41 protein-coding genes and 2 pseudogenes (1 of these 43 running past the window's edge) are annotated in these 40498 nt (G+C 57.7%); 15 read left to right on the top strand and 28 right to left on the bottom strand.

What is annotated here, in order from left to right; all coding sequences use genetic code 11:
• Positions 1 to 752: 752 nt before the first annotated feature.
• Positions 753 to 953 (bottom strand): hypothetical protein, encoded by a 201-nt coding sequence (locus tag AWB64_RS26180; protein WP_060858325.1) that lies wholly within the window; start codon positions 951 to 953, stop codon positions 753 to 755.
• Positions 954 to 1017: 64 nt separating this feature from the next.
• Positions 1018 to 1317 (bottom strand): flagellar transcriptional regulator FlhD, encoded by a 300-nt coding sequence (gene flhD / locus AWB64_RS26175; RefSeq protein WP_060858324.1) that lies wholly within the window; start codon positions 1315 to 1317, stop codon positions 1018 to 1020.
• Positions 1318 to 1675: 358 nt separating this feature from the next.
• Between flhD and AWB64_RS31740 the strand changes: the two genes are divergently transcribed.
• Positions 1676 to 1852, top strand: coding sequence for a hypothetical protein (locus tag AWB64_RS31740; RefSeq protein WP_157766710.1), 177 nt, complete (start codon positions 1676 to 1678; stop codon positions 1850 to 1852).
• A 232-nt stretch (positions 1853 to 2084) separates the two neighbouring features.
• On the top strand, positions 2085 to 2966 hold the full coding sequence (locus tag AWB64_RS26170; protein ID WP_060858323.1) for a hypothetical protein: 882 nt from the start codon (positions 2085 to 2087) through the stop codon (positions 2964 to 2966).
• 111 nt (positions 2967 to 3077) lie between these two features.
• Here AWB64_RS26170 and AWB64_RS26165 read toward each other — a convergent pair whose 3' ends face one another.
• The 8 genes from AWB64_RS26165 to AWB64_RS26130 form a co-directional block, all read right to left on the bottom strand.
• The gene (locus AWB64_RS26165; RefSeq protein WP_060858322.1) at positions 3078 to 3377 is read right to left on the bottom strand and encodes an H-NS histone family protein; all 300 of its coding nucleotides are present in this window, start codon (positions 3375 to 3377) and stop codon (positions 3078 to 3080) included.
• A gap of 1103 nt (positions 3378 to 4480) precedes the next feature.
• A complete protein-coding gene (locus AWB64_RS26160) occupies positions 4481 to 4846 on the bottom strand; it encodes a type II toxin-antitoxin system VapC family toxin (RefSeq protein WP_060858321.1) in 366 nt (121 codons plus the stop codon).
• Entirely contained in the window at positions 4840 to 5058 is a 219-nt protein-coding gene (locus AWB64_RS26155; RefSeq protein WP_060858320.1) for a ribbon-helix-helix protein, CopG family, read from the bottom strand. Before AWB64_RS26155 ends, AWB64_RS26160 begins: the two co-directional genes overlap by 7 nt.
• A gap of 147 nt (positions 5059 to 5205) precedes the next feature.
• Positions 5206 to 5469, bottom strand: a complete 264-nt coding sequence (locus AWB64_RS26150; RefSeq protein ID WP_060858319.1) for a hypothetical protein — start codon at positions 5467 to 5469, stop codon at positions 5206 to 5208.
• Between the two features lie 96 nt (positions 5470 to 5565).
• The gene (locus AWB64_RS26145) at positions 5566 to 6618 is read right to left on the bottom strand and encodes an IS630 family transposase (RefSeq protein WP_060858318.1); all 1053 of its coding nucleotides are present in this window, start codon (positions 6616 to 6618) and stop codon (positions 5566 to 5568) included.
• A gap of 325 nt (positions 6619 to 6943) precedes the next feature.
• Positions 6944 to 7294 carry a hypothetical protein gene (locus tag AWB64_RS26140; protein WP_060858317.1) on the bottom strand — a complete coding sequence of 117 codons (351 nt, stop codon included), beginning with the start codon at positions 7292 to 7294 and terminating at the stop codon, positions 6944 to 6946.
• Positions 7295 to 7328: 34 nt separating this feature from the next.
• Entirely contained in the window at positions 7329 to 7727 is a 399-nt protein-coding gene (locus AWB64_RS26135; protein ID WP_060858316.1) for a type II toxin-antitoxin system VapC family toxin, read from the bottom strand.
• Positions 7724 to 7969: an AbrB/MazE/SpoVT family DNA-binding domain-containing protein gene (locus tag AWB64_RS26130; RefSeq protein WP_060858315.1), complete on the bottom strand. Its 246-nt coding sequence runs from the start codon at positions 7967 to 7969 to the stop codon at positions 7724 to 7726. The genes AWB64_RS26135 and AWB64_RS26130 overlap by 4 nt, the downstream gene beginning before the upstream one ends.
• A gap of 189 nt (positions 7970 to 8158) precedes the next feature.
• Between AWB64_RS26130 and AWB64_RS26125 the strand changes: the two are divergent.
• Positions 8159 to 9068, top strand: a pseudogene (locus tag AWB64_RS26125) (DUF72 domain-containing protein).
• 168 nt (positions 9069 to 9236) lie between these two features.
• Here the strand turns inward: AWB64_RS26125 and AWB64_RS26120 are convergent.
• The 4 genes from AWB64_RS26120 to AWB64_RS26105 form a co-directional block, all read right to left on the bottom strand.
• Complete coding sequence (locus AWB64_RS26120) at positions 9237 to 11048, bottom strand: phosphoadenosine phosphosulfate reductase domain-containing protein (RefSeq protein WP_060858314.1); 1812 nt, start codon at positions 11046 to 11048, stop codon at positions 9237 to 9239.
• A 73-nt stretch (positions 11049 to 11121) separates the two neighbouring features.
• Positions 11122 to 11484 carry a hypothetical protein gene (locus tag AWB64_RS26115; protein WP_157766709.1) on the bottom strand — a complete coding sequence of 121 codons (363 nt, stop codon included), beginning with the start codon at positions 11482 to 11484 and terminating at the stop codon, positions 11122 to 11124.
• Positions 11485 to 11599: 115 nt separating this feature from the next.
• On the bottom strand, positions 11600 to 11791 hold the full coding sequence (locus tag AWB64_RS32770; protein ID WP_060858312.1) for a phospholipase D-like domain-containing protein: 192 nt from the start codon (positions 11789 to 11791) through the stop codon (positions 11600 to 11602).
• 389 nt (positions 11792 to 12180) lie between these two features.
• On the bottom strand, positions 12181 to 12465 hold the full coding sequence (locus AWB64_RS26105; RefSeq protein WP_060858311.1) for a hypothetical protein: 285 nt from the start codon (positions 12463 to 12465) through the stop codon (positions 12181 to 12183).
• Between the two features lie 489 nt (positions 12466 to 12954).
• Between AWB64_RS26105 and AWB64_RS26100 the strand changes: the two genes are divergently transcribed.
• The 3 genes from AWB64_RS26100 (at position 12955) to AWB64_RS26090 (ending at position 18265) form a co-directional block, all read left to right on the top strand.
• A complete protein-coding gene (locus tag AWB64_RS26100) occupies positions 12955 to 13173 on the top strand; it encodes a hypothetical protein (protein WP_060858310.1) in 219 nt (72 codons plus the stop codon).
• 547 nt (positions 13174 to 13720) lie between these two features.
• Positions 13721 to 17509 (top strand): chemotaxis protein CheB, encoded by a 3789-nt coding sequence (locus AWB64_RS26095; protein WP_060858309.1) that lies wholly within the window; start codon positions 13721 to 13723, stop codon positions 17507 to 17509.
• A gap of 327 nt (positions 17510 to 17836) precedes the next feature.
• Complete coding sequence (locus tag AWB64_RS26090) at positions 17837 to 18265, top strand: response regulator (protein ID WP_060858308.1); 429 nt, start codon at positions 17837 to 17839, stop codon at positions 18263 to 18265.
• Positions 18266 to 18292: 27 nt separating this feature from the next.
• On the opposite strand, the gene AWB64_RS26085 is transcribed toward AWB64_RS26090, so the two are convergent.
• The 7 genes from AWB64_RS26085 to AWB64_RS26055 all read right to left on the bottom strand — a co-directional run bounded on the left by AWB64_RS26085 (position 18293) and on the right by AWB64_RS26055 (position 27517).
• The gene (locus AWB64_RS26085; RefSeq protein ID WP_060858307.1) at positions 18293 to 18763 is read right to left on the bottom strand and encodes a hypothetical protein; all 471 of its coding nucleotides are present in this window, start codon (positions 18761 to 18763) and stop codon (positions 18293 to 18295) included.
• Positions 18764 to 19056: 293 nt separating this feature from the next.
• Positions 19057 to 19902 carry a PRTRC system ThiF family protein gene (locus AWB64_RS26080; protein ID WP_060858306.1) on the bottom strand — a complete coding sequence of 282 codons (846 nt, stop codon included), beginning with the start codon at positions 19900 to 19902 and terminating at the stop codon, positions 19057 to 19059.
• On the bottom strand, positions 19899 to 20540 hold the full coding sequence (locus AWB64_RS26075) for a PRTRC system protein A (RefSeq protein WP_060858305.1): 642 nt from the start codon (positions 20538 to 20540) through the stop codon (positions 19899 to 19901). The genes AWB64_RS26080 and AWB64_RS26075 overlap by 4 nt, the downstream gene beginning before the upstream one ends.
• 1 nt (position 20541) lies before the next feature.
• Entirely contained in the window at positions 20542 to 21264 is a 723-nt protein-coding gene (locus AWB64_RS26070; RefSeq protein ID WP_060858304.1) for a PRTRC system protein B, read from the bottom strand.
• A gap of 17 nt (positions 21265 to 21281) precedes the next feature.
• Entirely contained in the window at positions 21282 to 22316 is a 1035-nt protein-coding gene (locus AWB64_RS26065) for a PRTRC system protein F (protein ID WP_075643357.1), read from the bottom strand.
• Positions 22317 to 23133: 817 nt separating this feature from the next.
• A complete protein-coding gene (locus AWB64_RS26060; RefSeq protein ID WP_208603319.1) occupies positions 23134 to 24084 on the bottom strand; it encodes a response regulator in 951 nt (316 codons plus the stop codon).
• Positions 24074 to 27517, bottom strand: a complete 3444-nt coding sequence (locus AWB64_RS26055) for a hybrid sensor histidine kinase/response regulator (RefSeq protein ID WP_060858327.1) — start codon at positions 27515 to 27517, stop codon at positions 24074 to 24076. The genes AWB64_RS26060 and AWB64_RS26055 overlap by 11 nt, the downstream gene beginning before the upstream one ends.
• 232 nt (positions 27518 to 27749) lie before the next feature.
• On the opposite strand from AWB64_RS26055, the gene urtA reads away from it, so the two are divergent.
• From urtA to AWB64_RS26020, 7 genes are all read left to right on the top strand, one after another.
• Complete coding sequence (gene urtA / locus AWB64_RS26050; RefSeq protein WP_060858302.1) at positions 27750 to 29024, top strand: urea ABC transporter substrate-binding protein; 1275 nt, start codon at positions 27750 to 27752, stop codon at positions 29022 to 29024.
• A 36-nt stretch (positions 29025 to 29060) separates the two neighbouring features.
• Positions 29061 to 29978 (top strand): urea ABC transporter permease subunit UrtB, encoded by a 918-nt coding sequence (gene urtB, locus AWB64_RS26045; RefSeq protein ID WP_060858301.1) that lies wholly within the window; start codon positions 29061 to 29063, stop codon positions 29976 to 29978.
• 37 nt (positions 29979 to 30015) lie between these two features.
• Positions 30016 to 31185: an urea ABC transporter permease subunit UrtC gene (gene urtC / locus AWB64_RS26040; protein ID WP_060858300.1), complete on the top strand. Its 1170-nt coding sequence runs from the start codon at positions 30016 to 30018 to the stop codon at positions 31183 to 31185.
• Entirely contained in the window at positions 31185 to 31928 is a 744-nt protein-coding gene (gene urtD, locus AWB64_RS26035; protein ID WP_060858299.1) for an urea ABC transporter ATP-binding protein UrtD, read from the top strand. The genes urtC and urtD overlap by 1 nt, the downstream gene beginning before the upstream one ends.
• A 13-nt stretch (positions 31929 to 31941) precedes the next feature.
• Positions 31942 to 32631, top strand: coding sequence for an urea ABC transporter ATP-binding subunit UrtE (gene urtE, locus AWB64_RS26030; protein WP_060858298.1), 690 nt, complete (start codon positions 31942 to 31944; stop codon positions 32629 to 32631).
• Between the two features lie 46 nt (positions 32632 to 32677).
• Entirely contained in the window at positions 32678 to 33910 is a 1233-nt protein-coding gene (gene fmdA, locus AWB64_RS26025; protein WP_060858297.1) for a formamidase, read from the top strand.
• A 76-nt stretch (positions 33911 to 33986) separates the two neighbouring features.
• Positions 33987 to 34313: an FmdB family zinc ribbon protein gene (locus tag AWB64_RS26020; protein ID WP_060858296.1), complete on the top strand. Its 327-nt coding sequence runs from the start codon at positions 33987 to 33989 to the stop codon at positions 34311 to 34313.
• A gap of 125 nt (positions 34314 to 34438) precedes the next feature.
• Here AWB64_RS26020 and AWB64_RS26015 read toward each other — a convergent pair.
• Positions 34439 to 34674 (bottom strand): annotated as a pseudogene (locus AWB64_RS26015) (IS6 family transposase); the annotation flags it as partial.
• 45 nt (positions 34675 to 34719) lie between these two features.
• On the opposite strand from AWB64_RS26015, the gene AWB64_RS26010 reads away from it, so the two are divergent.
• Complete coding sequence (locus AWB64_RS26010; protein WP_060858295.1) at positions 34720 to 34977, top strand: hypothetical protein; 258 nt, start codon at positions 34720 to 34722, stop codon at positions 34975 to 34977.
• A gap of 79 nt (positions 34978 to 35056) precedes the next feature.
• On the opposite strand, the gene AWB64_RS26005 is transcribed toward AWB64_RS26010, so the two are convergent.
• Complete coding sequence (locus tag AWB64_RS26005) at positions 35057 to 35299, bottom strand: hypothetical protein (protein ID WP_060858294.1); 243 nt, start codon at positions 35297 to 35299, stop codon at positions 35057 to 35059.
• Between the two features lie 108 nt (positions 35300 to 35407).
• On the opposite strand from AWB64_RS26005, the gene AWB64_RS31735 reads away from it, so the two are divergent.
• Positions 35408 to 35647, top strand: a complete 240-nt coding sequence (locus AWB64_RS31735; protein ID WP_157766708.1) for a hypothetical protein — start codon at positions 35408 to 35410, stop codon at positions 35645 to 35647.
• A gap of 45 nt (positions 35648 to 35692) precedes the next feature.
• Here the strand turns inward: AWB64_RS31735 and AWB64_RS26000 are convergent, their stop codons facing one another.
• The 5 genes from AWB64_RS26000 to AWB64_RS25980 all read right to left on the bottom strand — a co-directional run.
• Positions 35693 to 36424: a Crp/Fnr family transcriptional regulator gene (locus AWB64_RS26000; protein WP_060858293.1), complete on the bottom strand. Its 732-nt coding sequence runs from the start codon at positions 36422 to 36424 to the stop codon at positions 35693 to 35695.
• A gap of 777 nt (positions 36425 to 37201) precedes the next feature.
• Positions 37202 to 37738: a DUF2889 domain-containing protein gene (locus AWB64_RS25995; RefSeq protein WP_060858292.1), complete on the bottom strand. Its 537-nt coding sequence runs from the start codon at positions 37736 to 37738 to the stop codon at positions 37202 to 37204.
• Positions 37739 to 37741: 3 nt separating this feature from the next.
• Positions 37742 to 38560, bottom strand: a complete 819-nt coding sequence (locus AWB64_RS25990; protein ID WP_060858291.1) for an HpcH/HpaI aldolase/citrate lyase family protein — start codon at positions 38558 to 38560, stop codon at positions 37742 to 37744.
• Positions 38561 to 38582: 22 nt separating this feature from the next.
• Positions 38583 to 39332: a GntR family transcriptional regulator gene (locus AWB64_RS25985; RefSeq protein ID WP_060858290.1), complete on the bottom strand. Its 750-nt coding sequence runs from the start codon at positions 39330 to 39332 to the stop codon at positions 38583 to 38585.
• Positions 39333 to 39412: 80 nt separating this feature from the next.
• A protein-coding gene (locus AWB64_RS25980) for a CaiB/BaiF CoA transferase family protein (RefSeq protein ID WP_060858289.1) crosses the window boundary here: on the bottom strand, positions 39413 to 40498 show its 3' portion. 105 nt of this gene lie beyond the right edge of the window; 1086 of the gene's 1191 nt are visible here — the last part of the coding sequence; its start codon lies off the right edge, out of view — the gene reads right to left on this strand; its stop codon occupies positions 39413 to 39415.

Raw genomic sequence — 40498 nt, 5'->3', positions numbered from 1 at the left:
ACCGAACTACCGCAGCGTGCAGCGGATGCCGATATCAGCGATCTGTTGCCGTTCAACGTTGCCAAGCCGCGCGACGTATTGGTTCCTGCATGATCTAGCCCTACGCGCCGGCTCATTGTGGTGTGCGTTAATTCGCGCTTACGATAAACCAGTGGCTTGTCACGCTCGATCCCGCATCTGCTGACTCGAATCTTGTGCGCGTGTTGGAAAACCGTGCAACATCAGGTTGCCAAGAAACCTCGAAGCTGCCGAAATGACCTCGCGTCCGGTCGCCAATTCAGGTGGTGTCCGTAAATGGAATCTAGCGATCCCCGACTAGAACAACGTCGCGAACGAAGATCGGTATCTCGCTGTAGATATTTCCGCCGCACTGCGTGTCAGGCAGCTGCACGCACTTTCAGATTGATGCGGGAGTGTGACGCGGCGAGCGACAACGCCGGTGGCAGTCCGCCGCCCGTGCTCGGAGCGGGAACGACATTATGCAAAAGCAATGCAAGCCTTGGGTTTGCACAGAAATTCTGAATCTTTCAGTGATTGACTCGTGAACTTTTTGTACAACAAGGCCAGCATCGATGCGTCACCCCGGGTAACCGCTATGGCTTTTGGGCGTGCGCTCAACTCGAGCGCATCGTGGCGGAGGAGAATGGTGAGCAGGAAAAATGCGCACCGAACTTGGGATCTTTCCGACGTTTGGACGAGGCGGTGGAATGCGCTTGGCGATGGGCTACCCACTACTACGATCAATATTGGTTTTAATCGCTCCCGCCTTCTAAAACCCGTTCGATATCCCTAACGAATTCGAGCGCAGTCGTCTCCCATTCAAGCGAGCCGACCGGCAGATCTCGAGGCAGGCTTTTTCCCTGTGCGGTGCGAATCGAAATCACGGTTTGAGCAAGCGCGTTCGCCTGTGCGGTTAGCTCGGCATCACCAAACAACGGCAACCCACTGTCCATCAAATCCCCGCTTTTTACCCGACGCCGCAAAACTATTCACACGGAATCCCGTCTTCAGTCGAGCTCAATGAGCAAGCGCCAGTAGCGACTCCGCAGGCTCAGCTTTGGCATGTTCGTCTGCGCGAGATAATGACGACAGCATGGACCGGTCGTCGAACCGGAACGCGCAAAGCAGGTGCGGCGCTGCCGCGAGCTTCACAATTTGCGCCATCGACAGATCAATGAGGATAGCGGCCACTTGGCCGGAGAGCCCGAGCCGAGCCTCGCCCACTGCGCGGTCTGCACGTAGCATCTTCTGCGCAAGTAGAACGTATGAAAGGTTAATTTCCCGAATCGAATCGGCAGAATCATTTGGGAAAGTCATGGCCTTACCCGACAAAATGAACCTAGTAGATAGACCGGCAAATGATGCCGGAGTCGTGTTACAACTAGTAACATGTTTGATTCTGGGTTTTCTCTGATCGTTTTGCAACGGCCCAAGAAACTATATTTTCGCCGCAATCACCGATTCGGTATCGATTACTGAAGTCGACACGTGCCGACGCCGCTAAAGATGAATGACCTCATAGCGTCGAAACGGCACGACGGTGTGCGTTTGATCGTTTGATCTATCAACAACGAGATCAGTCCGCGAACTTTCGAACTTTCGGCTATCTCAAGATATGGGCGACGAATCCTTTCTACGATACTGTATATAAATACAGTATCGTAGGGCCATTTTAATGGCCAACGTCTTCCACCATTCGAACGAGTCGTGCTCGGTGAAATGCGAGCGCTTTTGGCGGCGTCACCGCGGCGATAACGACATCGAGCGGCTGCTTCTAGAGCTTCAATTTGGCCGCCGCGCGATCCATGACCTTGATGGTTATTTCGAAAGTGTTGGACTTTCCCCTGCATAACCGGACACGTGGTCACGCTTAGGTTAGTCAGTTCGGTCAGCGAATGCTATCGTCGACTCCGACGGCCGGTGCACCGCGGACCCAGAGCACGCTGGACGCTCAGCATTTCTACGTGTTTTAAGCGAAAGAGGCCCGAAAGCGAGCGTCTTTCGAACCTTGACTATTATCAGGCTCCAGTAGGCTGAAGGTGCTGTGTTTCACACGGCACATACCTTCAACTACGAGCCAACGAATGCAACTCTCCGACAAGATACGCGATACCCTTAAATCACTCGCCTCATTGATTCCACATCTGTTCCGTCTCGCTTGGAAAGCTGTCATCGTCCTAGGCGGCATAGTGCTAGTAGCTTATTGCTACTTCGAGAATATTTTGCCCGAAGGCTTGACGACGGGTGATGCATTCTTCCTCGCTTCTGCTGCGCTTTCCATCGCGTCGATCGCAATTGTCGGACTTGGATACGGGGCCTTTGCGGCCGTATGGTTAGTCAAGCTTCTTGTCGCGCTGCACACGCGCTGGCGAGCGACAAAAGGCTTGCCGGCCACATCGACCGTCCACAGAGCCATCAGTGACACGCTCATGTCCGTCATGTCTTTCCTAGTGACCTTGCCGTTTGTTGGTATGTTGATTTACGGACACGCTGCGCCGGATATGCATTTTCGCGGAACGCTCATATTTTTCATTGCATCCGGCGCCTTCACGACGGTCATGTTCGGGATCATGCCTGTCGCGGTCCAACCGAGAACGCTACAAGTGACCGTTGGCGTGTGCCTACTTGCCACAATAGGAATCCTCGCCATGACTCGCCCCGGCCTCCTGAATTTGGCGATGGTCAACCTTGGCGTCCGCACGGTTCCGGGGGAGATGATTTTAGCCTCGGATACTGCACACACTCAACTGATGGCCGCCGCCAAAATCAGTGGCCTGAAGATCAAGTTTTGCAGCGTCCCTGAGACGGAGCAATGGGGAACGCAAGACGGGATTGGCGACAGTTCGTATTTGAGGCTGCTGGACGAGTCCTCAGGCGGTGTCCGGAATGTCCTTGTTCGTGTGGAACGCGCCGCAGTCAATCCATTGCGAGGAGAAGGCGTCACGTTTAAATATGACCTTAATTAAGATGGTCAACCTCGGCTCGCGACTCGTGCGCGTTACTTCCGCAAGCCCGACCTACTAAGCGAATTACCTACAAACGTACAAAAGGCCGCAGGAGCGCGGCCTTTAAATGCGTTAAGCGTCGAAGAGGTTTCCCATTATCGAGAAAGCCTCTCGATCCTTGCCTTTGATCCACAAAGGTTCCCGCCCCATGCCCGACCAGGTTGCTCCGGTGTCAGGATCGCGATATCTGGGGCCGCTTAGTTCGCGCAGTTTGCGCGTCTTTTTCGCGGAGAATACGTCCTCAACAGTAAAGCCAAAATCGGCGATCTTAGTTTTAATCTCCGCCAATGCGGCCGCTGCTTCGGTCTCTCGAGCCGCAGCAATCTGACGATCGAGTTCCGCAGCTTGAGCCAACAATTCTTTGTAGTTCAATTGAAATCCTTTTCCAATGCGTATTTTACAACCACTGCGCAGACCTACAGCGAGTGCTGAACAGCCCTCGCAGAGCCGGATATGTCCTCACCCACCCCAGCGATCGTGTTGCAACCCGTCAACGAAATCAACAGACTGATCACCGACAAAAACGCTAACCAACGTCCGACTTTGCTCATTTCTGAATGCTCCCTTCGCGATTGTCGCCCGTTTCTAAGCCATAGCCCGCAGTAACTGACACCCCGCGCGATGACCTTGTGTGCGTAGCAGTTCATCCCACCTGAAGCCTGAATTATCGCTCAATGCATGCTCAGCTTCTCCCGGAGCTGATTACGCACCGCTTGACCACTTTGCGTTCGGGGCAAGAGTAGTCCGATGCGGCACTTCCATCGTGGGCGGGCGCGTGTGTGTTATCGCCGTCCGTCGCCGTGTCTAGGGCTCAGCGCCTGATGAACTCCCAGCGCGACGCGTTCCGGTGCCTCAACCACGACATTGGGTCGCGACGGTCGTTCCGGGTGTCCGTGAAGGCCTACATCGCAAGCAACATCAGTAGAAAGTGATGAGTAAAAATAAAGTCGTATAGTGGCAAAAATAAAGTTGTATAGTGCCGCGCTTCCGTACGGAGTGCGGCGCTCACCCTTTCCGGTGCAGTCTCAAAGGCGTTTATCGCTGCGCGCTTCATCTATGTCGCCCGTCGTCTCGCCTATCAACAAGTAGGCTACGGGAACCTTGGCCGCTCCGGGCGCGATAGAAAAACGACGACACCACGCCTAGATCCTTTCGGAGCTTGCCGACTTTTTCCGCCACGAGGGCGCTACGCTCTTCGTCTGTTTTAGTTTTCCTATGCCTTGATGCCCAACACACGCGCCGCTTGGCGATTCGTCTCGCCGCATTACGTGAAGTGTCAGAGACCGTCTCCCAGCCGTGATGCCACAAGTCGATGACAGCGGCCGCATCGTTCAGCGAGCGTACAGCAACCACGTCGCGAACTTCGTTTGCGACTTCATCCTACCACGCCGCGCCTTCGACCTCACCCGCGCACGGGTCGATCGCTTTGCGATAGATCGTTTTTGCAGCATCGAGTGTGATTTGCATCACGTTTCCTAAATTTTGTATGGCACGCGGATGCCCGGCTCGTCTGCTGGAAAGTCCTTCGTATTTCGCGAAACAAGCAACAGCGAGTGAACCTGTGCTGATGCCCACACGATGGCATCGGGCAGACGAATCTTTTTAGCCTTGCGAATCTCGACGGCGCGATTGGCGATCGCACTGTCTACTGCAACGACATCGAATGTATCGAGCCATGCGCGGATCGCGGCGTCCTCCTCGCCGGATGCTCCGACCAGCACTTCCATCCAGGTGATCGCGCTGATCGCGCGATACTCATAGCGCGCCAGTTCTTTCTTGGCTGCGCCGACCCCGTTGAGATAGTCAATGAGGATGTTCGTATCGAAGAGCGCCTTCACCATTCGGAACGAAGCTCCTGCTGGTACGCGAGGCCATCCGTCTTCCGGCTTTTCCACAGCCCAAATACGTCGGTTCCGAGCGCGCGCTTGCGCTGCGAGATATACGCCTCAATGGCATCGCGGATGACGGCCGCGCGGGGCCGCTGTTCGGCCTCCACAATCACCGCGAGGTCGTCAACCTGCGACTCGGGCAGGTCAACCAGGATACGACTCATATACACCTCCGTTTCATGATATACATATCATATATCTTTTGACGGTTCTGCGCAAGCGATGTGTCCGGTTTATAGGCAGGGAAGCGACTTTTCTCCAGTCATGTGTTGTTAAGCCTCGCGTTCAGGGACATACCTCATGCGCGGGCCTCATAGCACGTCGCAGAACATCTGCCTGACCCGCCATGACTCGTTGATCCAGCCGCCATATGCACCGATCTCACGGGCGTACTCGGGCGCGTACTCGGGCGATACGATGCGATCACTTATCACCAGGGCCATGCCGGTACGCGGAGACGCGGGAGTGATGATGAAAGCGGTTTTCGTGCGTCGGCCAGTGAAATTCCCCGCGCCGTGTGTCGCCGCCTTGGAAGCATCAGCGAAGTCGCACGAAACGGCGTCCTTCGCAGACATGGCCCACGCCGGTCCCAAACACGGATCATGGCTCGCCTGGGCCGGTGCAAGACCGATTAGCGCCCAAAGTGCCATCAACATCGCTAGTCCACTGCGTCATTGATTTGGCACCGGGCGAATCCGACGGGAAGGATCGTCATATTTCCACTTGATTGGTTTCGGGTTTTGGTTGTGCTCGCGGATATAACGCATCAGTTTTCGATCCAGGTCCTTCACCGAAGTGAAGACGCCGTGGGCGATCACATCACGCTGAATGCGTGAGAACCAGTTTTCCACCTGGTTAAGCCACGACGAGTAGGTCGGTGTGAAGTGCAAACGCACGTTGCGGTGCGCGGTGAGAAAGTCGGCTACCCGCTGCGTCTTGTGGCTGCTCACGTTATCGCAGATCACGTGGATTTCCCGACGTTTGGGCTGGCTGGCGACGACATCAGTCAGGAAGGCCACAAACTGTTCGCTGGTGTGGCGCAGCGCGGTCTTGCCCACCACCTCGCCGGTAGCAGTATTAAATGCCGCGAACAGACTAAGAGTACCGTTGCGTTTGTACTCGAAGCCGTGGCTTTCGGCACGTCCCGGCGACAAAGGCAGCATCCGGTCGCGGCGCTCAAGTGCCTGGATCGCGGTTTTCTCATCTACGCAGAACACCGCCGCGTGCGCCGGCGGGTTCAGATATAGCCCGATCACGTCGGCTGCTTTGGTCTCGAAGTCCGGATCGTTGGAGACCATGTGCCGCTCCAAGCGCTGCGGCTTGATGCCGTGCTTACGCCAGATGCGCTGCACGGCTGAGACCGACACATCGCCCAGCTCTGATGCGAGCTTGTAGCTGCTCCAGTGTGTCGAACCGTCGGCGGGTTTGTGCTTGAGGGTGCGGCTGAGTACACGCGCTTCCAACTTGGCAGGCGGCTGCACAGGCGCGCGCCCGGGATGGCGAGCGTACATGCCGGCCAGTCGCTCGTTGAGGAAGCCCCCCGACCAGCGTGCGATGAAACGCGAGTCGCAGCCCAGTGCGCTCATGATCCCGTCGCGCGATTCACCGTCCTCGAGCATCAAGATCAATTTTGCACGGCGCACGTCTGCTGCGCGCACCGTTCGGCTGCGTGCCGCCCAAAGCAGTTGCGCACGTTCGGTATCGGTCAAATTCATTTTTCCCATGACCTAAATCCGAACATAGACGGGGTGCCAAGTCAATGACGCAGTGGACTAGTTCCTCATTTCCTCTGTTTTCCTACGTTGTCAGTCATGGTTGCATTCAACGTGTAGACAGTGCTTCGCAAATCACCAAAGCCACCGCGTTTATCGCTATCAAACCTGCCAAGTACAAGACTATCCCCATGTGCCCCGCACGACCGCCGCGAGCGTTTTTCCGTGGTCTCAGGTGCCCGGTGCTGGCCGCAGGGCATCCATATCGGTTTGAAGACTCATGAACCTTTTCCTCTATAGATAATTAGGGGTGGATGTTTTCCTATGGATGTTTAGCTTATGTTTCGCTGTAGCCGCATTCATGACACTTTATGCAATCCACGAGATTCGCGTTCGACGGAAGCGCGTCAGAAAAGTCATCACTTACCGGGTCCATCATTGCTTTTCCTGCGCTCATGTGAGCACCGCATTTCGGGCAAACGTCATCCGGGATCGGCCTCGCCATTTTTACGCTCGCGTTGTTTTTAAGACCCCTTTCGACTAGTTCACCCCACAACGCGGCCGTTATCGATGTATTGCGCGGCAAATCAAGCACGATCGTCGCGTCCCCTTTCGCTATCAGACGCTCCAGCTCACTCACCGAATGAGCAACCGTCTCAACCTCGAAGTCTTTCGATTCTTCTGCCATTGCCGTTGTTTTCCGTTATCGGCCCACCCCGTGATTACGCAATCAAACGCATCCCGGCGACCTTCGAAGCCATCACGTCGAAAGTCGCCGTGTACTCGCATTCGGCGACGTGCCCCGACCGCTCGATCAGGCAGTCCGCGAAATCCGCCTTCGCCGATGCACCGAAAACGCGAAGTGCTTTTCGCACCGTGTCTGCACCTTCAACGACCAGTTCCTTGGTGCCGATCATCGAATCAATAATGTCCTTCATCTGCTCACGCTCGACGCCGTAGCAGCGCCCGAGCACCCACACGACCTCGACCAATGCAACCTGCGAAACGTACCCTGGCTCCTCGGCCGTAAGCGACGCCATCAGGGCTGTCGCCTTCTTCGATTGCACGGCATCGTCCTCGGCGAGGTACCGGACCAAAACATTTGTATCCAGACCGATCATCGCGGTGATGCTCCCTGCTCGGCGATGGCCCGGTTCATGTCCTCAATCGACACGGGATTAGCGGGCTTCTTCACGATGCCTTTGAGCGACGCAAGCGAGCGCGTCGCTGGATAAACCTCATACCGGCCCGTGACCTCATTGAAGCTGAATTCGATTCGGTCGCCCGACTCCAATCCAAGTTGGTTGCGTACGTCCACCGGGATCGTTACCTGGCCCTTCGATGTGATAGTTGCCGCTGTCATAGTCGCCCTCCAATATTCCTTACTTTATGGTAAGGTGACAATAAATGCAAGCGCCAAATAGCGCGCTCGCTCTTTTAGTACGGCAAAATCGCGCCAAACTGGACTTCCCTGCATCAGATCCCCGCTGCTGCGCCGAGAGGTCGTATGCCTACCGCCGGCGTAAAATGCCACCTCGACCGGAGAACTCCGATGACCATCGCTGTTGGAACCGCTTCTTGGACTGACCCTACGCTGATCGCGAGCAAACGTTTCTATCCGCCAGGCTGCACGAGCGCTGAAGCGCGGCTGCGGTTTTACGCTTCGCAGTTCCCCCTGGTTGAGGTGGACTCCAGCTACTATGCGATGCCCAGTGGATCGAATTCGGTTATTTGGGTGAGCGCACGCCGGATCATTTCACGTTCAACATCAAAGCATTCCGGCTTTTCACCGGTCACCAGACAAACCGGACAAAACTGCCCAAGGACATACAGGCAGCGCTTCCGGCCAGTGACAAAAAAAACTTGTACTACAAGGACACGCCAGGTGAGATCCTTCGCGAGCTTTGGCGTCGGTACATCGAGGCGATTGAGCCGCTTCGGCGATCAGGCAAGCTCGGCGCAGTCCATTTTCAGTTTGCGCCATGGGTGGTGAACAACGACGATGGGCGCGCGCACGTCGAGCACTGCGCCGATGTATTGGAGGGATTCACGCTCGCTGCAGAATTCCGGCATACATCATGGTTTTCGGAGAAGGCACGAGAGGCGACCCTTGCGATGGAGCGAGCACGTGGCTTCGTGAACGTCGTCGTGGACGAACCCAACACCGCTGCGAACTCCGTGCCCGCCATATGGGAGACAACGAACCCCAACCTCGCCCTTATCAGGCTCCATGGCCGAAATCATGAAACGTGGAACATCAAAGGCGCGGCGGCCGCGTCGGAACGCTTTAACTACGACTACAACGAAGAAGAACTTGGCGTGCTCGCATCGCAAATTCTCGAGATTTCGAAAACTGTCGTCCGTACCCATGTGGTATTCAAAAACAATTTCGAAGACAGGGACAGCGCAATGCCCGCACGCTCATGCAAATTCTCGGAAGAAACGCAGTTGCGGTCTCGTGAAAAAGCAAAAGCGAATGATCACCTTCTACCCTTCTACTAGCGCTTGTGCAGAGAAGGCTGTCCAAAAAGCGCAGCAGCCAGAGAGCGGCCGCGATCGTGCCCCGGAGATTCGATAGACAAAAAAAATCCCGAGGCAGCAAGCCCCGGGATTTGTTCAACTACTCCGATTTACGCTGCAATCGAGAATAGATCAGGTTGAGCGATGCTGCCCGCCAACTCGGCCGTATGGGCCGCGTCGCTAATCGCATGCGACACAAGGTAATCGTCGAGCTCACGAGGTGTCAGGTTCATTCGTCGCGCGAGTCGAGAGAAATACTGTCCACGCTTGGCCATCTCCTGGTACCGCTGCGCCATGCCGGCCGGCAGGCGTACCACCCCCTCATTCAGCCAATAACGCGCAGACTCGATGGCATCATGGTGTTGGGTATTGAGCATGAAGGCCGTGTCATAGCTACATGTCACGAACGCGCATGCGGCTTCGGCATCAACTTCAAATTGCGCCGACTCTTCAAAGTACACGGTTCGCTCCCCGCCCGTCGTTCGCGCATACTGTCCCGGTCTATTCGGATGCAGATAGCGGTTCCATTGCTCGGCATCGTAATCCCTCAAGCCGTCGGCAGGCGCATCCCGATCATATTGACCGACCGGATACCAGCCGTGCAACGTGACCCCAGTCTTCTGCATAGGCTCAATAACGGGAATCAAATATCGCCTTCCCAGCACATTGACGTCATGCCAAATTGCCAGTGCTGGAAACGCGTGCGGCGCATAGTGATGCATTGAAAGAAAGAAGTCGATCGCGACAAGTTGCTGCGGTGTGACAAACTCGAATTGAGGATCACACAGGTTGCGGTTGTGATCGGCGTCTGGGAGACGACCTTGGGCCACCTCCCCAGAGTGACGTTCCGCGCGGTCCCTTTCGTTTGCGTCGATCGAAAGCAGCATTCTCAGCATCGCCACCCGCTCCTGCCAACCGTAAGTGTCAGCTTGGATGCGCGTGAATCCGGCCTTGCTGATTGTTCGGCCCACGAGCTCGCGGCGTGAAAAATCCCACTGGATCGCAAGAAGATAATTGCGGAAGTCGTTAAGTGGCCTAAGGTGCGCGTGCTCCGTTTCCTGCACCATGAACTCCATCGACTTGTCGCGATCGCCTGACACGCAACAGAAAGCGCAGCCAAAGCGCGATCCGCATGCAGCACGCGCCCCGCTTTCGCCAAGAACGACACCGCACGTGCCGCCGTTGCCCGAGCGGTAGATCTCGGACAACGTGGTAATTGTTGCGGGCGCGAGTGGACTTTCGAAAGGCAACGATGATGGCTCGGCCAGACAGCCAAGCATTGTCCAGACGTCATCCGCAGTCCAATCCCTGATGGGACTGAGCGACAGCGTGCCTGCAGCTTGACGGGTAGCGATGCCCGCTTGCTCGCTTCGGTCCAACATTGCTGCGCTTCGCGACGCGCTCTCGTCCAGCCGATTTCCGATTACCGAAATGATTTCCCGAACACCGCTTGCCTGAGCTCCACGTTCCAGCATCGCTCGAAGCCGGCCTTGTGGTCGGACCTTCCAATCGTCGGCACAAGCCCGCGTTCGCTTACCGTCTCGAACCCCATTCTCTGGCGTTCTTACGAGCGTCCCGCGCCCAACCGTCGACACAACGAACTGCGAGGCAAGGGAGGGCCTCACCGAATGTATCTCGATAGGCAAGCCGATACCCTCTGCGTACGCTTCAACTTCGTCCAGCACCGCATGTAGATGGTTTTGCATGACCGGGTTTTCAATAGTGGTGTCGGCGCTCGTTATGTAATGGCGTCTGTCGGGGAAAAGATGCGCCGACCGGCGTATTGCCTCCAGCATCAAGACCATTACACACGTACTGTCCTTCCCTCCGCTCAAGCCGTTGGCGAGTACATAGCCTCGCTGGATGTAAGACTGCATCGTCGCTATAGCAGCCTCCATCATTTTAAAAATATCGCGTTCCATTTGCGCTCCATCAAAATGAGAGCGCCCCTCTCGGGATCGCTCCCGAAAAGGGTTAAAGGTAGGGAAAAATTCGTTAATCGAGTACGTGCACCCGCTTCCACCACCGCTCACCGGAGGGAAGCAAGCGCACAAAACCGAGAACTGCCGCTTCGGCTGGATAAAGTTCGATGTGCGTGCCTTTGGCAATCGCGCTTTGCAGATACATGAGTTGGGCCAGCACAGCCGGGTCATGCTGTTCTGCAATCGCACCAAGAGTTTCGACCGACGCGAGCAACTCCTCGAAGAAGAGTTGCGCACTTCCGGCGGCCGCGGTGCACGCAGCTTTGCCTGCGACTTCGGTTATGGCGGCTATCACCAAATTCGCTTGCGATTCAGGGTCGTTTTCGTCGACGTCTTCCGGTCGAATCAACCCCAGACCGGTGAGTTTGTTGAGCACGTCGTCGGTGAAGTCGCTGCATGAGTAAGACATTTTTTTGTTGCTCCTCGAAAATGGGCATGGAGCAGCCCCAAACGGGCTGCGAACCCCCTGGGTTTAAAGGTGTATGGTTGATCTACTGCGCGCTGTACCGCTGACCTTGGGCGGTGACGTCGCTCCAGTTCGAGAGATACGCTCGCACAATGTCTGGGCGGCCGCGAAACACAATTACGTTTTCCGAGTTGTACAAAGCAGCTTGCTGACTGTAGTTGTACGAGCCTGTCTGAATCACAGCGCTGTCTACGGCCAGGAACTTGCTATGCTGCATCGGGTATCGAAAGCATGTTTTGCCGTTGAAATCATGAGAACAACTCCGTTCAGAAAAGGGAGCCGTCCCGAGATGGGAGAAGCTCCCATTGGGAAGAAAAAAGGCGACCAACAGTGTGGTCGCCATAAAGACTGAACCGGGAGGAACAGCCTGAGAGAGAGGGAAATGCAAGAGCCCAGCATGCCGAGCGTCTTGTGTCGATGCGCTAGGAGCGCGGGGAATAAAAGCAGTTTAGGGGGATCGAGCGTGAGCCGAGGCACGCAAAGGTTACGTTTTTGCGGTAGCTTTCGAAAACCCGAAGGGTTTGGCGCGCAGTCAGCAACCAAAGCTCAGGACGCTATTTCTTTGAAGTGACACTTACCAGCATTGCAAGCGGCGCCTTGGAAACGTCATTCGTCAAGTTCACACACCCGCCCGACCAAGTGCTCCGGATGACCCAGTACGTCTTCAAGTGGACCGCCCTCGTCCAACAGAAGCTTGAGGACGCACGCTTCATCGGACGTCAACCCCGTATCGCCGGCGTCGGCATCGTGGCCGATTGCGTCGCAGTCATCGAGCGAGACCTCCGCGAAAGTGGCGCAGGTCGCTTTGAGCGGCCACTGCTCGCTGAACGCAACCGTCATTACCTTGCGAATATCGTCATACGCCCGAATTTCGGCACATAGATAGGACATGTTTGGCTCCAGAACGAATTCGCAGATATGCCGGCACTCTCAGTATGCCCGTCGCCAAAAATCCCTCTTGCCGGGGTTAACACGTACTTTCCACCTTTCGTCGCACGCCTTCAGAGCTTGCTCCGCGCGTCACGTCATGGAATGTACAAAAGGTGATCGGTTTGGAAAATTGACATTTTTTTATCATGTGCAACTTTCCTTACGTGGCTCACGCTCATAGCTCGAGCTACTAACGCAAGAAAAATCCGGTTCTGCGCAAACGTTTCCCTGAGATTTGGGTGTCATTAAACAGACATTTAACGGCCACAACCCCTTTAATCAGTCGGTTGGCTACGTTTGGCATACCGCTTGCCTAACCATCCCCCTCAGAACATAACAATCTAGGGGAAAACCATGAGTCACGGCAGGCAAGCGCTGACCAGCCCGGTTAGCGCTCATCAGCGATCTTCCCATCTCGCTGATCAAGAAATTCGTCACCTGGAGAAAGCGTTGAGCACTGCCGCTCTCGTCGGCGCACGACGGAGCATTCAAGGCCTCGATGCGGCTTACTGGTCCGCACGCGCCAACGGCGTAGCGGATGGCTACGTGTTGTTGCCGTCCCAGAAAACCCGCGTCATGGCGCTCGTCCGAGCATTCGCGGCTCGCGCCGTGGCCGCAGACACACAGGGGCAGGCACAGCTCGCCCTGCCAGCGCTGCTTGCTGGCTGAGTTACTTGGAGAGAAATGCAGAGAAAAGATCAGCAGATCGCGGGCCGGCGTCCCCCACCCTTGGATGCTGGCAATGAAGCGGCCCACGCGAGAAGTGCATCCCAAGCGTCGCAAAACATATCGCCTCAAACCAAATTCCATTGCCACCGTGCCGCAACGGATAAAACCGCAGCGATTCGCGACCTGCTGTATGACATCAACCTGAACTCGGCGCGGCGTGCCGTTTTTCAGGCAGGCGGTAGGTGAAGATGATCCGGGTCGCAAATTGGGAACACAGCGCGTAGTGCATTGTGCGACAGACGGAGGTGCTCAAAAGACAAATTGCCTTACCGGCAAATATTGCTCACAGTGTCATCCGGCGTCACTGCGCTACATGCGCTCGAAATCGTTGGACCGGCCTATTCGTCCCCGACTCACACGTATCGAGGAAACACACACGCAACGAGCCAGCACGCCGATTTTAATGCGCGTTTTTAAAAAAATCTGCTTGCCTTTTAGTCTCAATACAGTCGGAATGCGACGATAGCCTTTTGATCAAAGATCTCTCATGACCAAACTCGCGATCGTCCCTGCCAACGCTCAATCCCGGTCTTTTCCGATTGTCGGGATTGGCGCCTCCGCAGGAGGCTTGCAGGCAGTTTCGGAGTTGATTGGTGAGTTTTCCGCGGAATGTGCTCTCGCATGCCTGGTCGTTATCCATCTCGATCCAGAGCACGAGAGCTCGTTGTCCGAAATCTTGGCCCGTCATACGCCATTACACGTCGTACAGGCCGCCGATGCGATGGCCATTGAAACTGGCTGCGTATATGTGATACCGCCAGCTGTCAGCATGTCAGTGAAAAATCGTCGTATCCGGCTGCGCCCGCGTGACATGACAATGGGACCGCCGATGCCCATCGACGACCTGCTCGATTCGCTTGCGAAGGATCAAGGAACCAATGCGATAGGCGTCATTCTTTCCGGCTCCGGTTCCGACGGCGTGCTTGGCTTGCAGTCGATTCATAGCGAAGGCGGGATCACGTTAGCACAAGACGAAGCTACTGCCGCCTTTACCAGCATGCCACGTCTGGCCGTCGCCCAAGGGTGCGTCGATTTGGTTCTGCCGCCCGTACGCATTGGTCAGGAAATCTGCAGAATGGGCATGCATCCCCACCTCGCACTTTTTCGATTAGAGCAGACCCCTCGCGTGGCCAACCCGAGCGAGGAGAGCTTAACGCCCGTGTTCCGGTTACTGAATACTGCGTGTAAGATCGACTTCAGTCATTACAAGCGCGGCACCATCTATCGACGCCTTTCGCGACGCATGGCGCTTCATCGCGTTACGCAAATCGATGACTACGTCGCGTTGCTTCGGTCCGATCCAGCAGAGGCCCTTGCGCTCGGTCGCGATCTCCTTATCCGCGTGACCGAATTTTTCCGAGACCCGGAGGCATTTGACGCCTTGACGCAACGCGTGTTTCCGCGACTCTTTGACGACTCATCCGCAGCCGAGTCCATTCGGATCTGGGTGCCCGGTTGTGCCAGCGGCGAAGAGGTGTACTCGATCGCAATATGCATGTTCGAGTACCTCGGAGAACATGGCATCGATACTAAATTTCAAATTTTTGGTACTGATATTAGTGACGATGCGCTGCATACTGCTCGCGCGGGACGCTACATCGAAAACATTGCGCGTAACGTCTCGCCCGAGCGGCTCGAAAGGTTTTTTGTGCGCGAGGGCCAGTATTACAAAATTGAGAAGTATGTGCGCGACGTCTGTACGTTTGCCCGCCACAATGTGGCCGCTGATCCGCCGTTCTCACGCATGGACCTAATCAGTTGCCGCAATCTTCTAATCTATCTTGACCCGCTATTGCAGCGAAACGTCATGCCGCTTTTTCACTATGCCCTTAAGGCCAATGGCATTTTGATGTTGGGCCCATCCGAAAGTGTCGGCTCGTTCTCTAGCCTTTTTGGGGTAATCGAAAGTAAACGCACGAAGCTATACAACAAGAGAGCCGGAACTGGTCAGTCTGCTGCTCATTTGCTCTCGCTGACATTACCCTCGCAAATAATGGCCTTGCCAGGGCGAGTAGTGGCCAATAAAGCGACTCCAACGCATGCTCAACGACTTATTGGCCAAGCGGAAGCAAAAGTTCTGGCGCGTTATGCGCCGCCGTTTGTCATCTGTGACGGTGCACTCAACATTGTGGAATTTCGCGGCGATACGACGCCTTATCTTGTCAATCCCAATGGGCCGCCGAGCACAAGCCTGCAGCGTTTAGCCAAGCCGGACATCTTCCTGCCGGTAAGCCAAGCTATCAGGGAAGCTAACATGACCGGTACAGTAGTGCGAAAACCGGCAATCCGATTGTCGTCTTCTGAGGGTTCACGCGAAGCCAACCTTGAAGTGCATCCGATCCAGTCCGAAGAACTCGACGAGCGCTGGTTTCTCATATTTTTTGAAGACGCAACGTCTCGTCCGACGCTTTTGCCGGCTCTCGTCCGTGGCTCAATCAAGGATTCAGTAACGCGTGCGTCGCAGCGTCTGGCCGGCCGCCTTGGTTCACGCAGTCTTGCACAAAAGGACGCGGAAATCGCAAGGTTGACGGCAGAGCTCGCGGCCTCGCGTGACCAGATCCGTTCCATGCTTGAAGATCACGAAAGCGCCCGGGAAGAACTCAAATCGAGCGAAGAAGAACTTCTCTCAAGCAACGAAGAGTTTCAAAGCACCAACGAGGAACTGGAAACTACGAGAGCCGAGTTACAGTCCATCAACGAGGAACTGTCAACATCGAACGAAGAGCTTCGTTACCGGAACGACGAACTCAGGGCGCTTCATAACGTGGCTAGCAGCGAGCGCGATTACGCAGATTCGCTATTCGAGACGATATTCGACCCATTACTGGTCCTCGACGCGGACTTGCGCATTGTCCGCGCGAATAACGCATTTTACGAGACGTTTCAGACAAAGCCAGAAGCAACGATCGACGCAAAGCTATTTGCGTTGGGTAACGGGCAATGGGATAGCAAAGCGCTTAAAGCGTTGCTTGAAGAGATTCTGCCTGAGGAACAGTCGGTCCGAAACTTCTTCCTCACGCACGAGTTTCCGGCCTTGGGATTACGCACCATGCGGTTGAACGCAACACGTGTGCAGTTCTCGGCGCGCGAACTGGTCTTGCTCACCATTAACGATGTAACTGACCAAAACAACACACTGAATCAGCTGCAGGCGGCAGATCGGAACAAGGACGAATTCTTAGCGATGCTCGCTCATGAACTTCGTAATCCGTTGGCAGCGATTCGGAATGGTTTGAACATCTGGGAGCGAGGAAACGCCGACCTAGCTATAGAAGGAAAAGCGCGCGCGATCGCTCAGCGTCAACTGGACCACGAAATCGGCTTGGTGGACGATCTCCTTGACGTGTCTCGCATCACACGCGGGGTAATCAAGCTCAAGAGAATGCGCACCAATGTAGTCGATCTTGCGCGGCATGCGATCGACGCGATGCAACCAGAAATTGAACGGCATCAACACACAGTGGCCGTCTCGCTGCCCGAGGAACCATTGTGGATTGAAGGTGACCCATTACGCATTGAGCAGATAGTCACAAATCTTTTGGGCAACGCAATCAAGTACACGCCCGCACACGGCCGCATTGAAATCACTTTGGCCAAGGAAGCCCAACAAGCGGTACTCAAGATCTCCGACAACGGCATCGGTATGCACGCTGCCCTGCTTCCAACAATCTTCACAATATTCGTTCAGGCCGATTCGTCTCTTGATAGAAAAGCGTCGGGTCTTGGCATCGGTCTGGCACTGGTCAGTCGCCTTACCGAATTGCATGGCGGAAGCGTGCAGGCTTTTAGCGAAGGACTCAATAAGGGAAGTCAGTTTGTCGTGCGTTTCCCAACCCTACCGGCAAGCGTTCAGTCAGCGATCCGAGACGTTGCGGTCCAGACAGTCGCCACCGAGATAACGCCCAAGAAGATCTTGGTGGTTGATGATAACGTCGACGCCGCCGAGAGCACCGCGATGTTTTTGCGACTTGATCGCCATGACGTCCGCCTGGCGGCGGATGGTTTGTCCGCGTTGGCGACCGCGCAAGAATTTCAACCGGATGTTGTGCTTTTGGACATCGGGCTACCTGACATTGACGGCTATGAGGTCGCAAAGCGTTTACGCGAGTCCCCTGACCATGCTGACACCGTATTGATTGCTCTGAGCGGCTATGGGCAAGATGAGCATGTGCAGCGCTCCCGACTTGCCGGCTTTGATCATCACTTGGTAAAACCAGCCGACCTTAAAATACTGGATACGCTTATTAGCACGCGTCGTGGCGACGACGTCCGCTGACATACGCTGAGTGAAAGTCGTATTAGCCTCCAGCATGCCATATGTTTAACTGGGGAGATTCGTGGTGTCGCATACCAAAGTGCACTCGGTAACTTTCGCCAGTCGCGTTGCTTGCTGCACGAAGCAACCCGCAGACGCGGGTGACTCGCGAGTCTAGTGCGATTTACGGGGTCGTGCCCTTAAAAACTTCCTAAAGCGTCGTTCCTGTTTGGAGACACAGGAAAGATATCGCGGGCCCTTTCATTGCTCGTAGTAATGAGACGCCGGTCAAGTAGACATCTCCAGCGCACCGGGTCTTAGCCCCTCGTAGAAACGCAGGATTCCAAAATGCCACACACATTCAATCGTTTCGTCCGCGAATGGACCGACCGACGTGTACAGCTCAACGAGAAAAAATTACGGCTTTTACTTGTTGACGACGACCGCAATGCCGTCGAGGCGCTTGCTGCTTTCATGACAGTTCAAGATCTCGATTGCCACATAGCATTGGGGGGCAGGCAGGCGATCGCCGCAGCACTCGCGTGGGCACCGCATATCATCGTCATGGATATTTCGATGCCCGAATGCACCGGCATTGAGGCTGCCAGAGCCATACGAGAAGACGACGCGACGGCTCATATACTAATCATCGCATTCACTGCCCTTGATGAAAGAGAAGTCCGGCGACGCGCCGTCGATCAGGATTTCGACGCGTACTGCCAGAAAGGACATGCAACCACTCATCTATTGCGGCTCATCGCGAGCCTGGCGGCTTGACCCGAAGGACTACGCGGCGCTGTTCATCTATCGGGCGGGTTGTTGTGGTCGACTTCTCGAAAGCGCAACCAGAGCGAACCCAGCGCCGAGTGCCGCGTAGATCGGAAGGAACGAGCGCGACGAAACGTGGGCTTCGAATCCAGGCGTCACCCGCTCGGGAACCACGTGGTAATCGACCACGTATGCCGTGGCCGCGGTCACAGCGGCGGCTCCGACGATGCCTGCCGGCGATGCGCGCCGGCCGAGCAACGTTTCGAAGAGGGCTCCCCAGAACATGCTCGCGCCTAGATGAATCAAAGCGCCAGTACCCGTCAAGCGCATGCTCGCGCGCTCGTCGAGGAATGCTTCCGCTGGCCAGATGCAGTGCGAAACTGCGTTCATCGGCGCGACCGCGCTCGCTCCATTGTTCACTGCCTCTCGCGAAGCGACTGCTGCGGAGGTGATAGCGGCTCCTGCGCCGGATGCAAATGCGCGAGCCAGCAAACTTGCAATTTTCATAGACTTTCTCCGGTTGTGATCACGTGCCACGCAAGGACCGTACTCGACCCGGCGTTTTCGGAAGCGGACACATGCGGCTTCGGTCCGGGCCGCCACCCGACTCAATGGACTGGCGAAAAAAAACCGCTCCCAATGGGAGCGGTTTGTCGAAAGCTTAAAACTTTGTTGCCGAGCAGTCCCCACCGGGCTGCGTACCCGCTGAGGTATGAAAGGCTGCGCGAAACGCCACCGAGCGAACAAAAAAATGCCGACTCCTTTAAGGGAGTCGGCGGATTAAAAACAAAGAAACGTGATCAGCGCGGGATGGGTTCCGCCTCCCCCTTCCGGAGCTTTTTCTTCCGTGCTTTCGGCGCCACGTACGTGTAGCCAAAACGGCACCATGCAGCGGGGTCGATCGGAATCGGATTCGTTCGCCCCGTTGCGAGGTTCACGAACACCCCGGAAAACGGCACCACACCCGTCCGAAACATCGTCCAGAGCAGGTTGAACGCCTGAACCGCGATCGCCTGATTGATGACCAACGACTGCTTGCGCAGCGCGTCGGCCATCGAACAGGACGGCGTTTCATCCGTTGCGTCGAGCGCAGCGTCAATCAGGTCTGGAAACAGTTCGCCAACATGCGGCAAACGCTCCGGCCTTTTCTTGGCTTCGCTCAACGCCATCAGCTGGCCGATCACCACTTGGCCACGGTCCGTGTCGTTCCCGCAATCGAGGTAATAGACATTGGCGTTTTGTGCTGCCTCAACAATTGCCCTGCGCGCGGCCCGCGTGTCCACGCAGCCGATGATCAGGTCCGCGCTGTAGCAATTCACATTTTTCGTGAACCGCTGCGTCTCGGCTCGCCAGTTGGTTCCCATCAACGCGTTTAACCGATTGACGATGAGCGAAGCTTTAAATTCGCCCACGTCGTTCGGATAAAAGCCTTGCCGGCCGACGTTGGTGGGACTCACCGTATCGTCATCGAACACCGTGCAATCGATACCGCCCGGATGGCCCAGCTCCATCATCGCGTGGTGCAACCGAGCGAGACTCGGCAACACTGCGCTTCCGGTGCCGCCGGCGCCCACTACCATCACCTGCCAGGGCCGCGACAACATATGCGACGGGATCGCGTGACGAACCTTCATGGCTCCGCTCATACGGCCTCCGCCCGCTTGCTGACCCGGTACCACGCATCCGGCACCCGCTCGACTTCCTCGAACATGCCCTTCGCGCACAGCCGGAATGCAAAACTCGGCACGTGCGACGCGCAATTTCCAACGACAAGCGAAAACTTAATGTCGTGCTTGTCGTCTTCGTTGTCAGTGCCCGAGAAATACGCCGGATGCCGGCCATGTGAATGGCAGTCGATAATCAACACCTCATCGTCGTGGCGTTCTGGCCGGTCGTATTTCAGCGAACCGTCCGACTGCGAGAGGATCACCACTGGCAGGAGCCGAAACTGATGCGTCCTGGTGCTCCAAACGATCCATGATCCGGTTTCGTTGGGGTACGCAGCGCGCGCCATCGCGACAAACTCGCCGATCAGCTCCTCGGGCACGCGACCGCAAATCAGGTTCGTATGCTCCGCCACGCTGCCATACGGAAGCGGGACCGGCGCCGTGAAGCTGGCGACGCGCCGCACGAGCGAGATCCACGGAAGGCTAATCTCAAGGAATACACCATTTTCAGCAACCAGCAACCGCTCGCCGGCCGAGGCCATGGGTCCAACCGGCTCGCGCCGGGGAACCATGACCGTCGGAAACGAGCGCTGCAACACGCTATCTGCTGCATTCATATCAACGCTCCTTGCCGGCGATCAGTGCGCCAAGAGTAAATTTCATGGAAACAAGTGACTTCTTTGGGAACTGCTCGCCGAACGTGCCGTCGAGCATTGCCTTCCAGAAGGCAAATTCACCCTTGGGATAGGAAACACGCTTGCCACCGTGATTGGGGTGCGTGAACGCCGACTCGAAAAAGCCGCTCTCCCAGCCGGCGATCGAGGAAACGTCAACGCGCTTCGGAACGTGAGCCGATCCGATGCAAATCTTTCCAAAATCCCAGGTGTTAAAGTAAGGCGGTTCATGCAGCGTCGAAGCCGGGGTTGGGCGGCTGTCTTCTTTCAGCGCGAACACGCTGAATCCGTTCGACGCTGCTCTGAACACCAAACTCGGGTGCGGCACGACCGCGCTTCGCTTGCCGATTTTCGGGCAATCGAAGAACACGCGTCGCATCCCCGGTCTGCACCACCACGTCACCGCGTCTTGCGACACCGCGAGCACTGTTTCTGGAAGAAACTCCGCCTTCGGGGCTGCGTTTTGAGACAGATCCGTGAGGCATTTCAAAAGCGCCGAGCGGTCAATTGGCCGTCCCGCGCCAATTGATGCTCGACCGCCCTTTCCAGGGTTGATCGCGTGCACCGTCCCGTAATGCGCCGTGTGATCCAGTCCGCTGTAAAGCAAGATGGCGCTGGTCGCGCGCAACTCTTCCCGGCGATCCGAGCCGATATCAAAACCTTTCATATTGAAGCTCCGGTTGTTTATGCCGCAAGAGCCGCGATGACGCGGTCCAGTTGGCCAAGAATGGAAAATGCCTTCGACCAGTCCGCGTACTGCTTGCGGATGGACTCAGGCGTGGAAGCAAAGGGAATGAAGCCGTAAAACGTCGATCCTTCACCGCTTTGAGATAGGTGCTCGTAGTGGTCATCGAGCAGCTCGCTGATACGCGGACTGTCACAGGCGATCAGCGTCGCTGCGGCATACGCACACTCAGGTCTCGCTTGCAGATCGAAAAGACACCGCGGCCGGCTGGTTCTAATCAGGAGCGTCAATGCTTCGAGCTCCCGGCAAATGCGCCGCACCGAACGAGGACAGTACTCGCGTAATTGCCGCAGTGACGCGGCACTGAGCGCGGGCGTAAGAGAAAACTGGTGCGTCTTTCGGTTGTACCGGCCGACGTCCATGTCGCTCGGACAAAGCTCGTCGCGGACCACCGAAGGAAGGTAGTTTTCAAACTCCTCCTCATCGTCCCCAAAGCGATCCTTGAGAATCTCTATGACGTCTTCATCAGAAGCCCGACTGTCGCCGTCCCAGTAATGCGAAGAAAACATTCCGAGAAATTCATCTGGCGTTCGAACCCAGATCGTTCGGCCCATCGCACGATTGATCAATGCCATCGTGGTCGGGACCAACCGGGGGTGGGCAGCGCGAAGCTGCGCCACCTTCTCCCCGATATCGAAGACGTTCTCCTCCTGCATTTCGATACCGAGATACAAGGGCGACGCGGGTTCAAAGTCGCGTGCGTCGTACTGATACTGCATCTGCTCGCGTACGGCCTCGACATCGTGGATCACGAAGTTGAAGTTGAGGCATTCGAACCGTGGCATCTCGCGTTTTGCCCAGGCAAAGAAGCCCTGAGCGAACGCCTCCCCCGCGCTAGAGAATCCGGGAACGTCGCGCGCCCGTATGGGGCCCGTGACGAACTGGTCGGAGATCAGGCGGCAGACATCCTGTTCCGCCCGCCAGCGCATTACCGCCGAGGTCGGAACCCCGGAGGCAATGGCCGGAAGCGTCAGAAAATCATGGGCAGGTCTGTGTGTGATGTCCCACGTTCTTTTCGTATGCGTACGCTGCTGCCCGTTAAAGGTGTGGAGCGCGCCAGGCGACCGTTTTCCTTCTTAACCAACAGATGTTTATCTGAACTTTGTCAAATAAAGGGGTAGATAGCTCTAACTATCATAGCGCTTCGATCTGTGCAAAATACCATGAATATAATATTCAGCTTGATTTAGCGCCGATTTTCTCCATGTTCTCGAAATTAAATTACCAAATTATTCCGTATAAGCAATTTTATTCGACATTGATAAATATAATTATGTCAACCTGACGAGTGATTGAGCGCCTATTAAGGCGTTTAGCAATCGTGTTGCGAAGTTGGTTATTTGCACCGAATTCTGATCCACCAGAGCATTAAGGTCGGCACGCATGAACGCAAGAAGCGTGGGCGCAACCCGTTAGACGCGACGCTACCTCGTAAGGTCGTGCGCCATAAGTTGCCCGAGTCAGAACGCGCCTGCGCACACGACGGCCACGCACTGGTCGAGATTGGCCGAATGGCATACGGCGAGCCCCCACAGTAGCCGAAGCAACCCTTCTCGCAAGCTTGTGCCGCGGCGTTGCCGTAATGCCATAGGCGGGAAGGCCCTTGCGGCAATGTCCTCGACCGCTTTCGCGCTGGCGTCGATCGCCGCGTGGCTTGCAGGATCAGGTTCGAGCTAGACGCGTTGGCGCGCGATATCGCGCAGTGGCGGGAAGGACTAAAAGTGCTCCGATTGTCAATTTGAAACTGCAGTTCCTCGTCTCAGCCCGTTCTCCATCTTGAAGATTTCCTGTCTATACCGCATTGCGGGAAACGCTCAGTGCGGCAGCGGCGGCTGCCGTGCGCGTTTCCACCCCGAGTTTTTCGAAAATATGCTCAAGATGCTTGTTCACTGTCCGCGGTTTCATGCCGACAATTTCGCCGATATCGCGATTCGTTTTCCCGCGCGATAACCACAATAAAACCTCTGCTTCCCGCTGCGTTAGCGTGAAGCGAGCGGCGAGATCGGCCGTATCGCGGCCGTCGGCATGTTCTTCGAACACGACGATCCAGGTTCCGCGATTTGCCGCGCCCGCAATCCGCGCGATCAACCGTTCGCCGCCCGGCAATATTTCGACGGTTTGCGCGCGGTCCTCACACGGCGCGGCGGTGTAATCGAGCAACCAGTCAGTCAGCACGTCGGGCAAGCGCGTCAGCGGCGCGACCTCGGTGGCGACATCCCCGTCGCCGCCGTAAAAGTGCGCCAGCCGCGATGGCGCGAGCGCGCTGTGCCAGTGCACTTCCCCTTGCGCCGTCGCGATCACCGCCGCCCGAGAGTTCAGTTCGAGTACGATATCGGCATGCCTCTGACTTGCCGCGCGCCGGACATGCGCCGCGATCCGCGCGACGACTTCATCGGGGCGGATCGGCTTGGTCACGTAATCGATTCCCCCTACCCTGAAGCCCTTCACCACGTGCTGTGTATCGGCGAGCGCGGTCATGAAGATCACCGGAATGTGCTTGTAGAGCGGATTGTTCTTGATCTGTTCGCAGGTTTCGAAACCGTTCATGCCGGGCATGATGGCGTCGAGCAGGATCACGTCCGGCGTGAGGCGCGCGATGCGTTCGAGCGCGGACGCGCCATCCAGCGCAACGAGCACCGCGTAACCCGCGGCCACGAGCGCGCTCGACAGCATGGCGAGATTGTCGGGCGTGTCATCGACGATAAGCACCACGGGGCGACCCAGTGGAATGTCAGATTGCATGAGGCGTTGCTCCGTCGGGGGTGGCTTGATCGCTTTTGCGTAGTTGCACGTCGAGGTCATCGAGCATGAAACGGCGTGCGGATTCATGCAGTGGCGCGAGGGTATCGGCGAGTTCGGGATGGGTTTGCGCGGCCTCCTCCAGTTGCGCGACAAAACCCTCCATATAACCGAGTTCGAGGTAGCGTCGCAGTTCCTCGGCGAGGGGTTCGGGCAACGGGACGTTTGGCGGCGGCGTGGATGCCGCGCTGTCCTGGCCCATTGCATCGGTGAGCCATTCGAACTTGAGCAAGGCCGCGACCTTGTCCAGCAGCAGCGGCACGTGCAACGGCTTCGCGAGGTAATCGTCGCAACCGGCCGCGGCGCCCTTTTCCAGATCGCCTGCGAATGCGTTCGCCGACAGAATCAGAATGGGTGCTTCGCTTAACCGGTGTTCGCGGATGAGCTGGCTTGCTTCGAAGCCGTCCATCGACGGCATGGCGACATCCATCACGATCAGGTCGACGTTGTTGGTGGCGAGCAGTTGCAGCGCCTGCGGTCCGCTGCTGGCTTCGAGCATGGTGAAACCCAGCGGTTCGAGCACGCCGGTGACAATACGGCGTTGATCTGTCAGGTCGTCGGCCACGAGAACCGAACGGCGCGGGCCGGGATACCCGAGTACGTCGCGCGGACGCGGCACGAGCACGCGAGGCTCGCGCACTTCCGGCAGGAACAACTGGAGCACGAAGCGCGTGCCGGTGCCGACGCGGGTTTGCACATCCAGCCGCCCGCCCATCATCTCTGTCAGCAAGCGGCAGATCGTCAGCCCGAGACCCGTGCCATGATCGTTCGGGCGCGCTGCTTCGCCACGTTCGAAGGGCAGGAAAATCGCCTCGAGTTGTGCGTCTGGGATGCCCGAACCTGTATCTTCTATTTCGAACGTCGCGAGGCCCCACGCGTGGCTCGTTCGCAAGCGCACGGAGCCTTCTGAGGTAAAGCGGACCGCATTGCCCAACAGATTGATCAGGATCTGGCGGACCCGTTTTTCATCGGCGCGAACGACGGCCGGCAAACGACCGCTCGTGTCCAGATGAAATGCCAGGCCCTTCTCCGCAGCTTGCGGTTCCATCATCGCGCCGAGTTGCGTGAGGAGTTCCGGCAGCGATACCTCGGAGACATCGAGCTGGAGTTTTCCTGCTTCGATCCGCGCGACGTCGAGCAAGCCATCGACGAGCGCGAGCAAATGTTCGCCACTCCGGTAGATGGTCGCAAGCGCATCTCGTTGAGGCGCATCCACCGCGCCCGATCCGCGCAGCAACAACTGCGCGTAGCCAAGGATGCTGTTAAGCGGCGTACGCAACTCGTGGCTCAGGCCCGTCACGTAGCGGCTTTTTGCGCGATTCGCCGCATCGGCGGCGGCGCTGGCTTGCTGCAGGCGAGCATCGGTGAGACGGTGCGCTTCGATCTCCTGCATCAACAGCAACGTCTGCCGTTTCGATTCCTCTTGCGTGACCGCGCGGCTTTCCTTCGCGAGAACAAGCCACCACACGCCGATACATCCCACCAGCGCCAGCGCGAAAAAAGCCTTGAGATAACCGCGAAGCAAAGTATCGAGCGCGCTCTCATTGCTGGTGGCGAGCGTCAGCGCGGTCTGGCTGTATGAGAGATAAAGCATCGCGCCGAGCAGCGACAAGGCCACTGTCAGGTAGATCACGTAACGCCCGACGCGCAGTGTCTGCGACGTGGGTTCCAAGGTGGGAAATGCGCGCTTCAACGCAGCGGTCAATTGCGATGAAAACCGCGCATGCGGTTTGCATGTGTCGCCGCAACGTGAGTCGAGCGAGCAGCACAGCGAACAAATGGCGCCTGCATAAGCCGGGCACGACGCCATGTCTTCCCGCTCGAACTCGTTCTCGCAGATCACGCAGCGCAAGACCGAACCGGCTTCCAGATCGGCGCTGCCCCGCGCAAGATAAAAGCGGCCACGCGTTGCGATGGCGATCAGCGGCGAGCACACGAACGCCACCGCCAGCGCAATGAACGGCGCCAGCGCCTGCGCTATCTCGCCGAGATAACCCGCTTGCGATAACGCGGCCGCCACCGACGCAATCAGCATTGCGCCAACGCCGACGGGGTTGACATCGTAGAGATGGGCGCGCTTGAATTCGACGTCCTTCGGGCTGTAACCGAGCGGCTTGTTGATCACGAGATCGCCGACGAGCGCGCCGATCCATGCGATCGCCACGTTCGAATACAACGCGAGCACCTTGCCGATCGCGCCGAACACGCCAAGCTCGACCAGCATCAGCGCGATCAGCACGTTGAACACGAGCCACACCACGCGCCCCGGATGACTGTGCGTAAGGCGCGCGAAAAAATTCGACCATGCGAGCGAACCGGCATACGCGTTCGTCACGTTGATCTTCACCTGCGAGACGATCACGAAAAGCGTGGTTGCCGCGAGCGCGAAACCGGGTGAATCGAAGACGTAGCGGAACGCGACGAGATACATCTGCGTGGGTTCGGTGGCGCGCGCCGGGTCAATCTGGTTCTGCAGCGCGAGGAACATCAGGAACGCACCGCCGAGCATCTTGAGCGCCCCCGGCACGATCCATCCCGGACCTGCGGCGAGCATTGCACACCACCATCGGACACGATTTTTCGCGGTGCGCGGCGGGAGGAACCGCAGAAAATCGACCTGTTCGCCAATCTGAACCACGAGCGCGAAGATCACCGTACAGGCCGCGCCGAACGGCATCAGGCTGAACTCTCGCCCGCCCTGCGCATAGCCCGCGAATGTGGCCCAGTCGGAGAAAAGATGCGGCTCGCGGATCAGGATCGCCACATAAGGCGTGACTAGCAACACGATCCAGACAGGCTGCGTCCAGCTTTGCAAGCGATTGATCAGCGTAATGCCGAACGTGACGAACGGCACTATCGCGAACGCGCTGATGAGGTACGCAACGGCTATCGGCATGTGGAAATACATTTCCAGCGCGAGCGACATGATCGCGGCTTCCAGCGCGAAAAAAATAAACGTGAAGCCTGCGTAAATCAGCGATGTCACCGTCGAGCCGAGATAGCCGAACCCGGCGCCGCGCGTGAGCAGGTCCATGTCGACGCCGCAATTGGCCGCGAAATAACTGATGGGCAGTCCTGTCAGGAAGATCAGCACGGACGTCACGACAATCGCCCATACGGTGTTCGCAAAGCCGTAGTTCAGCGCAAGCGAGCCGCCGATCGCTTCCAGCGCCAAAAACGAAATTGCGCCCAGCGCCGTGTTCGCGACCCGGAACTCGCTCCACTTCCGGAACGACCGGGGCGTGAAGCGCAGCGCGTAGTCCTCGAGCGTTTCGTCGGCGACCCATGCGTTGTAGTCGCGCCGGATCTTGACGATGCGCTGGGTGCCGAGCGCGGGCGCCGCGGCGGGGGTATCGGATGGATGCATAAGGCTCATGAATACCGGTCGAAACGGGTTGATCGCACGAACATGCACTGGGACGACGTGTGCGCGGCAGCCGGATCACCGGTCCTTACGCGCGTCGCGTCGTGAGTCTAGCGATCCATAAATACGCGCGCTCTACGTCAAAAGACGTATTCCGGCGCGCGTATCGGCCACTTAACTTCTGCCCCATGCCAGCGCAACGCGTTCGAGCCGCGCGCTTATGAAACCTCCAAGGAGAATGTCCATGCCCTTCGACGACCAGCCCGACGCAGCCGACAACACAGAAGCGATCTCGCAGCGCCGCCGCAAGCTGCTGCTCGGCCTTGCCGCCGCACCGGCGCTCGCCGCGCCCGCTTTCGCGTTCGGCCAGTCGCTGTCCACCGCCCAGGTGAACACCACGAAGCTCGCCGTCACCGATACTGAAGTCACCGTCGGCCAGTTGCATTCCGCCACGGGCACCATGGCGATCTCCGAGACGGGTTCGATCCAGGCCGAGCGTCTTGCCATCGACCAGATCAACGCGGCGGGCGGCGTGCTCGGCCGCAAGATCAAGATCATTCAGGAGGACGGCGCGTCCGACTGGCCGACTTTCGCCGAGAAATCGAAGAAGCTGCTGGAAAACGATCACGCTGCGTGCGTGTTCGGCTGCTGGACGTCGGCATCGAGAAAAGCCGTGTTGCCAATTTTCGAACGCGATAACGGCCTGCTCTATTACCCGACGTTCTATGAAGGGCTAGAGCAATCGAAGAACGTTTTCTATACCGGGCAGGAAGCCACCCAGCAGATTCTGTGGGGGCTCAACTGGGCTTCCCAGACGAAAAAAGCGAAGTCGTTTTTCCTGATTGGCTCGGACTACATCTGGCCGCGTACGTCGAACAAGATCGCGCGCAAGCATATAGAGGACCATCTGCACTTGAAGGTGGTCGGTGAAGAGTATTACCCGCTCGGTCAGACAAACTTCAACTCGCTGATCAACAAGATCAAGATCGCCAAGCCCGATTGCATCTACGCAATCATCGTCGGCGGATCGAACGTCGCGTTCTACAAGCAACTCAAAGCGGCCGGCATCACCGCCGACAAACAATTCCTGCTGACCATCTCGGTAACGGAAGACGAAGTGCTCGGCATCGGCGGCGAAAACTTCGCCGGCTTCTATTCAGCGATGAAGTACTTCGAATCGCTCGACAACCCCAACAACAAAGCCTTCGTCTCCGCGTTCAAGGCGAAATACGGACCGAAATCGGTGATCGGCGATGTCACGCAGGCGGCCTACCTCGGGCCGTGGCTATGGAAAGCGGGCGTCGAAAAGGCGGGCAGTTTCGATGTCGACAAGGTGGTCGCGGCGTCGCCCGGCATCGAACTGAAAACCGCGCCCGAAGGCTACGTGAAGATCCATCCGAACCATCACTTGTGGAGCCGCACGCGCATTGGTATGGCGCAGGCCGACGGGCAATTCAAGGTGGTCGCGGAGTCGCCGGATCTGATCGAGCCGAATCCGTTCCCGAAGGGTTATCAGTAAGTCCCTGCTTCAACTCTGCCTTACAAGGAACCCGTCATGTCCGCCACCGATATGTTGAACATTACGCTGATGCAAGGCTTCGCCGGCCTGAGCCTCTTCAGCGTGCTGCTGCTGATGGGGCTCGGGCTCGCGGTGATCTTCGGACAGATGGGCGTCATCAACATGGCGCACGGCGAGTTCATGACCATCGGTGCGTACACGGTCTACGTGTTCTCCAAGTGGGCCGAGTCGATGGGCGCCGTCGCCACCAACATGTTCCTGCCGCTTGCCATCGTCGCTGCGTTTGCCATTGCCTTCGTGTTCGGCTGGATAGTCGAGTGGGTGCTGATCCGGCACCTGTACAAACGCCAGCTCGACACCTTGCTCGCCACCTGGGGCCTGAGCCTCGGCATGCAGCAGACGTTCCGCTCGACTTTCGGCCCGAAGGAAGTCAGTCCGACGTTGCCGGACTGGCTGATGGGATCGTGGTCTCCGGTGCCGGGCCTAGACATTCCTATCAACGGCCTGTTTGTGATGTGCCTTGCAATCCTGCTCACGGGCGGCGTGCTGGCGGCGATGTATCGCTCGCGATGGGGGCTGAGGGTCCGTGCCACCGTCAACAACCGGACGATGGCCAACGCCGCTGGCATCGATACAAAACGCACCGACCGCCTCACATTCGCCATCGGCTGCGGCATGGCGGGCGTTGCGGGCGCGGCATTCACGACCATCGGTTCGACGGGGCCGACGAGCGGTTCGCTGTATATCGTGGACTCGTTCCTGGTTGTCACGTTCGGCGGTGCAGCGAGCTTGCTTGGCACCGTGGCTTCGGCCTTCGGTATCGCGCAGACCCAGTCCATCAGCGAGTTCTTTCTCACTGGATCGTCGGCGCGCGTGATCACGCTGCTCGCCGTCGTGCTGATCCTGATGGCGCGCCCGCAAGGTCTTTTCGCGTCCAAGGTGCGGCGCGTCTGAGCGCGCTGGACCTGTTCCACTTTTATCGGAGTTCGCCATGAACCGCATTCCTGCTTCAACGCCACCACCGCCCTCGCGTCTGGGTGCCTTGCGCGACTGGCTGGCCTACAGGGGATTCGGCAGCTTCGTACTGCTTGCGCTCGTGCTGCTTGTGGTCATGCCGCTCGCGCTCGATGTGTTTCGTCTCAACCTCGTCGGCAAGTACCTGACGTATGCGTTCGTCGCGATCGGGCTTGTCATGGCGTGGGGCTATGCGGGCGTGTTGAGCCTCGGCCAAGGTGTGTTCTTCGGGCTCGGCGGCTACTGCATGGCGATGTTTCTCAAGCTCGAAGCATCGGACCCCGTCAGCACGAAAATTCAGTCGACGCCCGGCATTCCCGACTTCATGGACTGGAACCAGATCAAGGCGCTGCCGTGGTTCTGGAAGCCGTTCGAACATTTGCCGTTCGCGATTGCCGCGGTGCTGATCGTTCCGACGGCGCTTGCCTTCGTGATCGGATTCGCGATGTTCAAGCGGCGTGTGGGCGGCGTCTATTTCGCGATCATCACGCAGGCCATCGCTTTGATTCTTTCGGTGCTGATCATCGGGCAGCAAGGTTATACGGGCGGCGTGAACGGCATCACCGATCTGAAGACCATGCTGGGCTGGGACATCCGTCCCGATTCCGCGAAGATCTTCCTGTACTTCGTGAACGCGGTGTTGTTGCTGGTCGCCATCCTGTTCTGCCGGCTCGTGCAGACCAGCAAGCTCGGCACCTTGCTGCTCGCCATGCGCGACAAGGAAGACCGCGTGCGTTTTTCCGGCTACGACGTCGCCATGTTCAAGGTCTTCGCGTTCTGTCTCGCCGCGCTGCTCTCGGCAATCGGTGGCGCGATGTTCACGCTGCAGGTCGGCTTCATGTCGCCGTCGTTCGTTGGCATCGTGCCATCGGTGGAGATGGTGATCTACGCGGCCGTTGGCGGGCGCATGTCGCTGGTCGGAGCGGTGTACGGCACGCTGCTCGTGAACTTCGGGCGCACGTATTTCTCGGAGAGCTTTCCGAACCTGTGGCTATTCCTCATGGCGGCGCTTTACATAGGCGTGGTGATGGCCTTCCCCGATGGCCTAGCAGGGCTGTACGACGCGCATGTGAAGCCGCGCATAGCCTCGGTCTTGCGCCGCGGCGGCCGCAATAGTCGCAGCCGTTCAACGCTCGGGAGCCCGTGATGAGCAATACAGACTTCCTGCTCGCGGTCGAAGACCTGAGCGTCTCGTTCGATGGTTTCAAGGCCATCGACGCGTTGAACCTCTATGTGGACCGGGGCGAACTTCGTGTGGTGATCGGACCGAACGGCGCCGGCAAAACGACCTTGCTCGACCTGATCTGCGGGCGCACGGCGGCGAGCAGCGGTTCGATCAAGTTCAAAAATGTCGAGATGACGTCAATGGCCGAGTTTCGCATCGTCCGTTCGGGAATCGGGCGCAAGTTCCAGACGCCGTCCATCTATGAAAACCTGAGCGTGTTCCAGAACCTGGAGGTGTCGTTTCCGCGTGGCCGCGGCGTGTTCGGTGCGCTTGCGTTCCGCTGTACCGCCGAGGTTCGCGAACGAGTACAGGAAGTCGCCGAAGAGATTGGTCTCGCCGCACTGCTGCCTACCGAAGCCGGCTTGCTTTCGCACGGACAAAAGCAATGGCTCGAGATCGGCATGTTGCTGATGCAGGACCCGGAGTTGTTGATGCTCGACGAACCCATCGCCGGAATGAGCGTTCGCGAACGGGAAATCACCGCCGAGCTGCTTATCAAGATCTGCCAGAACCGTTCGATGATCGTCATCGAACACGACATGGAATTCGTCGCGCGGATCGCGCACAAGGTCACCGTGATGCATCAGGGAAAGATCCTCGCCGAAGGTCCGATGGACCAGGTGCAGAACGACCCGCGTGTGATTGACGTGTATCTCGGACATTGAGGAGGCGACGGCCATGCTGCAGGTAAAGGATGTGTTCGTGAGCTACGGACAAAGCGAGGCGCTGCATGGCGTCTCGTTCGATGCGGCCCGCAACGAGATTGTGGCGATCATGGGGCGCAATGGCATGGGGAAAACCACCTTGTTCAAGGCGCTGATGGGCGTGCTGCCTGTGAAAGGTGGCGCAATTGAGCTGGATGGCAAGGATGTATCGAAGGATGAAAGCTTCCGCCGTGTGGCAAAGGGACTTGCGTATGTACCTCAGGGCCGGCAGATATTTTCATCGCTGAGTGTAGAGGAGAATATTCGCACCGGCATGGAGCAGGTCAAATCCCGTAGGATTCCAGATGAAATCTACGCCCTCTTCCCTGTTCTCTACGAAATGCGCAACCGCAAGGGCGGCAATCTCTCAGGCGGGCAGCAACAGCAGTTGGCCATTGCCCGGGCGCTCGTGAGCGAACCCAAGGTGCTGCTGCTCGACGAACCCACCGAAGGCATCCAGCCGTCCGTCATCAAGGACATTGCGCGCGCGTTGCACGAGATCCGCAAGCTGCGCGAAATCACCATTGTTGTTTCCGAACAGGTCCTGAGTTTCGCAATGGATGTCGCGGACCGGTTGTTCGTTATCGAAGGCGGACGGCTGGTTCACGAGAGTCCGCGCAATGCCATCGATACCACCCGCATCCGTCAGTTCCTGTCGGTCTGAGCTCATTCATTCGCCGGTGCAGCCGGTATTCATAGAGGAGATTCACATGCCCGACACTCTCATCAAAGTCGACCTCGAGCAATCCGCCTACGACAACGAGCAGGTCCACAACCGCTGGCACCCCGACATTCCGATGGCATGCTGGGTCAAGCCCGGCGACGACTTCGTACTGGAGACCTATGACTGGACCGGCGGTTTTATCAAGAACGACGATTCCGCCGATGACGTACGTGACATTGACTTGTCAATCGTTCATTTTCTTTCCGGACCTGTCGGCGTTCATGGCGCCGAGCCGGGCGATCTGCTGGTTGTGGACCTGCTCGATATCGGCACGAAAGCAGAACGCCAGTGGGGATTCAACGGCTTCTTTTCGAAGCAGAACGGCGGCGGTTTTCTCACGGAACATTTCCCCTATGCGCAGAAAAGCATCTGGGATTTTCACGGCCTTTTCACCGATTCGCGTCACATTCCAGGCGTAAGTTTTGCAGGACTGATTCATCCTGGTCTGATCGGCTGCCTCCCCGATCCGAAGCTGCTTGAAACATGGAACGACCGCGAGATTGGGTTCATCGCGACGCAGCCCGATCGCGTGCCGCCGCTCGCCAATGCGCCGTTCGCGCCGACCGCGCACATGGGCAAACTCCAGGGCGCCGCGCGCGATACGGCCGCCGCCACGGGAGCGCGCACGGTGCCGCCGCGCGAACACGGCGGCAACTGCGATATCAAGGACCTGTCGCGCGGTTCCAAAATCTACTTCCCGGTGTACGTGGACGGCGCGGGCTTGTCTGTTGGCGACTTGCACTTCAGCCAGGGCGATGGCGAGATAACATTCTGCGGCGCGATCGAAATGGCCGGCTGGGTCCATATGAAAGTGGATTTGATCAAGGGCGGCATGGCGAAGTACGGCATCAGGAATCCGATTTTCAAGCCGAGCCCGATCACGCCGCACTACAACGATTACCTCATTTTCGAAGGCATTTCCGTCGATGAAGCCGGTCAGCAGCATTACCTCGATGTGCATGTGGCATACCGGCAGGCCTGCTTGAACGCCATTGAATACATGACGAAGTTCGGCTATTCGCGGGCGCAAGCGTATTCGATTCTCGGGACCGCGCCGGTCCAGGGGCACATAAGCGGCGTAGTCGACATTCCCAACGCATGCGCCACGCTATGGTTGCCAACTCAAATCTTCAACTTCGATATCAGCCCGAACGCCTCAGGCCCTGTCAAGCACATCACGAGCGGAGTCGATCTGCCTTTGTCGCTTGATCGCGTCTAGCGCATAGGCATGGTCAAAGTCATAGCCATGAGCGGCCCCGGCACAAGGCCCGGACCGCGTCGAACGAGGACGTCGTATGCCGACCTATGAATTCGAATGCGCACACTGTGGTCCCTTCGACGCAATGCGCTCCATAGCCCGGCGCGACGCGCCTGCTAGCTGTCCCGTATGCGAAGCCGATGCCATGCGCGTGATCCGCAGCGCCCCGCTGTTGTCGTCGCTCTCGGTCGCGACGCGTTCCGCGCATGCCGTAAATGAACGTGCAGCACATGAACCGATGCGCTCGCCCGCGCACGGCGCGGGTTGCGGGTGTTGTTCGAGCAAGATCAAACTGCCGCGTGCGGTCGGGGCACAGGAGGCCCCGCGCTCGGCGGCCGGCCGGCCGTGGATGATCAGCCACTAGCCGCGCTCGACGCCGTGCGTTAGATGCCGGCTTTGGATTGCAATGCTGATAACTCGTATATCCGCACTGCCTTCGCGGGGCCGGCAACATCAGGCCGCTCCTCTTTGAATAGCACCAGTTCGAGGGTGCCATGTGCTACCTCTAGTTTGCGTCGCGCTGCTTTCACCCGGTGGGCAAAGCCCTTGCCAAATTTATCGCACCAGCATCGGATCGTCTCGTAAGTCACGATCACACCGCGCTCAAAGAGTACCTCCTCAATGTCGCGCAGGCTCAACTGGAAGCGGAAATACCAGCGCACGGCGCAACTGATGACTTCAGCCGGAAAACGGTGACCGTGATAGAGCGATTTTGAGTTCTTCATCACGCCATCTTACGTGACCGGCTCTCCAACCTGACAACGCCCTGGGTGATCCCCGGCACGTTGCTGAGCGGTACCGCCGCCGGCGCGGCGATCGCGCTGATGGCGACCATCGGCAACCTTAGCGGCTACGCAAGTCCCGTGCTGATCGGATGGATCAGTCAGCGCACCGGACATGTCGAAGACGGCCTGCTGGCGCTGGCCGCTATCACCTGCGCGTTGTCGGTATGCGCGTGGGGCCTGGCTCGCGTCATGGTCGTTGCCAGCCCCGACAGCGAGCCGGCGTTGCTCTCGTCCCGTCCCTGAACTGAGCCCGCTCTTCGCTCTTTCGGAGTCCATTGTAAATTCACTCTCGCTGACCGTTTGAGCAGTCAGCGAGCAACGATCAGAGATGCCCGAGCGTATCGACAATGCCCGGCATCCGCGCCGTAGCTTGCTCGTGAAGCTGCGTATAGAGACTGTTGCCATGCGCGTCGATCGCGACTGTCGCCGGTCCGAGCTGCTCGACTTCGAGCGTGAGCAGCCGGAACTGCGAGATGTACTCGGTCCAGTTCATCGCCACAACCCGGCGCAGCGCACGCGAAAGCAGATTCGCGCCACCGTGATAGAGCGATTTCGATTTCTTCATCGCTTAATCTTATACGACCAGTCGCGCAACCTGACACCGCCAAAAATAAATGTCGTGTGCTAAGGTTAGTAAAAACCCTAGCACTGAACTTTTCAGACAGGACGCGCCATGCAAACACGTTTCACTTTGTCTGAACAACAGCCATCGACGACCTTTCGAACAGCACACTCCCGCATTGAAGCCATGCTTGAACAATTGCGGCCGACGAATGAAGCGGAGCGCGAAGCTTTCGAGATGGCTCGAGCGTTAGCCGAGTCCGGAGATGCAGAAGCCGCTGAACTGGAATTAAGTGAAGTACTTGCAAGTCGCCGTTATCGCGTTGGTGGACCCCTCAACACATCGCGATAACCAGCGTCACACGTTGTTGCTCATCGTTTTTCCAAAACACGCTCATCAAACTTCTTCGGTCTGGCGCATACGCGGCAGCATGCGGTCAAACTCGCGTTTGACGATGCCGTAGCATTCGCATGCGCGCGCTTCCAGACCCGCCCGATCGAGCACCTTGATGCAACCGCGGCTGTGGTGAATCAGGCCCGCGTCATGAAGCTTTCCCGCCGCTTCCGTCACACCTTCGCGACGCACACCGAGCATGTCTGCAATCATCTGCTGCGTGATCTGCAGATTATTCGTCGACGTGCAGTCGATCTCGATCAAGAGCCAACGGCACAATTGCTTGCTCAGCGAATGATGACGGTTGCACGCAGCGGTCTGTGCCACTTGCGTCAACAGCGCTTGCATGTACAGCAGCATCAGGCGGCGCAGGAAATCAGAACGATTGAATTGCTCGCGCAAGGCGCTGGCGCTCATGCGGTAAGCGAACCCGGAGCACTGAACCTGAACACGCGTGGGCATGGTGTCGCCGCCCGTCAGCACCGGAACGCCCGTCATGCCTTCACGTCCGATTGCTGCTATTTCGGCTGAGCCGCCGTCTTCCATCGTGTGAAGCAGCGAGATGATGGCGGTCGTCGGGAAATACACGAAGTGAATTTTCTGTCCCGAATCACAAAGCAACTGATCCGTACGCAATTGCACGAGTTCCAGGTGCGGCGTAAGCGCTTGCCATTCATGCGCCGGAAGCGCGCCCAACAAATGATTGCCGTGCAGGTCAGATTGAAGCGTCAACATGATGGTCTTCTCTTTTATTTTTTGCGCTGTGCGCCGTACTTTTTATTCCAGCCAGCTTTACGTTCCGTGGATGCATCTATTGGCATCCATCTGGAACATAAAGCGGCCAGCCCCGTAAGCAGTCCCCGTCACCATCGTTTTACTTGCTTTGCCTTTCCGGCTTTTTCGACAGTAGCAGGTGCTGCACCACATATTTAGCGAGGACCGTGCCACGAGGCCTGAAAGCCAATGCCCGCATGGAACCGGCCTGGATATGCCGCAGCGCACACAGGACCGAAAAAGATTTATGTTTCACTTCTGAACATTAGCGCGGAGCGCTAGCGGGAACCGTACGATGAATATCGCGGATGGATTTTGTCTGCCGAATGCCTTGTCAGAGGCGTGTTGCGGATTTAATGCCTGTCGAAACGGGCGCAACTCGAGGGGGATAACCCCCTACAGACAGGGCATTCGTCGGGCGTTTTAAAAATGATGCGAATCTGTTCCATCGAACCGGTGCGACGAGCGCGGAGCTCGTCCTGCAGCCCGCCGGCGCCTGCTGATGCGGCTCACGCCTATGCGTAGGTTGACTGTGCAATGAATTGCGCACGCGCAGTGCGGCGAACTGAAAAATGTTGCGTTCTTGTTCCGCGTGGCCGTACTCGAACGTGCTGTGGCGAACATCATGGCGGTTGGGGCAGATCAGCCGGGATGGAGACGGAGTGACCCGGACCTTGTGCCAAACGTTTGCGAAAAAACACTGCGCCTTTTTCGCTTAAAACGACTGGCAAGGCGTGATCAGGATTGATCCCCGGCGATTTCTTTTGGCCGATACCACTTCGGATAAAACTCCCTTACCGCCTCACCGTCGGTCCGCAACGCATGACAGCCGTCGAGCTGAAACGGCTGCTGGTCGTTCGACGCGTTGATCTCTTCGCTCATCGTCTGGAACGCGGCGGTCGCCACGCCGCCGATCAATTCGGTTAGATGCGTGCAGCCGTTCGTGCCACCAAACAACGTCCGCGTTTCACGCGTGAACCCGGCTTTGAGAGTCAATCCGATCAGCTTCTTGTACTCCGGCCCGATGATGTCGCAAAAGCCAGGATACGGCACGACTTCGGACTCTGCGTGCGCATCGACGATCAGGAAAGCCGTATTGACGGTGATGCGCAGACGCATCTGATGAATGGCATCGCCCGCGAGACGCGCGACGCCGCTCGACTGACGATCATAGGTTTTCGTATCCTTGAGCACGCCTTCAATGTCGTAAAGACCATCCTCGCGCCGAAAGCCGCTCAGTTCAATTCGCCGTACGTGGAGAAGTTGACGTTCCATGGCTCAATGCGTAAAGCTCGCGATGATTCTTTTTGCGCGATCGACAATGGGTTTGTCGACGAGTTTTCCATCGACGGCAATCGCGCCCTGCGGATTTTCAGCAAGCTTTGACAGCACGCGTTCGGCCCACGCGAGATCCACGTCGCTCGGCGCAAATCCGCGGTTCACGGCCTCTACTTGCTTCGGATGAATGCAGAGCTTGGCGCCAAAACCGAAACGCCGTCCCGCGGCGACATCCGCGTCGATCAGTGGCGCGTCGTCAATCGATAAGGTCACGCCGTCGATTGGCGCCGGAAGTCCGGCAAAACGCGACTCGATCACAAATTGCGAGCGCACGTAATCAAGCTCTCGTCCGGTGTCTTCCATGTTGGCATCGACGCAATAATCGCATGAGCCGAACGCAAGCCGCGACACCGACTTCTCATGCGCAATGGCGCGCATTTGCACCACGCCGGTAACGCTCTCGATCAGCGCAATCAGCGACACGCCCTCGCCGCATCGCACCGCGATGTCGGCCAGCTCGCCCGGCACTTCCGCCTTTGGAACCATCACGCGCGTGACGGGAGACGCGCGCACCATCCGGACATCGTCCTCATGCCATGGCGTGCCGTATGCATTGACCCGGATCAGGATGCGCGGCTTGTCGATGTCCGCGAGACCGGCTTGCAACCACTTCGCAAGCCCTTCCCGCGCCTGGATTTTCGCCTCTGGAGCAACGGCGTCCTCGAGGTCGATCACGACTTGATGCGCGGCGGTCGCAAGTGCTTTTGAAAAGCGTTCGGGACGATCGCCCGGTACGAACAGATAGCTGTTAAGCGACATGCGGGACTCCTGACATGAGGCGTTAGCCGGCGTTCCATTCACGCTGGAACGTCTCCGAGTAACTGAATCTGTCGGCGGGATGGATGCTGAACGCAGCCTCGACAACTTCGCTGCGGCGGTTGAGGTATCGCCGGCACACCCAGAGCGCCGGGGATCGCGCACGGGCATTGACCAGCGTAGCAATAGCGGCGGGCATGGCGATGGCTCGTATCTCCTGCTGGACTTCGACAATGCGTTCGCCAAACTGCATTTCGATCAGCGTGTAAATGGGCACGTGCGATTCGTTTTCGCTCACCACGAGCGACCGGAAGGCCGGCTGTATGAGAACCTCGGTATGGCAAATCGGGTCGGGACTTTCGCCCGAGCGCCGCAAGCCGGTGATCCGCAACCATGTTTCGCCAGGCCCGGCCTTAAGCAATTCACAGACAGCAGGGTCACGAACCTCGGCTGTCTCCTTCGATAAAATCTGCAGGACGGTATCGGCGGTATAACGATGCAAATCGCTCAACTGCTGCATGACCTGCCGATACCCCCCTTCGGAGCGCAAAGCCTTCACTGTCGTACCCACGCCCGCCTGGCGAACGACCATGCCCAGTTGCACGAGTTGCTTGACCGCTTCGCGCACCGTAGAACGGCTCGCGCCGAATTGCTCGCACAACTCGAACTCGGTGGGGATGGTCGAGCCGACCGGAAACCGGCCGCTCTGAATTTCGTTGACGAGCGTCTGCGCCAATTGCATGTAACGCGGTTGCTGACCCAGGACTGTGACCATCGGCTCTTGCGTGAAGATAAGTGAACGGGACGAACGTGGCGGATGCCCACGTCCAGATCCGTCACGCAAGGCTTCGGAGCTCATTGCACGACGGCCTTCTCGCGGAGCGAGGCGACCCGTTCAGCATCGTAACCGAGTTCCGCAAGCAGCCTGTCCGTGTCCTGACCCAGATCCGGCGCCGCACGCAACGGCAACGCCTCGTCCACGCGAACGGGCGCAGCCACGCCGCGAATCTTGCCAAAGCGCGGATGCTCGGCGTTGACCACGCCCTCGCGCTCGGCAAGGAACGGATTTTCGAGCGCCTGCTTGACGTCGTAGACCGGTGCAGCCGGGACACGTCCGCCAAATCGCTTCAACCACTCATCGGTCGTGGCCGTGGAAAGTGCTGCGTCGAGTTCCTTTTCCAGCAGGTCGCGATTGGCGAGCCGCGCCTTGAAGTTGTTGAAACGCTCGTCCGTGACCCACGACGGTCTGTCGAGCACTTCCGCCAACACGCCCCAGAATTTTTCCTTGTTGCACATCAGGAAGATCCAGCCGTCCTGCGTCTTGTACAACTGGCTCGGCGTAAGCGAAGGATGCGTCGACCGGCGATCGCGTCCCGTCACGACATCGCCGTTCAAATACCAGGTCGCGACATACGCGAGATTGTGCACGGCGACATCGAAGAGACTGACGTCCATGTCCCGGCCGATGCCCGACGCGCGCGCCTGCACGATTCCTGCAAGCAACGCCATGGCGGCCGTGGTGCCCGTCATCAAGTCGATGATCGATAAACCGAAGCGCGCGGGCGGACTATCCGGCTCCCCCGTGACCGAAAGATATCCCGCCTCGGCCTGCATCAGGTAGTCATACCCCGGCCATGAGGCGCGGCTTCCGGTTCTGCCATAAGCCGAAAGATGGCCGCAGACAATGGCAGGGTTCGACTCCTTCAACTGGTCATAGGTCAGGCCGAGTTTGGCGGGGAGATCGCCGCGAAGATTATTGAAAACCGCGTCGCTCTTCTTCACGAGATCGAGCAGCACTTCGCGTGCTTCCGGCTTTTTCAGATCGAGCGTCAAGCTGCATTTGTTGCGATTGAAGGCTTCGAAAAAATGGCTGTCGCCTTCGCCGAAAAAATATGGACCTACCGCGCGGCCAACGTCGCCGCCTTCACGGAAGTTCTCGAC

It is taken from the genome of Caballeronia sordidicola, assembly GCF_001544455.2.
In the GTDB taxonomy this organism is placed as follows: domain Bacteria; phylum Pseudomonadota; class Gammaproteobacteria; order Burkholderiales; family Burkholderiaceae; genus Caballeronia; species Caballeronia sordidicola.
The sequence above is the reverse complement of the archived record's forward strand: the minus strand, read 5'-3'. Positions and strand labels throughout refer to the sequence as shown.

What these genes read in the sequence shown, in the direction of transcription:
- AWB64_RS26180 (WP_060858325.1), bottom strand. Translation starts at nt 953, where the DNA reads ATGGACAGTGGGTTGCCGTTGTTTGGTGATGCCGAGCTAACCGCACAG.
- flhD (WP_060858324.1), bottom strand. Translation starts at nt 1,317, where the DNA reads ATGACTTTCCCAAATGATTCTGCCGATTCGATTCGGGAAATTAACCTT.
- AWB64_RS31740 (WP_157766710.1), top strand. Translation starts at nt 1,676, where the DNA reads ATGGCCAACGTCTTCCACCATTCGAACGAGTCGTGCTCGGTGAAATGC.
- AWB64_RS26170 (WP_060858323.1), top strand. Translation starts at nt 2,085, where the DNA reads ATGCAACTCTCCGACAAGATACGCGATACCCTTAAATCACTCGCCTCA.
- AWB64_RS26160 (WP_060858321.1), bottom strand. Translation starts at nt 4,846, where the DNA reads ATGGTGAAGGCGCTCTTCGATACGAACATCCTCATTGACTATCTCAAC.
- AWB64_RS26155 (WP_060858320.1), bottom strand. Translation starts at nt 5,058, where the DNA reads ATGAGTCGTATCCTGGTTGACCTGCCCGAGTCGCAGGTTGACGACCTC.
- AWB64_RS26150 (WP_060858319.1), bottom strand. Translation starts at nt 5,469, where the DNA reads ATGTCTGCGAAGGACGCCGTTTCGTGCGACTTCGCTGATGCTTCCAAG.
- AWB64_RS26145 (WP_060858318.1), bottom strand. Translation starts at nt 6,618, where the DNA reads ATGGGAAAAATGAATTTGACCGATACCGAACGTGCGCAACTGCTTTGG.
- AWB64_RS26140 (WP_060858317.1), bottom strand. Translation starts at nt 7,294, where the DNA reads ATGGCAGAAGAATCGAAAGACTTCGAGGTTGAGACGGTTGCTCATTCG.
- AWB64_RS26135 (WP_060858316.1), bottom strand. Translation starts at nt 7,727, where the DNA reads ATGATCGGTCTGGATACAAATGTTTTGGTCCGGTACCTCGCCGAGGAC.
- AWB64_RS26130 (WP_060858315.1), bottom strand. Translation starts at nt 7,969, where the DNA reads ATGACAGCGGCAACTATCACATCGAAGGGCCAGGTAACGATCCCGGTG.
- AWB64_RS26120 (WP_060858314.1), bottom strand. Translation starts at nt 11,048, where the DNA reads ATGGAACGCGATATTTTTAAAATGATGGAGGCTGCTATAGCGACGATG.
- AWB64_RS32770 (WP_060858312.1), bottom strand. Translation starts at nt 11,791, where the DNA reads ATGCAGCATAGCAAGTTCCTGGCCGTAGACAGCGCTGTGATTCAGACA.
- AWB64_RS26105 (WP_060858311.1), bottom strand. Translation starts at nt 12,465, where the DNA reads ATGTCCTATCTATGTGCCGAAATTCGGGCGTATGACGATATTCGCAAG.
- AWB64_RS26095 (WP_060858309.1), top strand. Translation starts at nt 13,721, where the DNA reads ATGACCAAACTCGCGATCGTCCCTGCCAACGCTCAATCCCGGTCTTTT.
- AWB64_RS26090 (WP_060858308.1), top strand. Translation starts at nt 17,837, where the DNA reads ATGCCACACACATTCAATCGTTTCGTCCGCGAATGGACCGACCGACGT.
- AWB64_RS26085 (WP_060858307.1), bottom strand. Translation starts at nt 18,763, where the DNA reads ATGAAAATTGCAAGTTTGCTGGCTCGCGCATTTGCATCCGGCGCAGGA.
- AWB64_RS26080 (WP_060858306.1), bottom strand. Translation starts at nt 19,902, where the DNA reads ATGAGCGGAGCCATGAAGGTTCGTCACGCGATCCCGTCGCATATGTTG.
- AWB64_RS26075 (WP_060858305.1), bottom strand. Translation starts at nt 20,540, where the DNA reads ATGAATGCAGCAGATAGCGTGTTGCAGCGCTCGTTTCCGACGGTCATG.
- AWB64_RS26070 (WP_060858304.1), bottom strand. Translation starts at nt 21,264, where the DNA reads ATGAAAGGTTTTGATATCGGCTCGGATCGCCGGGAAGAGTTGCGCGCG.
- AWB64_RS26060 (WP_208603319.1), bottom strand. Translation starts at nt 24,084, where the DNA reads ATGCAATCTGACATTCCACTGGGTCGCCCCGTGGTGCTTATCGTCGAT.
- AWB64_RS26055 (WP_060858327.1), bottom strand. Translation starts at nt 27,517, where the DNA reads ATGAGCCTTATGCATCCATCCGATACCCCCGCCGCGGCGCCCGCGCTC.
- urtA (WP_060858302.1), top strand. Translation starts at nt 27,750, where the DNA reads ATGCCCTTCGACGACCAGCCCGACGCAGCCGACAACACAGAAGCGATC.
- urtB (WP_060858301.1), top strand. Translation starts at nt 29,061, where the DNA reads ATGTCCGCCACCGATATGTTGAACATTACGCTGATGCAAGGCTTCGCC.
- urtC (WP_060858300.1), top strand. Translation starts at nt 30,016, where the DNA reads ATGAACCGCATTCCTGCTTCAACGCCACCACCGCCCTCGCGTCTGGGT.
- urtD (WP_060858299.1), top strand. Translation starts at nt 31,185, where the DNA reads ATGAGCAATACAGACTTCCTGCTCGCGGTCGAAGACCTGAGCGTCTCG.
- urtE (WP_060858298.1), top strand. Translation starts at nt 31,942, where the DNA reads ATGCTGCAGGTAAAGGATGTGTTCGTGAGCTACGGACAAAGCGAGGCG.
- fmdA (WP_060858297.1), top strand. Translation starts at nt 32,678, where the DNA reads ATGCCCGACACTCTCATCAAAGTCGACCTCGAGCAATCCGCCTACGAC.
- AWB64_RS26020 (WP_060858296.1), top strand. Translation starts at nt 33,987, where the DNA reads ATGCCGACCTATGAATTCGAATGCGCACACTGTGGTCCCTTCGACGCA.
- AWB64_RS26005 (WP_060858294.1), bottom strand. Translation starts at nt 35,299, where the DNA reads ATGAAGAAATCGAAATCGCTCTATCACGGTGGCGCGAATCTGCTTTCG.
- AWB64_RS31735 (WP_157766708.1), top strand. Translation starts at nt 35,408, where the DNA reads ATGCAAACACGTTTCACTTTGTCTGAACAACAGCCATCGACGACCTTT.
- AWB64_RS26000 (WP_060858293.1), bottom strand. Translation starts at nt 36,424, where the DNA reads ATGTTGACGCTTCAATCTGACCTGCACGGCAATCATTTGTTGGGCGCG.
- AWB64_RS25995 (WP_060858292.1), bottom strand. Translation starts at nt 37,738, where the DNA reads ATGGAACGTCAACTTCTCCACGTACGGCGAATTGAACTGAGCGGCTTT.
- AWB64_RS25990 (WP_060858291.1), bottom strand. Translation starts at nt 38,560, where the DNA reads ATGTCGCTTAACAGCTATCTGTTCGTACCGGGCGATCGTCCCGAACGC.
- AWB64_RS25985 (WP_060858290.1), bottom strand. Translation starts at nt 39,332, where the DNA reads ATGGTCACAGTCCTGGGTCAGCAACCGCGTTACATGCAATTGGCGCAG.